Source organism: Rhodobacter viridis (assembly GCF_003217355.1).
Classification (GTDB): domain Bacteria; phylum Pseudomonadota; class Alphaproteobacteria; order Rhodobacterales; family Rhodobacteraceae; genus Rhodobacter; species Rhodobacter viridis.
In genome coordinates, this window is sequence record NZ_QJTK01000004.1 from 1 (window position 1) to 56,664 (window position 56,664).

Annotated in this window: 50 protein-coding genes, 2 tRNA genes and 1 pseudogene (1 of these 53 only partly in view); 26 read left to right on the top strand and 27 right to left on the bottom strand. The window is 66.4% G+C overall.

Going from position 1 to position 56,664, the window contains the following annotated elements:
- Positions 1-381: 381 nt before the first annotated feature.
- Entirely contained in the window at positions 382-1,572 is a 1,191-nt protein-coding gene (locus tag C8J30_RS07145) for a DNA cytosine methyltransferase (RefSeq protein ID WP_245909720.1), read from the top strand.
- Positions 1,569-2,462 carry a NaeI family type II restriction endonuclease gene (locus C8J30_RS07150; RefSeq protein ID WP_110805042.1) on the top strand — a complete coding sequence of 298 codons (894 nt, stop codon included), beginning with the start codon at positions 1,569-1,571 and terminating at the stop codon, positions 2,460-2,462. The genes C8J30_RS07145 and C8J30_RS07150 overlap by 4 nt, the downstream gene beginning before the upstream one ends.
- A 392-nt stretch (positions 2,463-2,854) precedes the next feature.
- Here the strand turns inward: C8J30_RS07150 and C8J30_RS07155 are convergent, their stop codons facing one another.
- Entirely contained in the window at positions 2,855-3,919 is a 1,065-nt protein-coding gene (locus C8J30_RS07155) for an alkene reductase (protein ID WP_110805043.1), read from the bottom strand.
- A 101-nt stretch (positions 3,920-4,020) separates the two neighbouring features.
- On the opposite strand from C8J30_RS07155, the gene C8J30_RS07160 reads away from it, so the two are divergent.
- Positions 4,021-4,893 carry a LysR family transcriptional regulator gene (locus C8J30_RS07160; protein WP_220033707.1) on the top strand — a complete coding sequence of 291 codons (873 nt, stop codon included), beginning with the start codon at positions 4,021-4,023 and terminating at the stop codon, positions 4,891-4,893.
- Positions 4,894-5,143: 250 nt separating this feature from the next.
- Positions 5,144-5,281: pseudogene (locus C8J30_RS18845) on the top strand (ATP-binding protein); the annotation flags it as partial.
- A gap of 446 nt (positions 5,282-5,727) precedes the next feature.
- Here C8J30_RS18845 and C8J30_RS07170 read toward each other — a convergent pair.
- From C8J30_RS07170 to C8J30_RS07190, 5 genes are all read right to left on the bottom strand, one after another.
- Positions 5,728-7,614, bottom strand: a complete 1,887-nt coding sequence (locus tag C8J30_RS07170; protein ID WP_110805045.1) for a site-specific integrase — start codon at positions 7,612-7,614, stop codon at positions 5,728-5,730.
- A 332-nt stretch (positions 7,615-7,946) separates the two neighbouring features.
- Positions 7,947-8,021 (bottom strand) — tRNA-Gln (locus tag C8J30_RS07175).
- A 113-nt stretch (positions 8,022-8,134) separates the two neighbouring features.
- Positions 8,135-8,521: a YbaN family protein gene (locus tag C8J30_RS07180; RefSeq protein WP_181420805.1), complete on the bottom strand. Its 387-nt coding sequence runs from the start codon at positions 8,519-8,521 to the stop codon at positions 8,135-8,137.
- A gap of 116 nt (positions 8,522-8,637) precedes the next feature.
- Positions 8,638-9,537, bottom strand: a complete 900-nt coding sequence (locus C8J30_RS07185; protein WP_110805046.1) for an MFS transporter — start codon at positions 9,535-9,537, stop codon at positions 8,638-8,640.
- Between the two features lie 161 nt (positions 9,538-9,698).
- A complete protein-coding gene (locus tag C8J30_RS07190; protein ID WP_110805047.1) occupies positions 9,699-10,262 on the bottom strand; it encodes an NADPH-dependent FMN reductase in 564 nt (187 codons plus the stop codon).
- Positions 10,263-10,361: 99 nt separating this feature from the next.
- Here C8J30_RS07190 and C8J30_RS07195 point away from each other — a divergent pair, with 99 nt between their 5' ends.
- From C8J30_RS07195 to C8J30_RS07250, 12 genes are all read left to right on the top strand, one after another.
- A complete protein-coding gene (locus C8J30_RS07195; protein WP_181420806.1) occupies positions 10,362-10,934 on the top strand; it encodes a TetR/AcrR family transcriptional regulator in 573 nt (190 codons plus the stop codon).
- An 84-nt stretch (positions 10,935-11,018) separates the two neighbouring features.
- A complete protein-coding gene (locus C8J30_RS07200; protein WP_394341917.1) occupies positions 11,019-11,216 on the top strand; it encodes a PLDc N-terminal domain-containing protein in 198 nt (65 codons plus the stop codon).
- 3 nt (positions 11,217-11,219) lie between these two features.
- Entirely contained in the window at positions 11,220-11,549 is a 330-nt protein-coding gene (locus C8J30_RS07205; RefSeq protein WP_110805049.1) for a hypothetical protein, read from the top strand.
- A gap of 78 nt (positions 11,550-11,627) precedes the next feature.
- Complete coding sequence (locus C8J30_RS07210; protein ID WP_110805050.1) at positions 11,628-12,542, top strand: hypothetical protein; 915 nt, start codon at positions 11,628-11,630, stop codon at positions 12,540-12,542.
- Positions 12,543-12,551: 9 nt separating this feature from the next.
- A complete protein-coding gene (locus tag C8J30_RS07215; protein WP_110805051.1) occupies positions 12,552-13,604 on the top strand; it encodes an AI-2E family transporter in 1,053 nt (350 codons plus the stop codon).
- A 97-nt stretch (positions 13,605-13,701) separates the two neighbouring features.
- The gene (locus C8J30_RS07220; RefSeq protein WP_110805052.1) at positions 13,702-14,595 is read left to right on the top strand and encodes a helix-turn-helix domain-containing protein; all 894 of its coding nucleotides are present in this window, start codon (positions 13,702-13,704) and stop codon (positions 14,593-14,595) included.
- Positions 14,596-14,682: 87 nt separating this feature from the next.
- Positions 14,683-16,794 carry a TonB-dependent siderophore receptor gene (locus C8J30_RS07225; RefSeq protein ID WP_110805053.1) on the top strand — a complete coding sequence of 704 codons (2,112 nt, stop codon included), beginning with the start codon at positions 14,683-14,685 and terminating at the stop codon, positions 16,792-16,794.
- A 5-nt stretch (positions 16,795-16,799) separates the two neighbouring features.
- Positions 16,800-17,672 (top strand): ABC transporter substrate-binding protein, encoded by an 873-nt coding sequence (locus C8J30_RS07230; RefSeq protein ID WP_110805369.1) that lies wholly within the window; start codon positions 16,800-16,802, stop codon positions 17,670-17,672.
- Positions 17,669-19,639 carry a Fe(3+)-hydroxamate ABC transporter permease FhuB gene (gene fhuB / locus C8J30_RS07235; protein WP_110805054.1) on the top strand — a complete coding sequence of 657 codons (1,971 nt, stop codon included), beginning with the start codon at positions 17,669-17,671 and terminating at the stop codon, positions 19,637-19,639. The genes C8J30_RS07230 and fhuB overlap by 4 nt, the downstream gene beginning before the upstream one ends.
- A complete protein-coding gene (locus C8J30_RS07240; protein ID WP_110805055.1) occupies positions 19,636-20,403 on the top strand; it encodes an ABC transporter ATP-binding protein in 768 nt (255 codons plus the stop codon). Before fhuB ends, C8J30_RS07240 begins: the two co-directional genes overlap by 4 nt.
- Positions 20,404-20,417: 14 nt before the next feature.
- Positions 20,418-22,118, top strand: coding sequence for an ABC transporter ATP-binding protein (locus C8J30_RS07245; protein WP_110805056.1), 1,701 nt, complete (start codon positions 20,418-20,420; stop codon positions 22,116-22,118).
- Between the two features lie 2 nt (positions 22,119-22,120).
- Positions 22,121-23,161: a siderophore-interacting protein gene (locus tag C8J30_RS07250; RefSeq protein ID WP_245909722.1), complete on the top strand. Its 1,041-nt coding sequence runs from the start codon at positions 22,121-22,123 to the stop codon at positions 23,159-23,161.
- A gap of 65 nt (positions 23,162-23,226) precedes the next feature.
- On the opposite strand, the gene C8J30_RS07255 is transcribed toward C8J30_RS07250, so the two are convergent.
- The 7 genes from C8J30_RS07255 to C8J30_RS07285 all read right to left on the bottom strand — a co-directional run bounded on the left by C8J30_RS07255 (position 23,227) and on the right by C8J30_RS07285 (position 30,160).
- Positions 23,227-23,303 (bottom strand) — tRNA-Arg (locus C8J30_RS07255).
- Between the two features lie 43 nt (positions 23,304-23,346).
- Positions 23,347-23,805, bottom strand: a complete 459-nt coding sequence (locus tag C8J30_RS07260; RefSeq protein WP_110805058.1) for a GNAT family N-acetyltransferase — start codon at positions 23,803-23,805, stop codon at positions 23,347-23,349.
- Positions 23,802-25,325, bottom strand: coding sequence for a hypothetical protein (locus tag C8J30_RS07265; RefSeq protein WP_110805059.1), 1,524 nt, complete (start codon positions 25,323-25,325; stop codon positions 23,802-23,804). Before C8J30_RS07265 ends, C8J30_RS07260 begins: the two co-directional genes overlap by 4 nt.
- A gap of 104 nt (positions 25,326-25,429) precedes the next feature.
- Positions 25,430-26,734: a 3-deoxy-D-manno-octulosonic acid transferase gene (locus C8J30_RS07270; RefSeq protein ID WP_110805060.1), complete on the bottom strand. Its 1,305-nt coding sequence runs from the start codon at positions 26,732-26,734 to the stop codon at positions 25,430-25,432.
- Complete coding sequence (locus C8J30_RS07275) at positions 26,731-28,023, bottom strand: 3-deoxy-D-manno-octulosonic acid transferase (RefSeq protein WP_181420807.1); 1,293 nt, start codon at positions 28,021-28,023, stop codon at positions 26,731-26,733. The genes C8J30_RS07270 and C8J30_RS07275 overlap by 4 nt, the downstream gene beginning before the upstream one ends.
- Positions 28,024-28,100: 77 nt before the next feature.
- Entirely contained in the window at positions 28,101-28,493 is a 393-nt protein-coding gene (locus C8J30_RS07280; protein ID WP_110805062.1) for a diacylglycerol kinase, read from the bottom strand.
- Positions 28,493-30,160 carry a phosphoethanolamine transferase gene (locus C8J30_RS07285; RefSeq protein ID WP_110805370.1) on the bottom strand — a complete coding sequence of 556 codons (1,668 nt, stop codon included), beginning with the start codon at positions 30,158-30,160 and terminating at the stop codon, positions 28,493-28,495. Before C8J30_RS07285 ends, C8J30_RS07280 begins: the two co-directional genes overlap by 1 nt.
- Positions 30,161-30,295: 135 nt before the next feature.
- On the opposite strand from C8J30_RS07285, the gene C8J30_RS07290 reads away from it, so the two are divergent.
- Both C8J30_RS07290 and C8J30_RS07295 read left to right on the top strand, forming a co-directional pair.
- Entirely contained in the window at positions 30,296-30,949 is a 654-nt protein-coding gene (locus tag C8J30_RS07290) for a response regulator transcription factor (RefSeq protein WP_110805371.1), read from the top strand.
- Positions 30,946-32,184: a histidine kinase dimerization/phospho-acceptor domain-containing protein gene (locus C8J30_RS07295; RefSeq protein WP_110805063.1), complete on the top strand. Its 1,239-nt coding sequence runs from the start codon at positions 30,946-30,948 to the stop codon at positions 32,182-32,184. Before C8J30_RS07290 ends, C8J30_RS07295 begins: the two co-directional genes overlap by 4 nt.
- 34 nt (positions 32,185-32,218) lie before the next feature.
- On the opposite strand, the gene C8J30_RS07300 is transcribed toward C8J30_RS07295, so the two are convergent.
- From C8J30_RS07300 to bchF, 14 genes are all read right to left on the bottom strand, one after another.
- Positions 32,219-33,541 (bottom strand): ABC1 kinase family protein, encoded by a 1,323-nt coding sequence (locus C8J30_RS07300; protein WP_110805064.1) that lies wholly within the window; start codon positions 33,539-33,541, stop codon positions 32,219-32,221.
- Between the two features lie 40 nt (positions 33,542-33,581).
- Positions 33,582-34,220: a NifB/NifX family molybdenum-iron cluster-binding protein gene (locus C8J30_RS18575; RefSeq protein WP_181420817.1), complete on the bottom strand. Its 639-nt coding sequence runs from the start codon at positions 34,218-34,220 to the stop codon at positions 33,582-33,584.
- 15 nt (positions 34,221-34,235) lie between these two features.
- Entirely contained in the window at positions 34,236-34,724 is a 489-nt protein-coding gene (locus tag C8J30_RS07310; protein WP_110805065.1) for a lysozyme inhibitor LprI family protein, read from the bottom strand.
- Positions 34,725-34,847: 123 nt separating this feature from the next.
- A complete protein-coding gene (gene puhE / locus C8J30_RS07315) occupies positions 34,848-35,675 on the bottom strand; it encodes a putative photosynthetic complex assembly protein PuhE (protein ID WP_110805066.1) in 828 nt (275 codons plus the stop codon).
- Positions 35,676-35,849: 174 nt separating this feature from the next.
- The gene (gene puhC / locus C8J30_RS07320; RefSeq protein ID WP_110805067.1) at positions 35,850-36,338 is read right to left on the bottom strand and encodes a photosynthetic complex assembly protein PuhC; all 489 of its coding nucleotides are present in this window, start codon (positions 36,336-36,338) and stop codon (positions 35,850-35,852) included.
- 12 nt (positions 36,339-36,350) lie between these two features.
- Positions 36,351-36,992, bottom strand: a complete 642-nt coding sequence (gene puhB / locus C8J30_RS07325) for a photosynthetic complex putative assembly protein PuhB (protein WP_110805068.1) — start codon at positions 36,990-36,992, stop codon at positions 36,351-36,353.
- Positions 36,993-37,064: 72 nt separating this feature from the next.
- Positions 37,065-37,829 (bottom strand): photosynthetic reaction center subunit H, encoded by a 765-nt coding sequence (gene puhA / locus C8J30_RS07330; protein ID WP_110805069.1) that lies wholly within the window; start codon positions 37,827-37,829, stop codon positions 37,065-37,067.
- A gap of 15 nt (positions 37,830-37,844) precedes the next feature.
- Positions 37,845-39,278 (bottom strand): PucC family protein, encoded by a 1,434-nt coding sequence (locus tag C8J30_RS07335; RefSeq protein ID WP_110805070.1) that lies wholly within the window; start codon positions 39,276-39,278, stop codon positions 37,845-37,847.
- Positions 39,275-39,949, bottom strand: coding sequence for a magnesium protoporphyrin IX methyltransferase (gene bchM, locus C8J30_RS07340; protein WP_110805071.1), 675 nt, complete (start codon positions 39,947-39,949; stop codon positions 39,275-39,277). The genes C8J30_RS07335 and bchM overlap by 4 nt, the downstream gene beginning before the upstream one ends.
- A 1-nt stretch (position 39,950) precedes the next feature.
- Positions 39,951-40,865: a ferredoxin:protochlorophyllide reductase (ATP-dependent) iron-sulfur ATP-binding protein gene (bchL, locus tag C8J30_RS07345; protein WP_055209649.1), complete on the bottom strand. Its 915-nt coding sequence runs from the start codon at positions 40,863-40,865 to the stop codon at positions 39,951-39,953.
- A 28-nt stretch (positions 40,866-40,893) separates the two neighbouring features.
- On the bottom strand, positions 40,894-44,463 hold the full coding sequence (locus tag C8J30_RS07350) for a magnesium chelatase subunit H (RefSeq protein ID WP_110805372.1): 3,570 nt from the start codon (positions 44,461-44,463) through the stop codon (positions 40,894-40,896).
- 4 nt (positions 44,464-44,467) lie between these two features.
- Positions 44,468-46,048, bottom strand: a complete 1,581-nt coding sequence (gene bchB, locus C8J30_RS07355) for a ferredoxin:protochlorophyllide reductase (ATP-dependent) subunit B (RefSeq protein WP_110805072.1) — start codon at positions 46,046-46,048, stop codon at positions 44,468-44,470.
- Entirely contained in the window at positions 46,045-47,319 is a 1,275-nt protein-coding gene (locus C8J30_RS07360; protein WP_110805073.1) for a ferredoxin:protochlorophyllide reductase (ATP-dependent) subunit N, read from the bottom strand. Before C8J30_RS07360 ends, bchB begins: the two co-directional genes overlap by 4 nt.
- The gene (gene bchF, locus C8J30_RS07365; RefSeq protein ID WP_110805074.1) at positions 47,316-47,831 is read right to left on the bottom strand and encodes a 2-vinyl bacteriochlorophyllide hydratase; all 516 of its coding nucleotides are present in this window, start codon (positions 47,829-47,831) and stop codon (positions 47,316-47,318) included. The genes C8J30_RS07360 and bchF overlap by 4 nt, the downstream gene beginning before the upstream one ends.
- 387 nt (positions 47,832-48,218) lie before the next feature.
- Between bchF and C8J30_RS07370 the strand changes: the two genes are divergently transcribed.
- The 8 genes from C8J30_RS07370 to idi form a co-directional block, all read left to right on the top strand.
- Complete coding sequence (locus C8J30_RS07370) at positions 48,219-48,977, top strand: cobalamin B12-binding domain-containing protein (RefSeq protein ID WP_110805075.1); 759 nt, start codon at positions 48,219-48,221, stop codon at positions 48,975-48,977.
- 98 nt (positions 48,978-49,075) lie between these two features.
- On the top strand, positions 49,076-50,461 hold the full coding sequence (ppsR, locus tag C8J30_RS07375) for a transcriptional regulator PpsR (RefSeq protein ID WP_110805076.1): 1,386 nt from the start codon (positions 49,076-49,078) through the stop codon (positions 50,459-50,461).
- 381 nt (positions 50,462-50,842) lie between these two features.
- Positions 50,843-52,570: a magnesium-protoporphyrin IX monomethyl ester anaerobic oxidative cyclase gene (gene bchE, locus C8J30_RS07380; protein WP_110805078.1), complete on the top strand. Its 1,728-nt coding sequence runs from the start codon at positions 50,843-50,845 to the stop codon at positions 52,568-52,570.
- 15 nt (positions 52,571-52,585) lie between these two features.
- Positions 52,586-53,227, top strand: a complete 642-nt coding sequence (gene bchJ / locus C8J30_RS07385) for a bacteriochlorophyll 4-vinyl reductase (RefSeq protein ID WP_110805080.1) — start codon at positions 52,586-52,588, stop codon at positions 53,225-53,227.
- A gap of 45 nt (positions 53,228-53,272) precedes the next feature.
- Entirely contained in the window at positions 53,273-54,196 is a 924-nt protein-coding gene (chlG, locus tag C8J30_RS07390; protein WP_110805082.1) for a chlorophyll synthase ChlG, read from the top strand.
- Positions 54,193-55,479, top strand: a complete 1,287-nt coding sequence (locus C8J30_RS07395; protein WP_110805084.1) for a BCD family MFS transporter — start codon at positions 54,193-54,195, stop codon at positions 55,477-55,479. Before chlG ends, C8J30_RS07395 begins: the two co-directional genes overlap by 4 nt.
- Position 55,480: 1 nt before the next feature.
- Positions 55,481-56,656: a geranylgeranyl diphosphate reductase gene (locus C8J30_RS07400; RefSeq protein ID WP_110805086.1), complete on the top strand. Its 1,176-nt coding sequence runs from the start codon at positions 55,481-55,483 to the stop codon at positions 56,654-56,656.
- 2 nt (positions 56,657-56,658) lie between these two features.
- Positions 56,659-56,664 carry the start of an isopentenyl-diphosphate Delta-isomerase gene (gene idi, locus C8J30_RS07405; RefSeq protein WP_181420808.1) on the top strand. The gene runs 525 nt beyond the window's last position, so only the first 6 of its 531 coding nucleotides appear in the window; the start codon lies at positions 56,659-56,661; its stop codon lies off the right edge, out of view.

Here is a 56,664-nt window from a genome sequence, read left to right on the forward strand (position 1 = left end):
AATGGGCGATCAGCTTCGCGCAACTGAACGGCTGCGCAGATCGCCCATTGCTCCGTCGGCGCAACCGCGCCAAATTCAGCAAAGGACTCTGGTTTCAGCCGGATGAACATCGGGGGTCACAGCACTTGGTCTGGTGGGATGTTCGTACAGCGAAGACGCTGCCAATACCGCCCCCCTTTGTCATTGCGCTCGGGTGCGCATGAACTGGTGTATGGTCGTCTCGATCGTCTGGGTATTCCCGAATGAGATCTGCCGGATCCTGCAAAATGTCATTCTCGACCGGCGGGCTGTTCGTGAACGAGAGTACTGTGGCCGCACGATTTGATTGGGCGGGAAAACCATGGCAGGCCACTGTCGCAAAGGCAATCGCCAAGGGGGCGATTGGCTCTTTCCAAGATTGCTTCGAACCGCAGAACCCTGCGCGAAATCGCGAACCGGGTGGTTGGCCTGACGGAAGATGAACGCAGGTTTCTTTTCGAGGAGGCTGACCTGTCCGAACACGAAGCCCTGGTGCCTGTCGTGGCTTCAGAGACCTTCCAGAATACCGAGCGTCATTTCTTGTTGCCGCTTCAAATCGACCGATCAAGACCGTATCATGCCCGAAACTGGTTACGGAGATCGGGCATGCAGTCGGTTGAGCTTTGTGCGGGGGCGGGCGGGCAGGCCTTGGGGCTTGAGCGCGCCGGTTTTGCGCATGATGCTCTGGTCGAGATCGATGCACATGCGTGCCAGACGCTGCGCCTCAATCGACCGGCTTGGGATGTGCGCGAGGGGGATCTTCGCACCTTTGACGGGCGACCCTTCGCCGGGGTTGAGCTGTTGGCGGGCGGTGTCCCTTGTCCGCCCTTCTCCGTGGCGGGAAAGCAGCTTGGAAAGGATGACGAACGCGACCTCTTCCCCGAGGCGCTGAGATTGGTCGACGAGATCCGCCCCCGGGCGGTCATGCTGGAAAACGTGCGCGGTTTTCTGGATGCTGTTTTCGCTGACTATCGTCAGTCGCTGAAAGCGAAACTCACGAAGATGGGCTATGTTGCGGACTGGAGACTGCTGAACGCCTCTCATTTCGGTGTCCCGCAGCTTCGGCCGCGCGTGGTGATCGTCGCCGTGAAGAAGGAGATCGCCGATCAGTTCGCTTGGCCCGAGGAGAGGCACCATAACCCGCTGACGGTGGGCGAGGTGCTTGAGGATCTGATGGCGGCCAAAGGCTGGCAGGGCGCGCGCTCTTGGGCCAAGCGGGCCGATGAAATCGCGCCGACAATCGTTGGCGGATCGAAGAAGCATGGCGGACCCGACCTTGGCCCCACCCGCGCGCGGGCCGCCTGGGCAACCCTTGGCGTCAACGGCAAGACCCTCGCGGAAGAAGCCCCGGAAAAGGGCTTCGTCGGCATGCCGCGTTTGACGATCCGGATGGTGGCGCGTCTGCAAGGCTTTCCCGACGACTGGCAGTTCCACGGCCGCAAGACACATGCCTATCGTCAGGTGGGCAACGCATTTCCGCCACCGGTGGCAGAGGCCGTCGGACACCAGATCGCGGCGGCCATCCGATCCAAGCGCATCCACGCTGTCGCATGAAATCACCGCCTGGCAGCGCAATTGTTCCGGGCCATCCGCGGCATGGTGACCTTGTGCGCCTTGCGAGCGAGGTTGAGCGGTTGCTCGGAGGTGCGGCCGCGATGGCCGACTGGTTCCCGGGCATGCTCCGAAAGGTCGTCGATGATGTCGTCGATACGGTCAATACGCGCCGCAGATCCTATGGGCAGCTTGAGAAGACCGAGAAAACCTATTTGGGAACCCGCGTCGAGATCCTGATGCGTGCCAGACTGCAGGTGCCAAAGGGGCAGCTGGACTTCATCATCGGCGATGAAGACGTGGACATGAAGTTCACGATCACCGGAAACTGGATGATCCCCCAGGAAGCGATCGGGCATGCCTGCCTGTTGGCGGCGCTCGACGAGAACAATTCCAGATGCTTTCTGGGCCTGTTTTATGCCGACCCGGAAAATCTCACAGGCGGGGTGAACAGGGACGGCAAAAAGAGCGTGTCAGCCCACGGGGCAACGCAGATCCTTTGGCTTTTGCGCGATCATCCGGTCGAGCCGAATTTCTGGCGGACCCTGTCTTCGGATCTGGTCGCATCGATCTTCGCCGCTCCGACAGGGAATGACAGGATCGTAGAACTCTTCAGGGGTGTGACGGATCGCGTCATTTCGCGGCGGATCGTCGAGGAGACGGCGGCTCAAAAAGACTTCATGCGCAGAATACGCTCTGACGGCAGACACGGAAGTCGCAACCGACTTGCTGCGGAGGGTATCTTGCTGTTGAGCGGCACGTATGACTCTGCCCTAATTCGATCACTGGCGTTGCCGAATTGCGGATCAAGCGATTTTATCTCTCACAAAGTCGCGCCAGAAGAAGTGGCTCTCTGCACGGCCCACGGATGGATGGTCAAAGTACATCCGTAAATAAGCCGGGGCGCAAATGTGAACCAGCGGAAAGTATATCCCGGTGGCGGCTCGGGCCACTCTGGAACACCTATCGGTCGCGTAACGCGTCAGGCGGATTGTTGAAGATGTCCCGGTGAGCGGTCACGATCGTCTTGTTTTAGGTTTCGAGTGCCGTGCGGGCAGGACTTTCCAAAACCAGATAGGCCCTTCTGCACACCGGCGCACAGAGAACGCCGATGCGATTGGCGGAGGCGTTTTCATCTCCGTCCGTCGCGATCATCACCGCGAGAGCCCCGTGATCAGGAGGGGCAAACGCCCGATCGCAAGATCTTTGCGCTGACAAAGGTACCGTGCAGCTTGGGCACGACAAGACACCCAAGCTGCAGCGGCGCTGACACCTGTGGTCGGGCTCAGCCCTGTGGCACCAGTCGCGGGTAATCGGTGTATCCCCGCGCATCGCCGCCGAAATAGGTGCTGCGATCGGGCGGCGTCATCGGCGCGCCCGTTTGCAGCCGCTCGACGAAATCGGGGTTTGCCAGCACGAATTGGCCATAGGATTCGATCTCGGCCAGACCCGAGGCCACATCCTGCCCGATCGCCTCGCGCGGACGGCCCGGACGGTTGAGCACCAGCGCCCCCCGCCAAAGCGCGCGGATCTCGGCCAGAAGCGCCTCGTTGCCCAGATGCATCAGATGCAGATAGGCCAGCCCCAGCCGGTCAAGCTCTGCCACCAGATGGCGATAGAGTGCCGGGCCCTCGGCGCCCTCGTCCAGCCCGCCCAGCGTCGCGCCGGGCGAGAGCCGCAGCGCGGTGCGCTCGGCCCCGATCTCGGCGGCGACGGCCCGCGTCACCTCGAGCGCGAAACGGGCGCGGTTTTCAAGACTGCCGCCCCAGCCGTCGCGGCGCAGGTTCGCATTCGGGGCCAGAAACTGCTGGATCAGATAACCGTTCGCGCCGTGAATCTCGACCCCGTCGGCGCCGGCCTCGATCGCACGCGCGGCAGAGGCGCGGAAATCGGCGATGGTGCGGGCGATGTCGGCCTCGGTCATCTCGCGCGGCACCGGGATCGGCTGCATCCCCGTCGCGGTGAACATCTGCTCGGCCGGGGCGATGGCCGAGGGGGCAAGCGCCTGCGCCCCGCCCACATTCGCCGGATGCGACATCCGCCCGACATGCATCAGCTGGATGAAAAATGCCGCGCCCTCGGCCTTCACCGCCGCGGTGATGGCACGCCAGCCCGCCACCTGCGCGGCGGTGATCAGACCCGGGGTGAAGATGTAGCCCTGACCCTCGGCCGAGGGCTGGGTGCCTTCGGAAATCAACAGGCCAAGCCCGGCGCGCTGCGCGTAATAGCGGGCCGCCAGGGGCGAGGGCGTGCCATCAACCCCGGCGCGCGAGCGGGTCATCGGCGCCATGGCAAGGCGGTTTTTCAGCGTGATCCCGCCCAGCGAGATCGGGGTCCAGAGGTCGGTCATGGCGCAATCCTTTCGATGATCGGCTTGGCACTGGACTTAGCGTCTCATTGCAGCAAGGATAAGCCGGGCAAATGGAACGGTTCGGTCCGAATATGGAACAGATGACGCTTGAGGCCCTGACGCATTTTGCCGCCATCGCGCGGCATGGGGGCTTGAGTGCGGCGGCGCGCGCGACGGGGGTGCCAAAGGCGACACTGTCGCGGCATCTGCGCGCGCTCGAACACGATCTTGGCGCCGATCTTGTCTTGCGCGGCCCGCGGGCGCTGCGCCTGACCGAGGAAGGCCGCGCGCTTTACGAGCGCACGGCGCCGCATCTGGCGGCCCTTCTGGCGGCGGGGGCAGAGCTGCGCGGAGGCCGGGGGGCGGTGCGCGGGGTCTTGCGGATCTCGGTTCCGGCGCTGCTGGCGCGGTTCGGGATCGCCGCCTTCGCCACCGATTTCCTGCGCCATCACCCCGAGGTGACGCTGGAGATCGACGTCGATGACCGGTTCGTCGATCCGCTGCGCGACGGCTATGATCTGGTGATCCGGGCCAATCCTGGGCCCGAGTCCGAGCTTGTCGGGCGGCTTTTCCTGCGCACGCGCGGGATCGTCGCGGCGGTGCCGGACCTGCCGCTGCCTGAGGCGCCCGAAGCCGAGGTGCCCGCTGTCGTGCTCTCCTCCCGGCCCGCTTCGGAGATCTGGACGCTGCTCTTTGAGGGGGAGGAACGGCGCCTGCGTCCCCGCCCGGTGGTGCGATCCTCGTCGATGCTGCTCGTCCACGAGGCGGTGCTGGCAGGCGCGGGCGCGGGCATCCTGCCCTTGTCGCTGGTAGCCCAAGATCTGGAGGCAGGTCGGCTGGTGTCCTGGGGGCAGATCGGCGAGGCCGCTATCGGCGCCTGGGTGCTGCATCCGCCCGGCCATCTGGTCCGCCCGGCGGTGCGCGCCTTCGTCGAGGAAATGACCCGGTTTTTCCGGGCCGATACCGCAGAATGATCGCTCAGCGTTCTGGAAACCCGCTCTGACGGATCGGCCGACCTCACCTGCTCGAAAGCCGGGAACCTTTGCCCAAAGGCGAGCACGCCTTTTCTGCGGTTCGTGGCATGACGCTTTTCTTGAAGGTATCTCGGCGAACCTCAGCGCGACGGTCGCCGCAGGGTGGCGGAAATCCACGTCGAACACCCTCAAGGCAGGGGACATCGCGCTTGGTCCAAACGCTCCGACCCGCCCGGCGTTCGCGGCCCATACGGTCTTCGGCGATGCCAAGATTACCACCGCATTGCTCCACCGCCTGACCCACCGCTGTCACATCCCTGAAACCGGAAACGACAGCTTCCGCTTCAAGGCGTGCTCAGCCGCCGCAACCCGCAAAAAGAAGGAGTGAAACCCACCCTTGCCCCACGACTGACGAAAAATCCATAATCAGGGGTGGCTCAATTCTCGATGGAAAGCCCGGCTCAGTTCTGGGTGAAAATAAATACTGCGGCTTCTCGAAGTGCCGCGAAACGAGGCTTGAACGAAGACCGCACTCGCTCACTCGCCATCAAGGCCAAAATCCTCTTACATTACGGGCGGCAACCAAAGAAGCGGCCCGCGAAGCTGGAGATCAATTGTGAACGCCTGATATAAGTTTTGTCTTTCTTTTTGATATAGGTGGAGCTTTTTCTTTTTTCTCCTATTTATTTTCAAGGCCACTTCAACTATTTTCTGATTTCCCTTTCCCTTTCCCTTTCCCTTTCTCGTTCACGATCTGTGCCATTTCTCTCTTTCCGATCTTTTCCTCCTCTCCTCTCTACTCCCCCTTCTTCATCAACCACGCCATAAAACCTGCTAAAATACCCGCGGCAGGAGTTTCACGGCTTCATAAAGGCGGCCAAGCGGCTTCTCGTCGCGGCGATAGTTGGCCTCGTTGGTGTCGGTCGCCACATGGCCCATCAGATCGCGACGATCGATGTCGGGCACCATCTGTGTGCGCCCATCGGCTTCGCGCAGGTTGATCAGCGTATCGTTGACATACCCGCGCAGGCTGTGCAGGCATAGGCCTTTCGGGGCGTCCGGAAGGCTCCGCTCAAGGCATTCGCGCCAGACATGATCAAGCGCATCGCCGAATTTCGGGTCATAACTCGGCCGCGCATCCGTGTCGCGCAAGACCGCGGCGCGTTTATTGGCGGGGATCGCCTCGGGGAAGAGGATTGGCGCGCCGCGGTTGCGCGCCTTTTCGACGAACTCCAGAAATCCCTCTTCGATCAGGTGCGGATGCAGGGGGATGCGCCGCTTGGAATGGCGATTCTTCAGGCCGCGCAGGTGGTTGGGGCGCACCGAGATGAACGGGATGCCGTTTTCCTCGCTCAGGTCGGTGGCCTGCAACCCTGCAATCTCGCTGCGGCGGGCGCCGGTGTAGACAAGCAGCAGGTTGACCCAGAAATGGTGATCCTTGACCACCTTCTTGCCGGGCGTGTGGCGTCGGTATTCCGATTTGCACCCGGTCCAGAGCGGGTGGCTGAAGACCTTGCGGACCTGTTCGGCGGTGAAAACCGGGCGCTTCTCCGCCTCGGTGCGCTCTTCGGGCGGCAACAGATGCGCGGTTGCCGGGGCGAAGGCGGCGCCATGGCCCTCTTGCGCGGCGTAGCCGATGATCTCCTTCATCACCGTCACGTGACGCTTGATCGTTCCGCGCGACACGCCGATCGCGTCGCGGGGCAGGTTGCGACAGGTGTCGAGCAATTCGCGATAGGTCAGATCCTGTTGCGAAGGTGATTTCCAGTAATACTTTGGCAGGTTGTGCTCAATCTCCCGCCCGAACAGGTCGAGGTGATGCTGCCGGATCTCGGTCACCCGCTGCACACCGGTCAGATAGATGAACAGCGTGACGGTCTTGAGCTTTTGCGTGCAGCTTTCGTCCTTGGCCCGCGACCGGCGGTTCATGCGCACGGTGGTGCCGAAGAGATCGGTGCCGAAAATCGCCTCGTTTTGGGGCGCGGAGGCGTGACCGTCGAATTGGCCGATTTCGGGCTGGTTTTCCGCCTGCTCTCTTTGCGCTTTGAGGGTCGTCGCCGTGAAGCGGCCTGTGATCAGCTCAACGCCCGGGGTGAGCGGGGCTACAGGATCGGGCGCGGGGCCGGAGGGGACGGGTATCGGCGCTGCGACAGGGGGCGCGGCGGCGACGGGGGGCGTCATCTGCGGAGGATGGTCAGGAATGGTCACGGTGGGAAGCGCCGCGCCAAGCATGTCGTGCAAGAGCGCGATAGCGGCGCCGCGCGCGGTTTCGGCTCTGTGCAGGGGCACAGCTTCGACGGCCTCATGAGCCGCCGCGCGGGCCTCGACGGCGGCCCAGCGCAGCTGCAGCTTGTCGAAGGCGGTCAGATCGCGGTTTCCGAGAAGGGCGATGGCCCGGCGTTGGATATCGTCATTGAAGGCCGGGCGCAGGAAATGCTGGAGATGGGCGTCGTACAGGCTCCGGGCGGTTTCGCTCTCTCCGGCCTCGAGCGCGTTCGATCTTTCGGTCGGCATTTCTTCGCGCAGGCCATCTTCGACCATCCCGCGCAACACCAGGGCCTCCAGCCGGTTCTTGCGGGCTTTCTCGGAGGTGAGCGAGCCGTCGATGCGTTCATGCAGGCGCTGTTCACGAAGGCTGCCCAGATAGCTGAGCAATTCTGCATGAAAGAAGGCGGTGATGTCCGCGTCCGACAGGGGGCTATGGAGGGTGTCCGTCAGCATAAGGTCCATGTGCGCAGTGAGCTGCACGCATAATTTAAACGCTGTCCGGGCGTCTGTCGTCCCCAGCGAGACCATCACCGGTCGCATTTTTGGGGAAAACCCCGGGACGCGACGACGAAAATAGAAGCGCCCTCGACGCTGGCAAAGATAGGGCGTGACCCTCATGACGACCTCTTCTCAAAGTCGCTGACGAGGTCCTGGCCGCTTCGGGTTCTAGAGGGATGCACGGGGTGTTTGTGTAACCCGGTGTGCAACCTCTTGTGTAACCTGACCCCAGAATTCCCAAGCCGAATAGGCCAAGGTGTCTGTTTTTCAAGGCTGATCTGGAGGTTTGGCTGGGGTACTAGGATTCGAACCTAGGAATGGCGGTACCAAAAACCGCTGCCTTACCGCTTGGCGATACCCCAACGCTGTGCGGCGGTGTTTAGCCAAGGGCGCGGGGGGGCGCAAGAGGAAAAATCGCGAAATCTGCGACGGAATTTTGCGGGGAAATCCGGCCGTCAGGGCGCGCGCCGGTCGTTCAGGCCGTCGGGCGGGTGAAGACATAGGCGATTCCCGTGATCATCACGGCCGCCACAACCCCCGTCTGCCAGAGCGGCGGATGCCGCAGCCCCAGAAAGAGGCCCAGCCCCAGCGCCGAGCCGCAAAAGGCCATCACCTTGCCGCGCAGCGGAATTGCGCCGCGCGCGCGCCAGTCTTGCAGCATCGGGCCGAAGTGGCGATGCCTCATCAGCCAGGTCTCCAGCCGCTCGGAGGATCGCGCAAAAAAGGCCGCGGCAAGGATCAGGAAGGGCACGGTCGGCAGGACGGGCAGGAAAATCCCGACGAAAGCCACTGCGGTGAAGAACAGGCCGAGCAGCAGATAGACTGCGCGCAAGAACGGCTCTGCGGGTTTGTGCTCGGGCATGCGCTGCTCCTGCCTTTCGGCCATGGGGGCGTAGGATGGGGGTGTAGGATCCAAAGCCGCGGCGCTGCGGCCGTAAGGGCCTTGCTGAGGATAACGTGGCGCCCGCTTGCCGAATGTCAACGTTGCAGGGGCGCGACGGCTCGGGCCTGTTTCAGATCGGTGCCGCGCAAGGTCATCGCCAGCGCAAGGGCGAGCGCCATCACCGCGCCGCCGATGAGGAAACTGGCCGAAATCGCCAGCCCGAAGGCCCCGGCGACCTCGGCCTGCGTGGCGGAGGGCAGGGCGTGGATCGCGCTCATGCCGCCCTCGAGCAGCCTCTTCGCATCGAGGCCGCCCCCGAGCGACGCCAGCTTCGGGCCGAGTTGACCGGCCATCACCCCGGCCGAGACCGCCACGCCAAGCGCGCCGCCCATCGAGCGCAGGAAGGACATTGCCGCCGTCGCCACCCCCATCTGCTCGCGCGGAACGGCGTTTTGCACGATGACCGTCGCATGCGGCATCGCCACCCCCATGCCAAGGCCCAGAACCGCCAGCGCGGCCAGAAACCACGGCAGATCCGCCTGCTGATGCGCCAGCCCGCCAAGGCCGATCGCCTCAAGCGCGATGCCGCCGCCAAGGCCCAGCGCGGTCGCAGAGGTCCAGGCGAAAAGCGACCCCGCAAGGCTGACGAGCAGCAGCGCCCCCGCCCAGATCACGAGAAGCAGCACCCCCAGCACATCGATGCGGTGCCGCTGCCGCTCGGTCGAGGCGGGCAGGGCGGCGGCGATCAGAAGCAGCGCCAGCACGCCCACGGGCACGTTGACATAGAACACCCAGCGCCAGGACAGGGCCGAGGTCAGGCTGCCGCCGATCACCGGACCCGCCACCGCGGCGAGCGCAAAGGCCCCGGTGAAGAGCCCCTGATAGCGCACCCGTTCGCGCGGCCCGACGACCTCGCTGATTGCCGTCTGGGTCAGCGTCATCAACCCGCCGCCGCCGATGCCCTGCAGGAACCGCGCGCCGATCAACTCCGGCATCGACCCCGCCTGCCCAGATCGCTTGCGACGGCGGGCAGGGCGGTGTTGACGATGCTCTGATCGAGCGCGGCAAGGGTGAGGGCGAGCAGAAGCCCCGCGAAGGTCAGCCGCAGATGCGGGACCCGGCGAGGCCGGTTTCCGACGGCAGGTCGGTCATCGGATCAAGCGGCGGTATGGCGATCAACCCAAAGGGCGAAGGCCTGCATCATCGCGCTCAGATGCGCGCGGGTGGCTTCCGAGGTGAGGTTCCCCTCGGCGTCGAAGGCTTGCCCCAGATGGCCGACATAGGCCTCGGGCTGCGCCATCGCGGGCATGTCGAGCACGACGAGCGTCTGGCGCAGATGATGGTTCGCGCCAAAGCCGCCAAGCGCCCCGGGCGAGCCCGAGACCACCGCCGCAGGCTTGCCCGCCCAGGCGTTCTGGCCCCAGGGCCGCGAGCCGATATCGAGCGCGTTCTTCATCGCCGCCGGCATCGAGCGGTTGTGCTCGGGCGTCACGAAAAGGACCCCGTCGGCACCTGCGATCTCGGCGCGAAACCGCGTCCAGGCCGCGGGCGGCGTCGTCTCGTCCAGATCGGGGTTGAACAGCGCCAGATCGCCGATCTCGACGATGCGCAGGCGCAGGGTTTCCGGCGCAAGCGCGATCAGCGCTTCGGCCAGCTGACGGTTCAGCGACCCCTTGCGGATCGAGCCGACGATCACGGCGATATCATGGGTCTTGCTCATGGGGATCTCCTTCGGAGGGGGGGTCGGATACCGAGCGGTATTTACAATTCAGATACTCTTCGGTATCCGAGCGTCAAGGGCGAGGGAGAAATAAATCCGATGGCAGGGCGGCGGACACGCAAGGACAGCATGGCCGAGACCGGCACGGCGCTGCGGGCGGCGGCGCGGCTTCTGTTTGCGCGTGATGGCTATGCGGCGACCTCGGTCGAGGCGATCGCAGCCGAGGCGGGCTATACCAAGGGGGCGTTCTACGCGCATTTCCCGGCCAAGGCGGCGATCTTTCTGACGGTGCTGGAAGAGGGTGGGCGCGAACGGCTTGAGCCGCTTGTTGCCGCGATCACCGCGGCCGCGACACGTGCCGAGGTCGAGACGCTTCTGATCGACTGGGCCGATGGCTGTTCGCAGGCCGGGCTCTGGCCGATGACGATCCTGGAATATTCCCGCACCGCCGCGCGCGAGGGGGCTTCGGTCGAGACCCTGCAGGCGCTTCTCGTGGCGCAATGGACCCGGCTTGGCACCGTGGCGGCGCCGTGGTTCGGGGCCACTGGCGCGCCGGTGACGCTGGGCGCGCTCTTGCACGAAATCGCCTATGCGCCCGCCACGACCTTCGTGCCCGAGCCGCGCGCGGGCGCGCTGATGCGGCTGATGCTTGCGGGGCTGGGCCGGGGCTGACCCCGCCCCGGTCAAAGGCACATTTTCCCGGAACCATTTTTCGCCCGGCGCGTTGTCCCTGCAACCATGTCAGGGAGAACGGCAATGGATCACATGACCTACACGGGCCTTGGCGGGCTGATCGTTCTGGTGCTCGATCTCTGGGCGCTGATCTCGGTTCTGGGCGCGACGACCTCGACCGGCAAGAAGCTCGTCTGGGTGCTTCTGATCCTTGTTCTGCCGGTGCTGGGCTTCTTCCTCTGGCTTCTGGCCGGGCCGCGCTCGTCCTCCGCCGCGGCCTGAGCCATGAGCGCGGGCGTCACCGAAAGTCTGTGGCTTCTGGCCCGGATCGGGCTTGCCGCGCAGGAAACGGCGCAGTTGCGCCTGAAGCTGTGGCAGATCGAGGCGCAGGCGCGGATGCGTCTGGGCATGGGCGGTCTGGTGCTGACTGTCCTGGCCACCCTCGTCGGCACGGCGGCGATCGGGCTTGGACTTGCCGCCACCGTGGTGCAGCTGCACCTGGCGGGCTGGAGCCTGTCCGCGGCGCTTGCGCTGACCTCGGGCGGCGCGGCGTTCCTGTCGCTGATGATCCTGCTTTTTGCCGATCGCGCGCTGCGCGGGGCGCTCGGCGGCTGAGCCTTTCCCTTTCGACAAGATCCGACCCCAAGATCCGACTCCGGCCCGCTAGGGACCGGGCCAACCAAGGAGTGTCTCATGTCCTTCTCTTCGAAACGTCGTCTGACGGCGGAACTGGCCGCGCGGGAAAATGCGCTGCGGGACCAGCTTGGCGCGCTTGTCGGTGCGCTGGGGGGCACCACCGCGGCGCCGCGTGTGCTGAGCACGGCAAAGGCGCATCCGTTGCCGCTGGCGCTCGGGGCCGGGGCGCTGGCGCTGGCCGGTTACGCGCTGTTGCGCCGCAAACCCGAGGCGGCGGTCAGCGGGAAATCGCCGCGCCCCGAGACGCTGGCGCGCTGGGAAGATGATGGCGGCCCGGCCTTCGAGGCGCTTGATTGGGAAGACGAGCGCTGGCTTGCCGCGGCCGAGGCCGCCCGTGATGCCGCCCGCGACGAGCTTCTGTCGCTCTACGAGGCGGGAAAGGCCACGGCCGAGGCCAAGGCCGATGTCGCCGCCGGGATGGCGCGCACCCTCTCCGACGCGTTCCGGCACGGGCTTGATGGCCTTGGCGCCGAGGCGGCCGATCTGATCGTGACCGCCCGGCAATCGGTCTGGGAGGCGATGGAGGCGGGCAGCCGCGCCGCGCGTCAGGGTCTGGCAGACGGCAAGGACATCGCCGCGCGTCATCCGGTGGCGGCAAGCGCTGCGGGAATTGCCGCCGGGGCCGGGCTGATGGCGCTGTCCTCGCACAGCCGCCCGGCGCTGAAATATGGTCTGCCGCTTGCCCTTGCGGGGCTGGCCCTGCAGGCGGGCCGGGTGATCGGTCGCGATCGCCCGACCCTGCGCGGCAAGGCCGAGGCTGTCGCCGAAGCCGCCGAGGAGACGCTTGATACCGTTTCGAGCGCGGTGGCGCGCAAGGCGGCCGAGGCGCGCAAGGGCGCGCGCAAGGCCGAAGCCGCGGCGAAAACGATGCGCGGGGCGAAACCCTCGCTCAATGGTGCCGCGCGGCACTAGGGGGATCGGATGGATCGCGCCGCGCAGCTTTCGCTTGTCGCGCTGGGGCTGATCGCCTCGGTTGCCGCCCTTGCGGCGCTGCGCGACCTTGCCGCCCCGATGGCGCTGGCGCTTGTCGTCGGCGTCGTCCTGTCGCCGCTCTCGGATCTCTGGGAGCGGCTGAAGCTTTCCCCGGCGCTGGGCGCTTCGGCGAGCCTCGTGCTGACGCTTGCGGCCTTCGGCACGCTCGGGCTGATGCTGCAGCCGCTGGTCGCGGAGCTGGTGCATCAGGCGCCGAAGGTCTGGGCCGACAGTCAGGATTTGCTGAAGGCGTTTCAGGGCCTTCTCGCCGGGCTGATGGCGGCCACGCGCGAGGTTTCGGGGGCGGTGGTGCAAGGCACGCGCGCGGAGGCGGGGCCCGCGCCGCAGCAGATGGTCGACCTGCCCGCCGTCACCACCGGCGCGTTGATGATCGCCCCCGCGATCGCCGCGCAGGCGTTGACCTTTGTCGGCACGCTGTTCTTCTTTCTGCTCACCCGTTCCGAGATCTACGACTGGGCCGCGCGACGCCTTGCCAGCCCCGTCGGACGCGGGCAACTGGCGCTGCGCCTGCGCGCCGCCGAAGGGACGGTCTCGCGCTATTTCCTGACCATCACGCTGATCAACGCGGGGCTTGGCATCGCCACGGCCATTGCGCTGCGGGCGCTTGATCTGCCCGGGGCGTTTTCCTGGGGCATCGTGGCCTTCTTGCTGAATTACGTCGTCTATCTTGGCCCCGCCGCGGTTGCGGTGGCGCTGCTTCTGGCCGGGGTGGCGGCGTTCGACGGCGCCGCGGCGGTCTTTCCGCTCCTTGCCTATGGCGTGCTCATCACCCTCGAGGGGCAGTTCGTCACCCCGGCTCTGGTGGGCCGGCGGATGGCGCTGAACCCGCTTCTGGTCTTCATCGCGCTGCTCTTCGGGCTGTGGCTCTGGGGTGCCATCGGCGGCATCGTCGCGCTGCCGCTCTTGCTTTGGGCGACGGTGCTGCAAAACGGCGATGCGCTGGAAAACCGCGCGCTGGCGGCGCTGATCGACCCGGCCTGAGGCACGGCGTTTCGCAGCGCGTGATCCGCCTCTTGCATAAGTTGACTGTTTTGGTCATTTAAGGGCCCGCCGCCAAAAACAGGAAAGGGCAGGGTCGTTGGGTCGGATCACCGAAAGCTTCATGCCGCGGATGCAGGCGCAAACCCATGCGTTGCGCACGCTTGCGCCGCTGGCCTTTCGCCGCGTCGAGGGGGCGATCGCCGATGTCTGGTCGGTGCGCGGCGAGGCGGGTGGCGGCGGGTTCTACCTTGCCCCCGATCCGCGCCTTGTCGTCTTCCTGACCCCGACCGCCCCCGCCATGACCCTGCGCGCCGCCGAACACGGCCCCGAGCTGCGCGGCCTGCAGGCGTTTTACATCCCCGCGGGGGTGCCGCTCTGGAGCAGGCTCGAGCGCGGTCAGGACCTGGCCCATATCGACGTCCATCTGGAAAGCGCGGCGCTGCACCGGCGGCTGAAGCGGGCCGCGGTGCGGGCCGATCTGACGCAGCCGCGGATGATTGCCGACACTCCCCGGCTTCTGGCCCTCGCGCAGATGGCAGCCGAGGAAGTCCGCAGCCCGCGTCGGGGCGAGATGGTGCTGGATGGTCTGCTCTCGGCACTTCTGGGCGAGGTTTTCGACACCGGCCCGCAAGACCCGACGCCCCCCGCCAGCGGCGGTCTGACGCCGCGCCAGCTTGCGGCGGTCGAGGCGCATCTGCGCGCGACCCTGTCGCGGCAGGTGACGGTGGCCGAACTGGCGCAGGTGGCGGGCCTGTCGGAAAGCTGGTTCGCGCATCGCTTCAAGCAGCAGTTCGGCGAAACGCCGCTGCGCTGGCAATCGCGGCTCAGGCTTGCGGCGGCGCAGGAGATGATGGCCGATCCCGCCGTCTCGCTGGCCGAGATCGCCCATGCGACCGGCTTTGCCGATCAGGCGCATCTGTCGCGACTGTTTCGCGCCGCGCATGGGGTGCCGCCCTCGGTCTGGCGGCGCCGCGCAATCCCCGCGTTCTGAACAAATCCCCGCAGCCCTGTTCAAGACAGATCGAAAATACCTATGTTAAACGCTCGGGAATTAATTCGCCCCACTCAGGAAACGCCCATGCGCAAGACCCTCTCCGCTCGCCTCCTTCTTGGCGCCAGCCTGTTTGCCCTTTCGGCCAGCGGTGCGCTGGCCCAGGACGACGACAGCCGCGAAACCTTCCTTGGCACGATCTCGGTCGAGGGGGGCGCCAATCCGACCGCGCCGCTTTCCGGTCCGGTGGCGAAAACCAGTGCGACGACGAAGACCGGCACCTCGATTCTGGAAACGCAATCTGCGGTCTCGGTGATCCCGCGCGCGCAGATCGAGGCGCAGGGGGCGACGACGTTGGCCGAGGCGGTGGGCTATACCGCGGGCGTGGTGACCGAAAACTACGGCGCGGATCCGCGCTTCGACAGCCTGTACCTGCGCGGTTTCAACCTTGAGAACGACAAGCTGCTCGACGGGTTGCGGCTGATGCGCTCGACGCAATATCCGACCAGCGCGCCCAGTTTCGAGCTTTATGGCCTCGAACGGGTCGAGGTGCTGAAAGGCCCGGCCTCGGTGCTTTATGGCGCAGGCACGCCGGCGGGTCTGGTCAACATGATCCAGAAACGCGCGCAGGCGGGCGGCGATTTCACCGAACTGGGGTTCGGTCTTGATTCAAACGGCGCGTGGCAGGTCTTTGGCGATGCGAACCGGGTGGTGAACGACCGCTTCGCCTATCGGATCACCGCGAAATCGAGCGACACCAAGACCTCGGTCGAAGAAATCGACAACCGCCGCGACTATCTGGCGGTCTCGGCCAGCTACCTGCTGACCGACACGACCGAGCTCGAGATCATGGCCTCGATGCATGACGACGCGCCGCAATCGCCGACTGGCGTGCCCGGGGCGATGGTGGGGGTGGTCGACTGGGACAGCCTGCGCAGCTTCGATTTCGGCGATCCCGCGATCAATCGCAGCGACCGGCAGATGCGCACGCTGTCCTTTGGCCTGACGCATGATTTCGGCAATGGCTGGAAGCTGAACAACACGCTGCGCGTCACCAGCCATGACTGGGACTATGACAGCGTCTATGTCTCGGGGGGCACGGCCACCAGCGCGACGCGCGGCGTGATTGCGCAGCGCGAAAGCTTTGACAGCCTTGGCACCGACCTGCGGCTGAGCGGCGAGGCCGCGACCGGCGGCCTTGCCCACAAGCTTGCCTTCGGCGTCGATGCGATGAAGCTCGAGGAAAGCGCCTTTACCGGCTTTTCCAGCCTCGCAGCGATCGACATCACCGCCCCGGCCTATGGGGCGAGCTTCGGCGCGCCGTGGTATACCGCGCAAAAGGACATCGAGGTGACGCAGGTCGGCGTCTATGGCGTCGATGAAATGACCTTCGGAAAATTCCGCGCGACGCTGGGGCTGCGCCATGAATGGTCCAAGCAGGACGGGCAGACTGTCACCAACTTCGGCACCACCGATCTGACCCGCAAGGACGCGGCGACGACCGGCCATGTTTCGCTGGGCTATGTCGCGGACAATGGGGTGGCGAGCTACCTCTCCCATGCCACCTCCTATCTGCCGCAGCCGGGCGCCGATATCGACGGCAAGGCGCTCGATCCCACCCGCGGCAAGCAATGGGAGCTGGGGGTGAAATACGAGCCCACCGCGTTCGAGGGCCTGTTCAGCGCGGCGCTTTTCGATCTGCGCGAGACCGACCGCAACAGCTCGGTGACCGAAGGCAGCCTGACCGGCACCCGTCAGATCGGCGAGGCCCGGATCCGCGGGCTGGAGCTTGAGGGCGTGGCGGAACTGGCCAAGGGCTGGACGGTGAAGACCGCCTATACCTGGACCGATACCGAGGTGCTGTCGGGCGCGAATGCGGGAACCGCGCTGAAGAACGTCCCCGATCATGCCGCCAGCCTGTGGCTGTCGCATGACTTTGCGGGCCGGATGCAGGGGCTGACGCTGGGCGGGGGCGTGCGCTACATCGGCTCGCGTTACGCCAACGACACCAACACCGCGCGGCTTGCGGCGGTGACGCTGCTTGATATGGGCGCCTCCTATGCATGGGAGAACGGCGTGACCGGGCGGATCAGCGTCTCGAACCTGACCGACAAGGCCTATGTGGCCGGGGTCGGGTCTTTCGCCAGCTATCTGGGCGACGAGCGCACGATCTCGGCCAGCCTCAGCACCAAGTGGTGAGCGCGCTGCCGTCGCATCCCACAAGACGCGCCTGTCTTGCCGCTGCGGTCCTGTCCGTGGCGGCGGGCTGGCCCCGCTCGGCCGTTGCGGCCCCGCCGCTGCGGATCGCGGCGATCGATTGGGCGATGGCGGAAACCACGCTGATGCTGGGGGCCGCGCCGGTGGCAATCGCCGAGCTGATCGCCTTTCGTCGCTCCGCCCCTTTGCCGGTTGCGCCGGGCACGATCGACCTTGGCCTGCGCGGCGGGCCGAGCCTTGAGACGCTGGCCCTTGCCGCCCCCGATCTGATCCTGTCGTCGCAATACTACGGCTTTCTGGAGCCGCAGCTGACCCGCATCGCGACGGTCTTTTCCCGCCCGGTTTTCGTGCCAGGTGCGCCGCCGCTGCCGAAGCTCTTTGCTGCGCTGCGGGATCTCGCGGCGCAGATCGGCACACCCGAGGTGGCCCATCGGGCCGAGGCCCGGGCGCGTGCCGAATTTGCCGCCCTTGCCCGTCGTCTTCCGGCAGGGGCCGCCCCCTGCCTGATCCTTGAAATCGGTGACGCACGGCATGTGCGCCTTTTTGGCAGCGACAGCCTGTTTCACGGCGCGCTGACGGAACTGGGGCTGGTGAATGCCTGGGATCAGGCCAGCCGCTTCAGCTTTGCCGCCCCGGTGCCGCTGGAAACGCTGGCCGATTTCCCCGAGGCCCGCCTTGTCATCACCAGTGCGATCCCGGCGCAGATCGCCCGCGACATCGCTCGGTCGGCGCTGTGGAGCGCGCTGCCTGCCGTGCGCGCGGGGCGGGTGACGCGGCTGGGCGAGATCAACGGCTTTGGCGGCCTGCCCTCGGCCCTGCGCTTTGCCCGGGTGCTGACCGCCGCGCTTGAGGCCGCATGAGACGCGCAGTGCTTCCCCTTGCGGCGCTGGCCTCGCTCGGTCTTTGGCTGCTTGCGGCACAGGCAAGCCTGCCGCTGGCGCAATGGCCCGACCTGCCGTGGCAGCCCGACCGGATGCAGCTGCCGCAGCTCCTGCTGACGCAGGGGCTGATGCCGCGCGCCGTCGTCGCGGTTCTGGCGGGCGCGCTTCTGGGCCTGTCGGGGGCGCTGATGCAGGCGGTTCTGCGCAATCCTCTCGCCGATCCGACGACCCTTGGCACCGCTGCGGGGGCGCAACTGGCCATCGTCGCGGCCACGGTTTTGGCGCCGCAGCTGTTTGCCGGGGGCAATCTACCGGTGGCGCTTTGCGGGGCCGGGGTCGCGACGGCGCTGGTGATGGTGCTTGCCGCCCGGCGCGGTTTCGCCCCGGTGACCGTCACGCTGGCCGGGATGCTGGTCGGTATGACCGCCAGCGCCCTTGCCACGGCGCTGACGCTGGCCGAGGGGCATTATCTGCTGTCGCTGGTGATCTGGAACGGTGGGGCGCTGACGCAGGACGACTGGCACCCGGCGGCGACGCTGGCGCTGGCGCTGATCCCGGCGCTTGCGGCAAGCGCGCTTTTGGCGCGACCACTTCTTGTCCTGTCGCTGGGGGCCGAGGGGGCGCGGGGGCTGGGCTTGTCCGCGGCGCCGTTGCGCCTGAGTGCGCTGGCGCTGGCGGTGGGGCTCTCGGCTCTGGTTTCGGCCGAACTCGGGCTGATCGGCTTCATCGGTCTGGCCGCCCCCGCCATCGCCCGGGGCCTTGGGGCGCGCGGTCTGCCCCGGCGGCTGCTGATCGCGCCTTTGGCGGGGGCAGTCCTGTTGTCACTGGCCGACAGCCTGTTGCTGGTGCTGGCGGCGCTCGGCGGTCCGAACCTGCCCACCGGGGCGCTGACCGGATTGATCGGCGGGCCGCTTCTGCTTTGGCTTTTGCCGCAGATGCAGGCCCATGTGCCCCCCGGTGCCGAGACGGGCACGGCGCAAAGCACGCGCGCCCCTGCGCCCGGCCGCCGGATGGCGCTTCTGGCCCTGGTGCTTCTGACCGTCGCGATGCTGACGCTTTTTGCTGGGCGCGGGCCTGCGGGCTGGGGCGTCATCCCGCCCGAGTTGCGGGAAAGCTTCCTGCCGCTGCGCGCCACTGCGATCCTTGCCGCGGCGGCGGCGGGGGCGCTGCTCGCAGGATCGGGGGCGGTGCTGCAACGGCTCACGGCAAATCCGATGGCCGCGCCCGAGGTGCTGGGCGTCACCGGCGGCGCGGCGCTCGGCTATGCCGCGACGGTGTTCGTGCATCCCGCGCCGGGGCAACTGGCGCTGGCGCTTGGCGCGGGGCTGGGGGCAAGCCTGACGCTTGCGGGGCTTGCGGCATTTGCCCTGCGCCGCGACATCGCCCCCGCGCGGCTTTTGCTGGCAGGCCTTGCGATCGGCGCCTTTGCCGCGTCGGTGCTGTCGGCGATCATGGCCTCGGGCGATCTGCGGGCCTGGGTGGTGCTGGGCTGGCTCGCGGGCAGCGCCTCGGCCGTGACGCCCGCGGCGGCGATGACCTTGGCGGTCTTGGCGCTGGCGCTTCTCGGCCTGATGCTGGCCCTTGGCCGCTGGCTCGAGATCCTGCCGCTCGGCCCTGACGTCGCCCGCGCCCTTGGCCTGCCCGTCGCGCGGCTGCGGCTCGGGCTGATCCTGCTTGCGGGCCTTGCGACCGGGGCGGCGACGATCCTTGTCGGGCCGGTCAGTTTCGTCGGGCTGATGGCGCCGCATCTCGCCCGCAGCCTGGGCCTGATCCGCCCCGTGCCCTTCACCGTCGCAAGCTGGCTGATCGGCGCGCTTCTGATGGTGCTGGCCGCCTTTGCCGCGCGCACCCTTGGCAGCCCCTATGACCTGCCGCTTGGCCTTTGCGCCACGCTGATCGGCGGCCCGTGGCTTTTCATCCTTCTGTTGGGAAAGGGGCGCGCATGACGCTGTTCACCCTTGAGGCCGTGACGCTTGAGGTGCCCGGGCGACGGCTGATCGCGCGGCTTGATCTGATCCTGCACCCGGGCTGCGTCACCGCGCTGATCGGGCGCAACGGATCGGGGAAATCGACGCTTCTGAGGCTTCTGTCCGGGCAGACCCGCCCGACCTCGGGGCAGATCACGCATCTGGGGCGCCCGCTGACCGCCTGGCCTGCCCGCGATCTGGCCCGGGCGCTCGCCTATCTGCCGCAGGTCACGCCCCCGGCCGAGGGGATGCGGCTGGCCGAACTCGTGACGCTGGGCCGTTATCCGTGGCGCGGTGCCCTTGGCCGCCTGCGCCCCGAGGATCACGCGGCCATTGCCATGGCCATCGCGCGCTGCGGTCTTGCCGGGCTCGAAGAGCGTCTGGTCGACACGCTCTCGGGCGGCGAGCGGCAGCGCGGCTGGATCGCGATGATGCTGGCGCAAGGGGCGCGGACGCTGCTGCTCGATGAGCCGATCTCGGCGCTTGATATCGCACATCAGGTCGAGGTGCTGGGCCTCGTGCAGCGGATGTGCCGCGAGACCGGGCTTTCCGCGGTGATCGTGCTGCATGACGTGAACATGGCGGCGCGGTTTTGTGACCGGGTGGTGGCGCTGGTGAGCGGGCAACGGGTTCTCGAGGGGCCGATCGCCGATCTGATGACGCCCGCGGCGCTCGCCCGCGTCTATGACCTGCCGATGAATGTGACGACCCATGCGGGTCACACCTTTGCCCTGCCCGCCTGACCGAAAGACGAAAGATGCTGCGCAAGTTCATTGCCTATTACCGCCCGCACCAGCGCCTGTTCTGGCTCGATTTCGGCTCGGCCGTGCTGTCGGGGCTTCTGGAACTGGCCTTTCCGCTGGCGATCACGCTCTTCATCGACCGGCTTTTGCCGCTGGGCGACTGGTCGCTGACCCTTGTCGCCGCCGCCGCACTTCTGGCGGTCTATGCGGTCAACACCGTGCTGATGGGGATCGTGATCTACTGGGGCCACATGCTCGGCATCGAGATCGAGACCGAGATGCGCCGCCGCGCCTTTGCGCATCTGACGCGGCTTTCCTGGCGCTGGTATGACCGCGCCCGCACCGGGAAACTGGTCGCCCGCGTCACCCGCGATCTGGAAGACATCGGCGAGGTCGCCCATCACGGCCCCGAAGATGTCTTCATCGCGGTGATGACCTTTGTCGGCGCCTTCGCGCTGATGGCGGCGCTGCACCCGACGCTGGCGCTGATCACCGCCGCGATCGTGCCGCTGACGGTCTGGCTGGTGGCGGTCTATGGCGGGCGCATGACCCGCACCTGGCAGGAGATCTACGGCCGCGTCGGGCAGTTCAACGTCCGGCTGGAGGAGGCCGTGGGCGGCATCCGCGTCGTGCAGGCCTTCGCCAACGAGCGCCACGAGGCGCGGCTTTTCGAGAGCGACAACCGCGCCTATCGCGCGACGAAACTCGACGCCTATCGGCTGATGGCGGTGTCAAGCGCGGTGCATTACATGGGCCTGCGCTTCGTGCAGGTGGTGGTGATGGTGGCGGGCGCGGGCTTCGTGCTCGACGGCAGCCTGAGCACCGGCGGCTTCGTCGGCTTCCTGCTGCTCGTCGGTGTCTTCTTCCGTCCGCTCGAAAAGATCGCTGCGGTGATCGAGACCTATCCGAAGGGCATCGCGGGCTTTCGCCGCTATCTCGCGCTTCTGGACACCGAAGCCGAGATCGCCGATGCCGCCCACGCCCGCCCCGTCACCGCCCTGCGCGGCGAGATCGCCTTTGACCGGGTCAGCTTCGGCTATGACGCCACCCGCCCGGTGCTGCAAGACGTGTCCCTTTCGATCGCTGCGGGCGAGACCGTGGCCTTTGTCGGCCCTTCTGGTGCGGGAAAAACCACGCTGCTGGCGCTCTTGCCGCGGTTTTACGACCCCGACAGCGGCATGATCCGCATCGACGGGCAGCCGCTCGCGGCGATGACGCTCGAAAGCCTGCGCAGCCAGATCGGCATCGTCAGTCAGGATGTCTTCCTGTTCGGCACCAGCCTGCGCGACAACATCGCCTATGGGCGGCTCGGCGCCAGCGAGGCCGAAATCGTCGCCGCCGCCGACAAGGCGCAGCTTTCGGCGCTGATCGCGGCCCTGCCCGAGGGGCTCGACACGCTGGTGGGCGAGCGCGGCGTGATGCTCTCGGGCGGGCAGAAACAGCGCGTCGCCATCGCCCGGGCGTTTCTGAAAAACCCGCCGATCCTGATCCTGGACGAGGCGACCTCGGCGCTTGACAGCGAGACCGAGCGCGAGATTCAGGCGGCACTCGAGGCGCTTTCCGTCGGCCGCACGACTTTGGTGATCGCGCATCGGCTGGGTACGATCCGGGCGGCGGACCGGATTGTGGTGATGGAAAACGGCCGGGTGCAGGAGATCGGCGCGCATGCGGCGCTGCTGCGCCAGGGCGGGCTTTACGCGCGGCTGGCGGGGTGACGATGGATCGCCCCGTTGTGCAGCTTGGCGCGCTGGCCAAGGCCGATTGGCCCGAGATCGCGGCCTTTGCCCGGGCGCTGGCCGAGTTCTGCAAGGTGCATGTGAGCCTCGATCATCAGGTGACGGTGCAGCTTGAACCGGGCGAGATCGCGCTGCGCTGGACGCCCGACCGCACCGGCGTGCGGCTGGTGGCGCGGTCCGACCCCGGGTTGCAGGTGCTGCGCGACACCCTTGCCCATATGCTCGACACCGCGCGCGAGGGGCTGTCGGCGGGGCTTGCGTGGCAAGACGCGGGGGCGCTTGCCGGGCAGTTCCCGCCAAACTTCCGCATCGCCCGGCTGATCCGGTCCGACCGGATCTCGCCTCGGTTTCAGCGGTTGCGGTTTGCGGCCGAGGATATCGGCTTCCTTGCCACCGGTGGTCTGCATCTGCGGCTGTTGCAACCGGCGGACCCGGCCGATCCGGTCTGGCCGCGACTGGCGGCGAACGGGCGCACGCTTTGGCCCGGGGCGGGGGCGCTGCACATGCCGGTCTATACGATCCGGGCCATTGATGCCGCGGCGGGCTGGATCGAGGTCGAGGTCTTCCTGCACGGCAATGGCCCGACCTGCGCCTTTGCCGAAACCGCCCGGCCCGGTGCGCGGGTGGGGCTCTCCGGTCCCGGTGGCGGCTGGCTGCCCAAGGGGGCGCGCCTCTGCCTTGGCGGCGACGAGACCGCGCTGCCGGTCATCGCCCGGATTTTGCAAACCGCCGCCCCCGACACCCGTGGGCAGGTGATGATCGAGTTGGGCGATCCGGCCGAGATCCGGCCGCTTGCGGCTCCCGCGGGGGTTGCGGTGACCTGGCTCATGCGTGGGCGCGATGCCCCGCTCGGCGCGGCCTTCGGCGAGATCGCCAGCGCGGCTCTGCAGGCCGATCCCGCGACCGAAGTGCTTTTTGGCGCCGAGAAATCCGAAGCGCTTGCGCTGCGGTCGCGGCTCAAGGACCGCGTCGCGAGCCTGCGGCGCGGGGTCTCGGTCAGCGGCTATTGGGCGCGCGGTTGATCACGGCACGGCCGATCCGCGCCGATGCACGGGCGCGGTTTCCCGAAGATGCCTTGGCGCAGATGTGGCGATCCCGAGAGGAGTCGAACCCCTGACCCGCTGCTTAGAAGGCAGCTGCTCTATCCAGCTGAGCTACGGGACCGCACGCCCCTCTTTTGCGACAAGCGCGACGGGCATGCAAGCGTTCAGAGCGCCCGCGTCATGAAGACCGAATTCGGGTCGTGCCGATAGCCCTCGAAGGGGCCGCATTCGACGAACCCCTCGGCCAGATAGAGCGCGCGGGCCGGACCGAAACTGTCTTGCGAGCCGGTTTCAAGGCTGACGCGGTCAAAGCCCAGACGCCGCGCCTCGGCGACGAGGTGCAAAAGCAGCGCCCGGGCCAGCCCGCGCCCGCGCATCTCCGACAGCACATGCATCGATTTCACCTCGGCATGATGCGCGCTGATCCGCTTCAGCGCCCCCATGCCGACGGGGCGATCTTCGAACCGCAGCACGTAAAACCAGATCCCCGGCGCCGCCAGCGCCGAGGCGGGCAGCATGTGGATCGACTCGGGCGGCGTGTCGGCATGCATCGCCACCGTATGGCGTTCATGCAAAAGCGCCAGCTCGGGGGCGAGCGGTGACGACAGTGTAATCTCGATCATGGCATCATTCCCTTCAGCCCGCTCAGCGGCGTGCCGTTTACCGTCAAAATCCCCGCGGGCGTCGTCGCAAGCGCCCAGCTGAGCGCGCCATCGGGCTCCACCTTGGCAAAGCCGCGCGTCATCATCAGCGCCATCGCGACCTGCCGCACATCCTCGGGCGCCTTTTGCAGCGCCGTCAGCAGCGTGTCGAGCCCGGCAAGACGCAGCTTGGCCGAGAAGGGTTGCGGTACCCCGGTGTCGGGGCCGATCCGTTTTTCCGCCTCGGCCTCGAACCGATATCCCTCGCCCTCGATATGGCTTGGCCCCAGCGCCAGCGCGATCGTGCCCTCGGGCATCAGCGCCGCGGCGAGCTTTGCATTGAAGGCGGGGGTGGTCGTCGTCTCTCCGGTCCGGGTTGCGTCAAGCACCAGGGCCGCCGCGGCGTTCAGATCGAGGTCGGCCGCCGAAATATCGAGCCGCAGCTGTTTCGGCACGATCGGCAGCGCCCAGTCCGCGGCAAGCTCGGGCGGCAGGCTCAGCCCCTCCAGGGTGACGACCTCGCGCAGATGCGCGCGATCGGTCATGCCCGAGCTGTCCACCGCGGCTTCGACGCGGGCAAGGGCGAAGCGCTTGCCGAAGGCGTCGATCGTCAGATCGGTCATCGCGGTCGTGCTGGTCATGCCGTCGAAAAGCGGCAAGACGTCGCGCATCATCTGCACGACTTCCGGCCGCGCCGCGTTCGGCACCGGCTGGCCATCTGGCCGCAGCGCGACGAGCTTGCGCAGAAGGGTCAGGATCTCGTCCCAACGCAGCCCGGTCAGCGTGCCGTCACTTTGCACCGCGTGCATCCGGATCACGATCTTCTGCGGGACCGCGGCGGGGGCCAGCGTTCCGGCTGTGCCCTGCCTTTGCGGCTTGGGCAGCACGATGGTTTGCTCGACGGCGGCGACCGTCATGTGCCCGCTCACCTCGAGCCCCGTTGCCCCCTGTTTCGCCCGGGTTTGCGAGGTCATCGGACCTTGCGTCGTGGTGGTTTCGACCGTGCCCGCCGCCCCCTGGGGATCGAGCTGATGCATGATGATCCTGAGCACCTTGCTGTCGACCTCCGTCATCGTGCGCAGGCTTTCGTCGAAACGTCCGGAGACTTGCATCCCCTCGAGCCGGTAGTCGAAACTCTGCGGCGGAAAGCCCTGGGGCTGCGGGGTCTGCAGATGCAGATCAACCGTCTGCGGGTCGCCTTCCAGATGCCAGACGCCCTTGCCCTCGGGGGTCAGGCGCATCGTGTAGGGGGTGATCGAGGCTTTGGCCGCGGTGCCCGCGAGCCGTGGCGCCAGAACGGGGGTAGGGTCGATGACGACGGTGTAGTGATCACCTTGCGGGGTGAGGGTCACGGCCTTTGCTGCCGGTCCCAGCGTCGCCTCAAGTTCGCCGCGCAGCCGGTCGATCCCGGCCTCGGTCGCCTGGGGCGTGGCGATCCACCAATATCCGCCCGCTGCGGCCGCAATCACGGCGGCGCCTGCCAGAAATACCTTGCCGCTCATCCTCAACCTCTTGCGTGAATACCCGCCCGTTGTGACCCGATCCTTGGGCCAAGTCCAGTCGACCACATGGGATGGTGGCGGTCGGGGCAATGGGCCGCGGCGGTTCAGCCGCGGGCAAGCGCGCGGTCGATGACGGCAAGGGTGCGCGCGCTTGCCCCGGCGTGCTCGGCCAGAAAGGCCGCGATGGCGGCGCGGTTGTCGGGCGCCGGTTTCGCCAGCGCGGCCAGCAGCGCCGCCCGGTCGGGCAGGCTTTGCGCCACCCCGGCCGCCGCGGCTTCGGCAAAGGGATATTCGATCGTGTGGACCTGCGGCCCGGTCAGTACCGGCTTGCCCAGCATCAGCGGCTCGATCACGTTATGCGCGCCCTTCGGGCTGAAGCCGCCGCCGACGATCACCCGATCGGCCAGCGCAAGGTAGAAGAACATCTCGCCCAGACTGTCGCCCAGAAGCACATCGGGCGCGGCAAGGGGGCCGGTCGGGGCGAGATCGCGGTCCAGCGCGCGGCTGCGGCGCAGGACATTCAGACCCGCAGCCTCGAGCCCCGCCGCCACCGCATCGAAGCGTTCGGGGGCGCGGGGGACATGCACGAAAAGCGGCGCGGGGCGGTTTTCGGCGCGAGCTTTCGCGGTGATTTCGGCAATGACGCCCGCGAAAAGCGGCTCTTCGGCCTCGACGCAGCTGGCGATGGTGATCACCTCGCGGCCCGCGGCAAGGGTGGGGCGCAGGCGTTCGGCGGCTGTCAGAAGCGCCGGGGGCACGGGCTGGTCAAAGCGCAATTCGCCGGTGACGGTGATGTTTGTCAGCCCCGTCGTCGCAAACCGCTCGGCCTGAAGGCGCGATTTGACGAAGGCTCCGGCAAGCTCGGCAATCACCCGCTGGCGCAGCCGCAAGCCCTTGCGATCGCGCGCAAAGCGGCCCTGCGTATAGATCGCGTTCGCGGCGTAAAGCGGCACGCCTGCGGCGCGGGTGGCAAGGATCATCGCGGGCCAGATCTCGACTTCCAGCGTCAGGCCAAGGCGCGGGCGGCAGGCCCGCAGGAAGCGCCGCCAGCACCAGCCCATGTCGAGCGGCACCCAGACCACCGTGACCCGGCCCGCGGCGATCTCGGGGCCGAAGGCACGGGCGGATTCGCTGCGCCCGGCTGGGGTGAAATGGGTCAGCACGACGTTTTCGCCGCGATCAAGCAGCAACCGCACCAGCGCAATCGCCGAGCGCATTTCGCCCAGCGAGACCGCATGCAGCCAGATCGCGCCTTGCGGCAGCGGGCGGCGGTAAAAGCCGAAGCGTTCGGGCAGGGCCTGCAGATAGGCCGGGTCGCGACGGCCGCGGCGCCACAGATAGACCAGTACCAGCGGCAGGCCGACGAGCCAGAGCAGCCGATAGGCGATCATGACCAGTCGCAGGATCATCGAGCTGTCTCCATCAGCGCGCGCAAGTCGCGGGCAAGCGGGGTCAATTCGGCCCGGGCCGCCTCGACCAGCGCGCGGGCGCGGTCGCGGGCGGCGGGCTCGGTTTCGGCGACGGCGCGGGCGAGGGTTGCGCCAGCCTTCGGGCCGATCTCGATGCGCTGCGCAAGGCCCGCGGCGGCCAGATCGGCATAATCGGCGGCGAAATTATGGGTGACGGGGCCAGAGAGCACGGGCAGGCCAAGGCAGACCGGCTCCCAGGGGTTATGCCCGCCGACGCCGCCGAAACTGCCGCCGACACAGGCGATGCGGGCCAGCCGATACCAGAGGCCCAGCTCGCCGAAACTGTCGGCCAGATAGACTTGCACCTGCGGCCCCGGCATCTCGCCCGCGCTGCGCCGCGCCGTCGCAAGGCCCGCTTGCGCCAGCGCCGCAAGGATCGTCTCCGCCCGGGCGGGCACCCGCGGCGCAAGGATCATCAGCCAGCTTCGGTCTTGCGCCGCAAGCCGCCGGGCGGCCTCGATCGCCACGGCTTCATCCTCGGCATGGGTCGAGGCGGCGACCCAGATCTTGCGTCCGGCCAAGGCGGTCTGAAACCGGGCGAGCTCGGCCGCATCGACGCCCAGCGGCGCGGCCGCGGGTTTGAGCGAGCGCATCACCCGCACGCCCGGCGCCCCAAGGGCGCGCAGATGCTCGGCCGAACCCGCATCCTGCGCCGCGATCAGCGCGAAACGGGCCAGCACGTCGCGGTAAAGCCCGCCGAGCCGCGCGCGTTTCGCGGCGGCTTTGGCGCCGATCCGCGCGTTCACATAGGCCAGCGGCACGCCGCGCGCGGCACTGTCGCAGATCGCCCCGGGCCAGAGATCCTGCTCGGACCAGATCGACAGATCCGGGCGCCAATGATCGAGGAAACCGCGCAGGAAGTCCGGCCCGTCGAGCGGCAGGAACTGATGCACGCAGCGCGGCGGCAGGTTCGCCCCCAGCACCTGCGCCGAAGATCGCGCGGTCGAAGTGATCAGCACCGAGAGCGCCGGGTCTTCGGCTTGCAGCGCAAGGATCAGCGGGCGCAGCGCCAGCACCTCGCCCAGACCCACCGCATGCAGCCAGACAAGCCGCCCTTCAGGCCGCGCGGCCGTCGGCTGGCCCAGCTTTTCGGGCAGGCGGGCGGGATCTTCCTTGCCCTGCTTCAGCCGCCGCGCCAGCACGGCGCGCATCAGCGGCTGCAAGAGCGGTCGCGCGGCGAGATAGGCGCGCAGCTGCCAGCCGTCACGCTTGGGGCGGGGGGATGTCACGGCGCTCCTCTCCATCGGGGCAGCAAAAACCGCGCGGACCCTAGGGCCGCGCGGCGCATTTGTCCATCCGGACGGGATCAGACGAGGCCAAGCCCCACGGCACCGACGAAGCCGAGGTTGCACACCACCATCAGCCCGACCGCGAGCGAGCCCAGGTCCTTGGCATCCTTCGCCGCCTTCGACCATTCGGGAGAGACCCGGTCGGTCAGCTCCTCGATCGCGGTATTGAGCGCCTCGACCGCGATCATCAGCGCAAAAAGCACCCCATAGGCCACGTAATGCCCGGCGCCCGCACCGAAGATGGCCAGCAGGCTCAGCATCGCCAGACCGAGGATCAGCTCTTGCCGGGCCGCGGTCTCGCGCATCAGCCGCACCATCCCGGCGATCGAATAGCCTGTCGCATCAATCAGATGCCCAAGCCCCGGCCGTGGCGGCACCACCTGCGGCGCGGGTTTGTCGTCCTTGGTCATCACGCCCCTCCCTTGCGGCATCCGTGGCTGAGATCGAGCGCATCCTCGCGTACCGAGGTCTGGATGTCGAGCAGGCCAAGCACCGAATGGAACAGGTTATCCTGCGAGGCGGGCTGTCCGGCCTTGGCGGCAAGGCACGACTGCGGCACGTCAAGCGTGTCCTGAAAGGCTTGCGACATCCAGATCACGAAGGGCACCTTGCGCTGCTGGTCGGGGGCCATGAACATCGGCGCCGCATGCAGGTAAAGCCCGTTCTCGCCCAGGCTCTCGCCGTGATCCGAGACGAAATACATCGCCGGGATCACGCGGTCCTGCGCCGCCATCATCTGGATCGTCTGGGCCAGAACATGGTCGGTCATGCGCAGCGAATTGTCATAGGAATTGACGATCGTCTCCTGCGCGCAATCGGCAAAGGCGGAGGAGCGGCAATCGGGGGTGAAGACCGCCTGATCGGCCGGATAGCGCAGGTAATAGGCCGGGCCGTGGCTGCCGATCATGTGATACACGAGCACGGTGTTTTCGGTGATCGTCGCCATCCGTGCCTTGAGAAGCGGCAGGAAGGCCGCATCGGTGCATTCGCCGCCCGCGCAGGCGGCGGGATCGATCGTCGCGTCGATCCGGGTGATGCCGTTCAGCCGCTTCGCCACCTGCTGATCGCCGGTGTTGTTGTCGATCCATTCGACCTTCATCCCGGCATGCACGAGGATGTCGACCAGATTTTCGCGGCCAAGGAAGCGTTTTTGCGAATAATCGTCGGTGCCAAGGCCCGAGAACATGCAGGGCACCGAGACGGCCGTGGAGGTACCGCAGGACCAGGTGTCGGGGAAGTTCACCAGATCAAGCTTCGAAAGCTCCGGCGTGGTGTCGCGGGCATAGCCGTTCAGCCCGAAGTTCTGCGCCCGCGCGGTCTCGCCGACGAAAAGCACAAACAGCACCGGCTTTTTCGCCGCCTTCAGCAGCGGCCCTTGCGTCGCGTCGCGGCCATAGGGGGCGGCGGTGATGTCGGCGGTGGCAAGGCGCAGCGCGCCGTAGCGGGCCATGGCGCGGATCGGCGCGCCCGGCTGGAACGAGGCGAGCATTTCGTGGTGGTTGCGCACCGCGGGTGCGATCGAGCGGTAGTTGGCGGCCAGAAGCCCCACCAGCACCGCAAGGGAAAGCGCGATGCCCAGCGGCCAGCGCCAGAGCAGGTGGCGCAGCGGGGACACGCGCAGCCGCGGCACGAAGACGAGCGCGGCGGGCAGAAGGCCCAGAAGTCCGATGTCACGGAAGAATTGCGCGGTGAACAGGTGCTTGCTTTCCGTCGTGGTGGTCAGCATCGCGTTCTGGATCATGTCGCGGTCGATCAGCACGCCGTAGGCATGGCGGAAATGCTCGGCCACCGCGGCGGTGAGGATCATGAAGGCCAAGGCCGGGCGTTGCAGCCAGGGCAGGGTGATGAAGGACATCAGCACGAGCAGGAGCAGGCACACCGAGACGCTGAAGGCCACCAGCGCCAATTGGTCCGCGGCGAAGACCTTGAAGATCGACGTCCACATCCCGCCGTTCAGTACCGCAAGCAGATAGGCCGCAACGATCAGATTGAGCCCCCAGGGGGTCAGTTCGAACCGGCCTTTGCCCGGAGCTTGGCCGGATTTCGGCGGCGTGAAGGGAAGGGGCTTGCTCGACATTCTGGTCTCCTTGCGCAGTCTGGCGGCCCGTGTCGTCGTGCAGCCTTGCGCCAAGCTTACGATTGCCGACCGGGTGGTAAAATCTTCGGCACGAAAATCCTCGTCAAAATGCCCGCGCGGGGCTATTTCGGGACCATGCGCCTGCTGCTTGTCGAAGATACCGCCGATCTGGCCGAGACCCTTGCGCGCCATCTGCGCGCCGAGGGCCATGCCGTCGATCTGGCAGAGGATGTCGAGGGGGCGCTTTCGGCGCTGGCGGTCACCGAATATGCCTGCGTGATCCTTGACCTTGGGCTGCCGGACGGCTCGGGGCTGGCGGTCTTGCGCGACCGGCGCGACCGCGGCGACCGCACGCCCGTCATCATCGCCACGGCGCAGGATCAGATCTCCGACCGCATCGCCGGGTTGGATGCCGGGGCCGACGATTACGTCGTCAAACCCTTCGATCTGCACGAACTCTCTGCGCGGATCCGGGCCCATGCCCGGCGGGCGCAGGGCGTCCCCGAGGCGCGGATCGCGCTGGGGCCGGTCGAGGTCGATCGCGCGCTGGCGCGGGTCTGGCGTGACGGGGTCGAGGTGCGGCTGACGGCGCGGGAATGGGCCTTGTTCGAAGCGCTTCTGGGCGCGCGCGGCCGCGTGCTGGGCAAATCCGCGCTGGAGGAGGCGCTTTACGCCTTTGACGACCGGATCGAGGGCAATGCGATCGAGGTCTATGTCTCGCGGCTGCGCGGCAAGCTTGGTCCCGAGGTGATCGAGACTCGGCGCGGTCTGGGATATGTGGTGCCATGACGCAACGGCGTGCCCCCCGTTCGATCCGGAACCGGCTGATGCGGGCGGTGCTTGGGGTGGTGGCGCTGGGCTGGCTCGGCACGGTGGCGATGACCGTTCTCTTCCTTGATCGCGAGATGAGCGAGGGCTTCGACGAGGAACTGGAACTGGTGGCCGAGACGACGCTGGTGGCGCTCGAAACCGGGGCGGATCACATCGTGCCGCGGCTGGTTGCGGTGACGGCGAAGGAAAACGACCGGCTGTTGCGGATCATCCGCCCCGGCGTGCCCGAGCCTCAGGTGCCCTGGGTTTCGCCCGCCGAGGACGGTTATTTCGACTCGATGGGCTGGCGGGTGCTGCGGCGCACCGGCGATCACGAGGTGGTCGAGGTCGCGCATAACCGCAACTGGCGGCACAGGGAAATGGGCGAGGCCGCGGTCTCGCTCTTGGTGCTTGTGGTTCCGGTGGTGGGGCTGCTGATCTGGGGGCTGCGCCGCGCGCTCGCACGGGCGCTTCGGCCGCTTGACGCCTTGGCGGGCGCGATTGCCGGGCGCAGTCCCGATGATCTGTCGCCTGTGCCGGAAACGGGCCTGCCGCGCGAGTTGCATCCGCTGGCGCATGGGCTGAACAGCTATCTGGCGCGGATCGATGATCTGCGCGCGATCGAGCGCCGTTTCGTCGCCAATGCCGCGCATGAGCTGCGCACGCCGATCGCGGCGATCCGGGCGCGGCTGGAGCTGGGCGGCGGCGCCGGGGCCGAGGCGGCGCTGCCGATGCTCGACGATCTGACCCGCCGGGTCGAGCGTCTGTTGCAGCTGTCGCGCTCGGAGGCTGGTCTGGGGCTTGGCCGTGGCCCGGCCGATCTGGTGCAGGTGGTGCGGCTGCTCGTCGAGGAAGCCCGTCGGCCCGGCGCGGTGATCCGGTTCGACGATGGCGATCTGGAACGCCTGAGCCTGCCTGTCGATGCCGATGCCTTGGCGATCTTGATCCGCAATCTTCTGGAAAACGCGCTTGAGCATGGCACGGGCGCGGTGCGGGTGGTGATCCGTCCGCCCGCCGACGGGGCCGGACCGGCGCTGATGATCGAAAACCCGACCGCGCAAACGGGCTTTGTCGAGGAGGCTTTCCGCAAGGGCCCGGGCTCGCGTGGGCTGGGGCTTGGCCTTTCCATCGTCGCGGCGCTGGCGGCGGCGATGGGGGCCAGGGTCGAGAAAACCATCCGCGCCGGTCAGGCGCGGGTGGTGGTGACGTTCTGAGAGTGGCGGGGGCGCGTCGCTGCCCGACCGCGGGTCAGAGCCAGCTTTCGACCAAGGTCCGCAGGTCGATCCGGGCGCGCAGCTTCGTCGCCAGCAGATAGACGCCGCCGAACTTGCGCTGCAGGAACAGGCTGTCCACCGGCGGGAAGCGGAAATGATGGCGATGCGATTGCAGCGCCAGGCTTTCATCGCGCATCCGCAGCGCCAGATCGTTCTGGCCGAAATCGTAAAGCCCGGGCTGCCGAAGCGGCTCGACCGACATCCGGAACATGTCAAGCAGCAGCGCCTCGAGATCCGCGGGCATCTCGGCATGCAGGAAGCCGATCTCGCGCGCGGCATCGCGCACGCCCGTCATGTCGTCATCGAGCCCCGCGCGCAGAAGCCGCCGATAGCGCGCGGCAAAGTCCTCGGGGAATTCGCGCGTCGCGCCGAAATCGAGCAGGATCACCCGGCCCGTCGCCGGGTCGTAGCGGAAATTCGCGAAATTCGGGTCGGTCTGCATCAGCCGATAGTCGAAAAGCTCGCGGAAGATCAGATCGACGATCAGCCGCATCACCCGGTCACGCTCGGCCTGTGGCGCGGTCTCAAGGCTTTCGATCGGCACGCCCTCGACAAAGGACATCGCCAGAACCTCGCGCGTGGTCAGGTCTGGATGCAGTGCGGGCACGGTGAAATCGGCGCTTTGCGACTTCAGCTGCCCGAAGAGCGCCAGATACCGCCCCTCGCGTTCATAATCGGCTTCCTCGTGCAGCTGGCGTTTCGCCTCGTCGAGCATCGGCGAGATATCCAGCCCCTTCGGCACCAGCCCGGAAATCTTCATCAGCGTCGCGACATTGTCGACATCCGAATCGATCGACTTGCGCACGCCCGGATATTGCACCTTGATCGCCAGATCGCGGCCGTCCTTCGTCCAGGCGCGGTGCACCTGCCCGATCGAAGCAGCGGCGATGGGATGCACGTCGAATTTCTTGAAATGCTTCAGGAAATCCGGCCCCCAGGCGGTGATCAGCACCTTTTTCAGCTGTGCGGGCGGCATGAAATGCGCCTCGGCGCGCAGCCGGGCCATGATCTGGGCGAGCTCGGGCGGCAGCATCTCGCCCGCGTCCATCGACATCAGCTGCCCCATCTTCATCGCCGCGCCGCGCATCTGCGCCAGCTTGTCGGCGACCTTGAGCGCGTTTTGCGGCGTCAGCAGCAGATCGCTCATCACCGGGCGCTGCCCGCGGGCAAGGCTTTTCGCCCCCTCGGCCATCACCGACCCCGCAATGCTTGACGCCAGCCCGCCGAGCTTCGCCGCACGCACGAAGCGCGAGGACGGTACGGGCAAAGGTTTCATTTCGGGCTTTCGCTCGGTCATGATCGCTCCGGATTTGGGTTTCGGTCAGATAGGACGGGGCTCAGCCCCGGCAAGAGCCACCGCCGCCGCAGCCACAGCCGCCGCCGCTTTGGCGCGGCGCATCGCGCAGCACCGGAACGGCCTCGTGGTCATGATCGTGATCGTGACCGCCACAGCCGCAGCCTCCGCCACCGTGACGGTGCCCATGGCCGTGACCGTGACGATGCCCGCCACCGCCACAGTCCCCATGATCGTGGTCATGGCCGTGATCATGGCCGCCGCAGCCGCCCTGACCATCGCAGCCTTCGCGGCCGTGATCGCCACACCCGCAGCCACAGCCGTCCAGATCTTCAAGCCGCATCCCCGCCGCCGTCAGCGCCTCGATGATGGCGACCGCGAGCGAACCCGCCGCCGTGGCGGGATCGGTCTCTTCCTCGCTCACCACGGCCAGAACGCCGCGCGCCGCCATCCGGTCACCGAAGGTCTCGATCGCGGCTGACGAAATCACCGCGGTCATGTCGTCGAACGGATGCGGCGAGGCTGCATCCTCGGCAGGCATCTGCAGCGCCTCGGGCAGGTCGATCCGGGCCACTTCCTGCGCCTTGCCGCCTGCTTCGACCTCGTAGATCAGGAACGGGCCGGTCTCTCCGGCGCGGCCGGAAATGGTGCGGAAATTCTGGCTGGCAACAGCGATGAGCATGGAAGGTTCCTTGGATTACTGGCCCTTGGCCGCGGCTTCGAGATAAAGCGCCTGTTCGGCCGTCAGGTGCAGGTGGCAGTCGATGGCATATACCATCCGCCGCGGCGAATTGCGATGCAGCATCGCCTCGAAGGTGCAGCGCTTCTCGGCCCAGTTGGTCCAGGCCTTGCGCATGGTGTCGAAATCGTCGGTCAGCCGCGGGGCGCCATCGGCGATCTGCTTCGTATAGGGCACGTCGAGCTTTTCGGCCCGCGCCTGCATCGCCGCTTCGGCATCCATCATGCGATGGCGCCACCAGCCCACCTCGTCGGTGATGCAGCCCGCCACCAGCGAGGGCTGGGCGTCGACCAGATGCGCGCGGCAGGCATCCGAGGATTTGCCGACGCAGGCCAGTTGCTCCTCGGGCGTCGTGGCATCGGCCATGCAGGCGGCGGTTTCATTGCCGGCAAGCGCGGCGGTGGGGCAGGCAAGGGCAATCAGAAGAGAGAAGGTCGCGGCGCGCATCGGCGAAAACCTTGTGAAAGGAGCGAATGCGGGCAGATAAGCGGGCAGGGGAGGGGGCGTCTGTGACGTCGTCACATTTCACCGGGGCCCGCGTTAACGATTGCGCGCGTCAGATCTTGGGCGTCACTCGCCCGCGGGAATGCGCACCGGAACGGTGTCGAGCAGCGCGTCCTCTTCGGTCTCGTCGACCGCGGGCAGCATCCAGGTCCAGAGCTTCTGATCGGGCAGCGGCAGGACCATGAACCAGTGCTCGAGCAGCGCGAGCGCGGTCAGCACGGTCAGGAGCACGAAGCCGATGAAGATGCCGTCGGTCTCGGCGGCGACGGCGCGTTCCATCCAGCAGCCGGTGGCAAAGGTCAGAACGGTGATCGAGACCGGGAACAGGAAGTTCATCCGGGCATGGCGGAAGTGGCTCGCCAGATGGGCGAGCGGCTTCGGCAGGAATTGCACGTTGATCCGCGGCACGCCGAAGAAGAGGTTCAGCTTCGCCGAAACGCGGGCCAGGAAGAGCGTGCCAAAGGTCCAGAGACCGAAGCGATTCTCGCCATCCCAGACCAGCACGGCACACAGGATCAGAGCCGAGATCAGGCCGATTTCATGCCACAAAAGCGTGCCGACCGAGCGGATGAAGCGTTCCGTCATCGAGGCGAAGGGCGGGCAATGGTCGCGATTCGGTCCGGCGACGACGCCCGACAGGAACGCCAGCTCAAACCAGCCCCAGACCGAGACGGCCGAGAGGAAGGCGACATGGGCGCCGCGCACCGAGGTGTCATCGGCCGAGTTCGACATCGCGATATAGCCGCCGATCAGAAGCGGCAGCCCGCCCAGCACCGAGCGCATATGCGCGGCCCGGCCCGACAGGTCGGCACGGCGGATGCGCCACAGGATCGCGCCGGTGGAGAACCACCACACGAAGATCGTCGTCAGCGCCACAAGCCAGGGATTGTTCATGCGCGGCACCCCCGATCACGGGGGCGCCGCGCTGGACCGGGGGACGCGCCCATCGCCCCGATCCGGACCGCCACGGGGGCGGTAACGCAGAACCCGCAAGACCGCGCCTTCCGCCGCGCCTGGGCTGCGGCAGATTTCGGAAGGCAAGGGGCGGTCAAAGCGGGCATGGGTTCCTCACTTCATGTCGAGAATGCGCTCGAAGGCGGCCTTGCTGTCGGCGCCAAAGGCGTAAAGTTCGGCGGACCAACCGGTGGCCGGATCTTCCATCGTCAGACGGCCGTTGTCGTAGCGCACGATCCGCACCGGCGGGTTGTCGGTGATCCGCGCCACCGCGCGCGAGCGGCGCACGGCGGCCGCCATCACGTCGACGAAGCCGCCTTCGGGCAGATCGAGCAGGATCTTGCCCTCGGCATCGGCCACCGTCGCATGACGGGCGTCGATATCCTTCAGAATCACCATCTTTTCGGCCACGACATTGCCCGGCGCGGGCACGCCTTCATGCGGGCGCTTGGTCAGCACGGAATAGGTGGTCAGAGCGAGCGACAGCAGCGCGATGCCGATCATTGCCCGCAGAAGCGGTTTCGGGATCAGTTCGGGCTCGGGCTTGCGACCGGCCTTGGCGTCGGGACGCTGCGGGGCGGGGGAGACGGGATGTTGTGCCATGTCTGCCCTCGTTTACTGCGCCACGGCCAGACCGGCCCCGGCCTGCGGCGCGGCGACGATCTGCGGCTCGTTCAATTTCGCCTGCGCGGCCTCGGCCAGAATGCGGGCGACCTTTTCGGCATCGGGGATGCAGCGGAAGGCGGGTTGCGGCACGCGGAAATGCCACGGGCGGGCATGGGGCCAAAGGACGCCATAGGACAGGCGCATGTCGGACCGCGTCTGCAGCGCGATCGTGCCCATGCCGCGGCGGCCGATCTTGGCGAGCGACATCGTCTCGATCACGGTGAAGGGTACGGTGAAGGTCACCTGAAGCGCCGCGCCGACCCGCAGAATCGCACGCGCCGAGGTTATGGTGTAGATCGTGGCACGGGCCTGCACCCAGGCGAGCAGAAGCATCAGCCCGTAGATCGCAGCGGCCATCAGAAGGAACAGAACCGCGGTCGGCAGCGCCACACGGGCGCCTTCCTCGTGCCAGTAAAGCACGGTCCGCCATGCGGCCACGAAAAGCATGATGCCCGTCATCCAGCGGATCTTGTAGGCGTCACGCGCCAGCGTCCACATGTCGGGCTTGCCCTGCCAGAGGATCTCTTCGCCCTCGGGCAGGGGGGCAGGGATCCCCGGTTGGGGTTCGAAGTCGAAGTCATGGTCTGACATGCAGACCTCCGTATTCCAGTAGTGCGGTCAGACGGGACGGCGCGGGCGCGCGCCGTCCCCGTAGGCTCGCAATCAGAGCGCGTAGGGTTTGACACCCTTGGCGTACATGTAGCCCCCGGCGACATAGGCCGAGATCTTTTCTTCTTCGAGCTTGGTGACGACTTCCGGCGACTTGATGTCGGGGATGGCGTCGAACAGGTCCGAGGTGATCGCATTGACGCGAACACGGTCCGACCAGATCTTGAGCATGGTCATCGGGAGAAGCTTTTTCTTGCCCGAGTTCAGCTCGACTTCGAGGTAGCGCACCAGCTGTTCCGGAACGTCGACCCACATGTCGGTGATCTTGCCGACAACTTCGGTGTCGCCCGCCTGCACCGGCAGACCGCGCGGATCGCGACCGGCCGAAACCTTCATCTCGGTCTTGCGCATCGGCTGGATCTTGTTGTGACCATGCGCATCGACTTCCGGTTCGTCACGCCGCGGCACCCACGAAGCCGGACCCACGCCGTCTTTCATCGGATCGCCGGTCGGGCGGAACGGGTAGCCTTCGTTGACCGAGGTGCGCTCGAGCGCGAGGTCGGTGCGACGGTGGGCTTCTTCGTTCTCGACCGAGGGAACGACGACCTTGCGGCCGTTGGCCAGTTCGAAGGTCTTCGGCGAGGGCACCGGGAACGGGCCCTGGTTGACCGAAGGCAGGCCGTCGTCGTTTTCGAGCGGATAGCCTTCGCGCATGTTCTCGGTTTGCAGGTAGTAGATCAGATAGGCGAGGAACGCCCAGAACGACCAGATTGCAAGACTGGCCAGATCGAAGTCTCCGAAGAAATTGACACCGACCATGTTGGTCCTCCTTTGTCAGGTTGGAAATTCGGCAAGGCCGATCCGAGCCTCGCCGGCTTCCGGCTTCTTGGGGAAAAGGCTGCCGGGGCGAACGAGCGGTCCGAGCACGGCAAGAGTGATGAAGAGCAGTCCGATTTCGGTCACATAGACCACCGTGTAGCCGAGCGCCGGGCTATGGAGTGACCCCAGATAACCCGCTGCGGCGGCGTGGGCAACGAGGTCACGCGTCGCACCCCCGATGAACACCGCAAGCCCCGCCGCCGTGGCCTGCGCAGCACCCCAGGCGCCGAGCGCGATGCCGGAAGCACCCCGCACGACCACCATCATCGCCACGGTGAGCGTGGCAATTCCGAACATGCCGCTGCCAAGGCCGATGCCCATGGCAGAAGCGAAGAACAGCACCTTGCTGGCGAAAAGCGCCGAGAACAGCACCGTCGTGAAGGCGACGATGCCGACCAGAAGCCCGCGCGCAGCGATGCGATGGGCCACGGCCCCCTGTGCAAGGCGCCGCGCCGACCAGATGAAACCGACAAGCGCGCCGAAGCTCCAGCCTGCGGTGAGCCAGGTCGTCTGCCCCACCTTCAGGCCAAGCACCTGCCCGCCATAGGGTTCGAGAAGCACGTCCTGCATCGAAAAGGCAAGTGTGCCAACCATCACCGTGGCCAGAAGCCGCAGGGCTCCGGTCTCGGCGGCGAGAAGGCGCCAGGCCTCGCGGAAGCTTTGGCGGGGCGCTTCGCGTTCGGCCTTGGTCATCGGCCGCATCACTTCCTGTTTCCACAGCGCGATGACGTTCAGCACCAGCGTCATCGCCCCGCAGCCCTGCACGACGCGGATCAGCGTGATCTGATCGAAGTCGCGCAGCAGCCAGCCGACGATCACCGCCGAAATGCCCATGCCGACCAGGAACATGACGTAGAGCAGCGCCACCACCTGCGGTCGGGTTTCCTCGGTCGCGCGGTCGGCGGCGAGCGCCAGACCCGCGGTCTGGGTCATGTGCATGCCAAGACCCGCCATCAGGAAGGCCACGGCCGCGAAAGCCTCGCCCGCCCAGTCGGGGCCCATCGTCTGATCGCCCGAAAGCAGGATCAGCGAGAACGGCATCAGCGCCAGCCCGCCCATCTGCCAGAGCGAGCCGAACCACAGGTAGGGCACGCGCTTCCAGCCAAGCGCCGAGCGGTAGGTGTCGGACCGGTGCCCGAGGATCGCCCGGAAGGGCGCCACCAGCACCGGAATCGAGATCATCGCGGCCACGACAAGCGCGGGCACGCCCAGCTCCAGGATCATCACCCGGTTGAGCGTGCCCAGAAGCAGGACTTGCGCCATGCCGACGGAAACCTGAAACAGCGAGAGCCGCAGCAATTGCCGCAGCGGCAGTTCTTCGGACGCCGCATCGGCGAAGGGCAGCCAGGTCATCGCCAGCGAACCGATCATGCGGCGGGAGAGCATCATGGCCGATACTCCAGGCATTCCGAGATGTAGAAACCGCGCGCGACGCGGTCGATCTTGATCAGGCTGTCGCCCGCGTGGCGCTGCAACTTGTCGAGCGCATGCGGGATCATCGTCGGCGAGCGGTTCGAGCGCGGGAAGAGCTTGCCCAGCCACCAGAACGCCATCAGGAAGGCCGTTTTCGGCGCGACGGTGAAGACGATGGCGCTATGCGTGCGCTTGCCCAGCTCGGTCAGCACCCGGCCGATATCCGGCGCGCGGTAGTAGATCAGGCTGTCCATCGCCACGACATAGTCGAACTGGCCCAGAGCCGGGTCAGCCATGTCCCCGACATGAAAGCTGACCTTGCCCTGCAATTCGGGCGCAAGGCGCCCTTTCGCGATGTCGATCAGCTGCGGCGAGATATCCACCGCCACCACCTCGGCGCCGCGCTTGGCCAGCTCGGCCGTCGTCAGACCCGTGCCGCAGCCCGCGTCCATGACGCGGCAGCCGGTCAGATCGTCGGGCAGACGCGACAGCATGACGGCACGCATCGTGTCGCGGCCCTCGCGGACGGTCTGGCGAACCTTGCTCACCTTCGCATCCGCGGTCGTCAGCCGTTCCCAGGCCCGGGTCGCGGTGCGGTCGAAGTAGTGTTCGACGCGATCGCGGATGTCTGCGTAGTCGGAGGACATCTCAATCAAATCCCAGAAGTTCGAAGATATGGCGATCGGTCAGCGGCTCGGGCGTCAGGCCCGGCTCGCCAGTCGAACGCCAGAGCGTCTCGGCCAGACGGATGTATTCGGCGCGCGCCATCACCACATCCTCGGCATCGTCCATTTCGAACAGGGTGCGCTTCTTCAGCCGCGAGCGGCGGATGGAGTCCAGATCCGGCATATGGGCGATGCGCTTGAAGTTGGCGGCCTCGCAATAGCGGTCCACCTCGTTCGTTTCGCGCGAGCGGTTGGCCACGCAGCCCGCCAGGCGGACCTTGTAGTTCACCGCTTTCGCCTGCACGGCCGCGATGATGCGGTTCATCGCATAGATGCTGTCGAAGTCGTTCGCGGTCACGATCAGCGCCCGGTCGGCATGCTGCAGGGGGGCCGCAAAGCCGCCGCAGACCACGTCGCCCAGCACGTCGAACACCACCACGTCGGTGTCCTCCAAAAGGTGATGCTGCTTGAGCAGCTTCACCGTCTGGCCGACCACATAGCCGCCGCAGCCCGTGCCCGCGGGCGGGCCGCCAGCTTCGACGCACATCACGCCGTTGAAGCCTTCGGTGACGTAATCCTCGGGGCGCAGTTCTTCCGGGTGGAAGTTCACCTGCTTGAGGATGTCGATCACGGTCTCCTGCAGCCGACCCGTCAGGGTGAAGGTGCTGTCATGCTTCGGGTCGCAGCCGATCTGCAGCACGCGCTTGCCCAGAAGCGAGAAAGCGGCCGAGAGGTTGGAGGAGGTCGTCGATTTGCCGATCCCCCCCTTGCCATAGACCGAGAACACGCGCGCGCCGCCGACATCGAGGCCGATGTCTTCGCTGTCGTGCACCTGCACCGAGCCTTCGCCGTCACCGTCGAAGCCCTTCAGGTCGGGAATATCGTCGCGCGGGCTCATGCGGCCCTCCTTTTCGTCGTCGTCCATGTCATTCTGCCGCAACGCCTTCCATCCGGTCTTCCAGCTCGTCCGCGGCGGCTTGCAAAGCCGCCAGCGTCGCCGGATCCGGCTGCCAGTAGTTGCGGTCCGAGGCCTCCAGAAGCCGCTGCGCCATCCGGCTTGATGCGGCCGAGTTCAGGCTTGCCAGCCGCTCGCGCATCTCGTCGTCAAGCACAAAGGTTTCCGAAAGCCGCTGATAGACCCAAGGTTCAACCTGCCCTGTCGTGGCAGACCAGCCAAGGGTGTTCGTCACCTGCGCTTCGATCTGCCGCACGCCTTCGGCGCCGTGTTTCAACAGCCCTTCGTAGAATTTCGGGTTGAGGCTTCGCGCCCGGGTCTCCAGCGCGATCTGGTCTTGCAGCGTGCGCACCGTGCCCGCGCCGCGGGTCTGGTCGCCGATGTAGACGGCCGTTTCCTTGCCGCCCTGCGCCCGTTTCGTCGCCCGCGCGATGCCGCCCAGCGTGTCGAAATAGTGGTCCACGGTGGTCACACCGAGTTCCACGGACTCGAGGTTCTGATAGGCCAGATCGACCTTCGACAGTACGTTTTGCAGCAGGCTGACCTGCTTCGTGGACTTGCCGTCGCGCCCATAGGCAAAGGACTTGCGCGCCTCGTAGGCATCGGCCAGCTCGTCCTCATCGCCAAAGCCGGCAGAGCCGACCAGCGTGTTGACGTTCGAGCCGTAAGCCCCTTCGGCATTCGAGAAGACCCGCAGCGAGGCCGTATCGAAGTCCATTCCGGTGTCCTGCATCGTGGCGAGCACGTTGGCGCGGATGAAGTTCTGCGCCAGCGGTTCGTTTTCGGCCGAGGCGCAAAGATACGCGGCTTCGGCCAGCAGCTTGGTCTGCAAGGGCAGCAGGTCGCGGAAGATGCCCGAGAGCGTCATCACCACGTCGATCCGCGGACGGCCAAGCTCGGCCAGCGGGATCAGCTCCGCCCCGGCCAAGCGCCCGTAGTTGTCGAACCGCGGCCGCGCGCCCATCAGGGCGAGGGCCTGACCGATCGGACCACCATCCGATTTGATGTTGTCCGAGCCCCACAGAACCAGCGCGATCGAGCGCGGCAGAGTGGGGTGAGTGGCGAGCAACCGCGCCGCCTGCGCCGCGCCGTCCTTGATCGCGAAAGCGGTCGGCATGCGGAACGGGTCGAAGGCGTGGATGTTGCGCCCCGTCGGCAGGATCTCGGGCGAGCGCACCAGATCGCCCCCCGGCACCGGCGGCACATAGCGGCCATCAAGTGCGCGCAGAAGCCCGGCGATTTCATGCTCTTCCTGCAGCAGCTGGTCCGCCCGCGCGCGGTCGGCATTCTCCGGCATCAGATCGAGCATCTCGGCGCGCGCCTCGGGCGTCATGGTCTTGCCGACGACATGCAGGCCTTCGGTGATCAGCGCGCCTTCGGTTTCGAGCAGTTTTTCCCAAAGGGTGGAAAGGTCAGAAGCGTCCATGTTGACGCTCTTGGCCTGTTCGCGCACCAGCGCTTCGAGGTCTTCGCGCTCGGGCGAGTCGGGGGGCAGGGCGCGCAGACGGCCAAGGCTTTCCTTGATCTCGGCCAGACCCTTGTAGAGCCCCGATTGCGCCAGCGGCGGCGTCAGGTGCGAGACGATCACCGCGTTCGAGCGGCGTTTCGCCAGCGTCGCTTCGGACGGGTTGTTGGCGGCGTAAAGATAGACGTTCGGCAGGTTGCCGATCAGCCGATCCGGCCAGCAGCTTTCGCACATGCCCGCCTGTTTGCCGGGCATGAACTCGAGCGCGCCGTGCATGCCGAAATGCAAAAGCGTGTCGGCGGCGAAATCCTCGCGCAGCCAGCGGTAGAAGGCCGCGAAGGCATGGGTCGGCGCGAAGCCCTTTTCGAACAGGAGCCGCATCGGGTCGCCTTCGTAGCCGAAGACCGGCTGCAGGCCGACGAAGACATTGCCGAACTGACGGCCCAGAACGAAGACGTCGCGCCCGTCGGTCTGGTGCTTGCCCGGGCTGGAACCCCAGGCGGCTTCGATGTCTTTCAGCCATTTCGTGCGCGCCACGAACTCGGCCGCGGGGATGCGGGCCGCGATCTGCGCGGGCTGGCCATGCGTCGTGTTCGGGCCGCAAAGCACCGCGTCACGCAGCTCCTGCACCGATTCCGGCAGCTCGCCCATCTGGTAGCCGTTCGCCTTCATCGCGTGCATGACGTTGAAAAGGCTCTCGAAGACCGACAGGTAAGCCGCCGTCCCGGCCGCGCCCGCGTTCGGCGGGAAGCCGTAAAGCACGATGCCGACCTTGCGGTTGGCCACTTGCGAGCGGCGCAGCTTCGCCATCCGGACGACCTTGTCGACGAGCACCTCGATGCGCTCGGGGCAGGGGGCCATCGCGTGGCTCTCGGCTTCCGGGTCGGGTTTGCAGCCGCGTGCGCAGGTGAGGCAGCCCGCCGGATCATGGCGGCCCGCAAACACCGTCGGGTTCGTCGCGCCGTCGATTTCCGGCAGCGCGATCAGCATGGTGGTTTCCACCGGGCCAAGCCCGCCCCCCGACGCCCGCCATTGGCCAAGCGTCTGGAATTCGAGCGGTTGCGCGGTGATATAGGGCACGTCGAGCGCTTTCAGCGCCTCGACCGCGGCATCGCTGTCGTTATAGGCGGGACCGCCCACCAGCGAGAAGCCGGAGAGCGACAGCAGCGTATCGACCTTGCCTTGCAGGAATTCCTCGATCGCCGGGCGGCCATCAAGACCACCGGCGAAGGCGGGCAGAACGGCGACGCCATGCGCCTGCAATGCGCGGATCACCGCATCGTAATGCGCGGTGTCATTGGCCAGGATGTAGCTGCGCAGCATCAGGATGCCGATCGTCGCGACCGGATTGGCAGGCTGCGGCAGTTTCTTCGGATCGGTGGTGATCCGGCCCGGCATGTCGGGGTGATAAAGACCGACCTCGGGGTAATCGATCGGTGCCGCCGCCTTGATGCCGCGCCAGTCGCGGTTGTCGGCGTAGCGGCCCACCAGATAGCGGACCATCGATTCGATGTTGTCCTCGGACCCGCCCAGCCAATACTGCATGCACAGGAACCAGGCGCGCAGATCCTGCGCCTTGCCCGGAATGAACTTCAGCATCTTCGGGATCGTCCGCAGCATCGACATCTGCTTTTCGGCAGATCCCGCCCCCGGTTGCGACTTGCCGCGCAGCTTCTTCAAAAGCGCCATCGGCCCCGAGGTGGGCTTCGTCATGTCGAGATCGCCCATCTTCGTCAGACGGACGATCTGCGGATCGGCGACCATGCCGACAAAGGCATCCAGCCCGTCACGGACCGCCTGCATCTCGGGCAGGATCATCTGCAGGTGCTCGTCGATGAACAGCAGGTTCGCGACGACGATATTCGCGCCAAGGACGGCCGCTTTCGCAGCCGCCAGCTTGGCCGGGTTTTCCGACCATTCGGCGGCGGCGTGGACGGAAACATGGATGTCGGGAAAGTCGTGTTGCAACCGCGGCAGGGCGCGGGCAGCCGGACCTGCGGCATGCTGGTCGAGCGTGATGATCACGACGTTATAGCCGCCCGGACGGTGCGGCGGCAGCGGCATGGTTCCGCTCATCGACTCATCGTGCATAATGGGCCTTGGCCTCATAGAGGGTTTCGACGGTGATGTCGCACACGCCTTTGTGCGCGGCATACAGTTCGGTGTTGCGTTTGGCCTTGCCCCGCACAAAGAACGGGATCTTGCGCAATTCGCGCTCGGCCTCGGGCATCCAGCGGATTTCGCCGCTGGCGGGGGTGTCGACTACCGGCGAGGGCGCTGCCGGGGTGTCGGAGGTCGCCGCTGGGGCCGCTTCTGCGGCCGGGACGACAGGGGTTTCTTCGCGCGCCACAGCCTTGCCGCCATGATGGCTGGCCCCGGCCGCGTCGTGGAATTCGAAATCTTCGCGGAACATCGTCAGCAGGTGCTCTTCGAGCCCCATCACCAGCGGATGCACCCAGGTGTCAAAAAGGACGTTCGCGCCTTCAAAGCCCATCTGCGGGGCGTAGCGGGCGGGGAAGTCCTGCACATGGACCGGCGCCGAGATCACCGCGCAGGGCAGGCCCAGCTTCTTGGCGATGTTGCGTTCCATCTGCGTGCCAAGGATCAGTTCCGGTGCCGCGGCCTCGATCGCCTTTTCGACTTCCAGATAATCATCGGTAACGAGCGCCTCGAGCCCGTATTCGGCCGCGGCACTGCGCAGCGGGCGGGCCATCTCGCGGTTGTAGCAGCCCATGCCGACGACTTCGAAACCGACTTCCTTCGCGGCGATCCGCGCGGCGGCGATCACATGGGTGCCGTCGCCGAAGATGAAGACGCGCTTGCCGGTCAGATAGGTGGAGTCGACCGAGGCCGACCACCACGGTTGGCGCAGCGTCGATTCGTCGGTGACGACCGGCAGGCCGGTGATCTTGCTGACCTCGGCGAGGAAATCGCGGGTGGCGCCGACGCCGATCGGCACGACCTTGGTGAAGGGCTGCTTGCAGGCCCGTTCCAGATGCCGCGCCGCCGATTCCCCGGTCTCGGGATACATCAGCACGTTGAAATGCGCCTGACCGAGCTTGCGCAGGTCATCGGGGCTGGCGCCCATCGGCGCGCAGACATTGACCTTGATCCCCATCGTGGCGAGAAGCTTCGTCACCTCGGCCACGTCGTCGCGATGACGGAAGCCAAGCGCGGTGGCGCCGAGCAGGTTGCAGGTCACCTCGGGCGTGCGCGGCATCTCGACCGCCAAAGCCCGCACCAGCGCGCGGAAGGTCTCGTCCGCGCCGTAGTTTTCCTTGCGCGAATAGCTCGGCAGTTCCAGCGGCACCACCGGCACAGGCAGGCCCAACGCGCGGGAAATCCCGTTCGGATCGTCTTGCAGCAGTTCCGCCGTGCAGGTCAGCGCCACGGCCATCGCCTGCGGCTTGTAGCGCGCATGGGCCGCCGCCAGCGCATCCTTCAGCAGGATCGCGGTGTCGGTCCCCATATGCGAGGCCTCGAAGGTCGAGAAGCTCACCGGCGGGCGGGCATTGCGGCGCTCGATCATCGTGAACAGAAGATCGGCGTAAGTGTCGCCCTGAGGCCCGTGCAGCACCAGCTGCAGGTCCTTCATTGCCGTGGCAACACGCATCGCGCCGACATGCGGCGGGCCCTCATAGGTCCAGAGCGTCAGCTTCATGCCGCGCCTCCGTTCAGCAATGCACGACGGCGCAACGGGCGCGAGAACAGCCCGGCCAGATCCCCCGCCTGCTCGTAGAAATGCACCGGCGTGAACACCAGTTCGATTGCCCACTTCGTCGCATGACCTTTCGCCTCGAGCGGGTTCGCCAAGCCCAGACCGCAGACGGTCAGGTCAGGGTTGATCGCTTCGTGACGGTCGAGCTGGGCTTCCAGATCCTGCCCCTCGGTCAGCGCGGTGTTCGAGGGCAAGAGCGCCAGGTCAGGCGCCATGATCGCCTTGTGCAGGAAGGGGGTGGCAATCTCGGTTGTCTTCATCCCGCATTCGCGTGCGAGGAACCGGGCCAGCGGAATTTCCAGCTGGCTGTCGGGGAACATGAACAGCGACTTGCCGTTCAGCGTCTCCAGATGCGCGGCAATCGCCTTTTTTGCCCGGGCCCGCGGCGCGGCGGTGACGGCTTCGAACTTTTCAGCCGAGACGCCATAGGCATCGGCGACCGCTTTCAGCCACAGCGTCGTGCCTTCTTCGCCAAAGGGGAAGGGGGCCACGATCCGTTTCGCCCCACGCCGCTCCAGCGCCCCGGCGGTTTCGCCAAGGAAGGGCTGCGCGAGGATGAAGCGGGTGTTCGGCCCGACGGCGGGCTCGATATCCGAGCGCCGCGCGGGCAGCATCCGCACCGGGCCGACGCCAAGCTGGGTCAGCAGCGACAGGCACTGATCCTCGACCACATCGGGCAGGGCGCCGACGACCAGCAGTTCCTCGGCTTGCGTGGTTTCCAGAGTCGGCACCATCGCGGCCAGGCAGGTGTCCTCGCCCTGGGTGAAGGTCGTGTCCAGACCCGAGCCGGTGTAGCTGTAAACCCGCACATGCGGCGCGTGGATGCCCGAGAGCCGCTCTGCGGCACGGTCGAGGTCGAGCTTCAGCACTTCCGAGGGGCAGGAGCCGACAAGGAACAGCTGCCGGATATCGGGGCGGCGCTCCAGCAGCTTCGCGACCTCGCGGTCGAGCTCCTTGTGCGCATCGGCGAGACCGGCCAGATCCTGTTCTTCCAGAACGGCGGTGCCGAACCGCGGTTCGGCAAAGATCATCACGCCCGCGGCGGCCTGCAGCAGGTGCGCGCAGGTGCGCGACCCCACGACCAGAAAGAAGGCGTCCTGCATCTTGCGGTGCAGCCAGACGATCGAGGTCAGGCCGCAGAAGACGGCTTTCTGACCACGCTCACGCCGCACCGGAGAATCGGTGCAGCCGAAAGTCGGCGAATCGAGGCTCATGGCGTCCCCCGTTCCATCACCAGGGAGCCGGCAGCTTCGGAAGCCGCCTGAAGCCGCGCTTGCCGCAGTTTCCACAGGAACTGTCCGGCGTTGATGACATAGGTTGCATAGGCAGCCAGCGCGATGAACATCTGGGTGTTATCGGACTGACCGGTGAAAAGCGCCCAGAGATAGGCCGTGTGCAGCGCGATCACCCCGAAGGAAAACACGTCTTCCCAAAAGAAGGCGGGGGCGAAAAGGTACTGCCCGAACACGACTTTTTCCCAGATCGCTCCGGTCACCATGATCGTGTAAAGCAAAAGCGTCTTGATCAGGATCGAGATCGTCGCTGCCTCGTAACCTGTTCCGGTCAAAAGGAATCTGACCACCAGCACGAGAGAGACACCGAAGGCCAGGAACTGCAGCGGGGCAAGGATTCCCTGCACCAGCGTCCAAGGCGTCGCGTCCCTGCGGGCGCGTTCTTCATCGGTGTAGAGTGCTTTACGCGACGGATTTTGAGGGGAGTTTGGCATAGTGGCAGCCAGCCTTTCTTCGTGAGCGCACTCTGCTGTAAAACTGGGCTTGTCACAAGAAAGTGTCAATGAAAACTTACACTCAGGGGCGGGACGAAACGCCGCTGCCTTGGGGCGTCTGGTCGCCTTGAACGGGTGGGGTCGGCCCGGCTAAACCCATGCCACGGCTCGTCAACGTGGAAGGCGTTGGCGAGGCGGGACGCGCCCTGTCCTGTCTGGCCCGGTTCTTGCACAAGCGGCGATGGTTGCATCGCTGCGCCTTGGCAATTGTGTTGGACAGACACGGCGAGTTGATGTGCAATAGATGTGGGTTTATTGACCCATGTCATGTTCCGCTCGTCGAGGATGAGGAACGATCCTTGACGACGTTGGGTTTCGGGGACTCGAATGCGGGATATAAGTGTTGAACTCGAGCATGGCTCGACGGGATGCCTTGACGGCTTCGTCGGTCCTGCTCTCGAAGCGATCGGGCGGCTTGTCGCGCGACGCATGAACGGAGTGGCGGAACTGCAGACCGTGCTTGTGAACAGGATGGTCGAACTTGCAACGGGACCTGAGCTTGGTGCGATGGACCTGCTGTTCGACGAATTCCGCGCCGCGCACGTTTCGGTCGAAGAGATGACCACCCATTACATCCCTGAGGCGGCCCGCCAGGTCGGCGCCGCCTGGGACGCCGACCGGATCGGTTTCGCGCAGGTGACGATCGCGATTTCGCGCCTGCAGGAGCTGGTTCATGCCGCGCAGTCGATGGTCGCGGCCGACTCAGTTGGTTGCGCTAACGGTGCGACGGTCCTTCTGGTCATCCCGCCGGGCGAGCAGCACACCCTCGGGTCGCTGATCGTGGCGATGGAACTCCGCCGCAGGGGGGTGTCCGTAAGGATGCTTTTCGCCCCGGGATTGAGTGATTTGTCGCGTTTGATGGCGACAACCCGGTTCGATGCTGCTTTGATTACGGTCGGCAGCATGGACAGGGTTGAAATCTGCGCCAAACTTGTCAAAACCCTCTCCAGCCTGACGAAGGGGCGGATGCGGGTTGCGATAGGTGGGGCCATCGTATCACAACGCGCGGAAGCACTCGCAAGAACCGGAGCGGATCTGGTGACGAATGATCTTTCGCTCGTCATTTCGGAATTTTCTCTGGTATGACTGAAAACGGTTGTGGGTCGAGGATGACGAAGGAAGGCTGACGAAGAGACACGGGTTGTGGAAAGGTTACGGCCGTGACATCTGATGGAAGCTTCTTGATGCGCCGGGAGGCCCTGCAACGGGTCGCTCCCGAGCTATTGGCTGACATCGTGACGTCAGCCTGTGACATCGCTCTGGTCGTGTCGCCGGGGCGGGTCATCGAATCGGTCATGATCAGTCCGAACCTTGGCTCCGCCGAGCGCTTCGCATCGTGGCAGGGCGCGCGTCTCGCGACGATCTTCAGCCCGGAAAGCGCGCACAAGCTGGACAACCGTCTTGCCGACGGTCCGGAGCCGGGGCGCACGCTGCATCTTGAGCTGACCCATAACGGCGACGCCTTCTCGCTTCCGATCCGCTATTCGATCACCCGCTCGGGCGACGATGGCACGCTTCTGATGATCGGGCGCGACATGCAGCCTCTGGCCGAGGTGCAGCAGCAGCTGGTCAAGGCGCAGCTGGCGCTGGAACGCGATTACGAAGCGCAGCGCGAGATCGAAACGCGCTATCGCGTGCTGCTCGAGGCCCATCCGGCGCCGCTTCTGATCGTGTCGATGTCGACCGGGCGGATTGCCGACCTCAACATTGCCGCCGCCGAAATGATCGGCGCCACCCGGGCCGAGTTGATCGACGCGCCGGTGGGGCAGGAGCTCGACGGCCGTCGGCGCGGCGAGTTCCTCGAGAATCTGGCGAAGCTGGCCGGGTCGGACCCGCTTGGGGGAATCGAGCTGACGATCCGCCGCTCACGCCGCAAGGTGACGGTGACGGCGACCCTTTTCCGCGCCGCGGGCGACCGGCTGCTGCTGTGCCGTCTGGGCGAAGCCGAGGCGCAGCGCACCCGCGTCGATGACACTGCCGAGCTGACCGAGCGTCTGTTCCTCAAAGGTATCGACGCGATGGTCTTTCTGGATGCCAATGGCACGATCCGGGCGGCGAACGATGCCTTCCTGTATCTCACCGATGCCGGTTCGGCATCGCTGGTGCAGGGGCGCTCCTTTGCGGAATTCATGTCGCGCGGGGCGATTGACCTCAACGTGCTGCTCGACAACGTCAAGCGCATCGGCCACCTGCGCCATTACGTGACGCGGCTGAACACCGATTTCTCGGGGCAGGTCACGGTCGAGCTTTCGGCGACGCTGTTCCACGATCGGGCCACGCCGACGATCGCGCTGGTGATCCGGGACAGCAACCTTGCCGATGCGACGCGGATCATGCCGGGCATGGCCTCGAACGAGGGGCTGCGCAACGTGATGCAGATGGTCGGCTACGCGACGCTGCGCGACATCGTCTCGGAAACCACCGAGATCATCGAGAAGATGTGCATCGAGACCGCGCTGGAACTCACCGGCTACAACCGGGTGGCGGCGGCCGAGCTTTTGTCGCTGTCGCGCCAGTCGCTTTACGTCAAGCTGCGCAAGTTCGGCCTGCTGTCGAAAGACGCCGAATAAGATCGCCGTCGCGGATTGGAGCAAGGCCGGGAAGCGTCCTGCGTTTCCCGTTCCCGCAAGGACTCCGCGCCCGCTGCAGCTGAAATCCCCCATGCCTGATTCACCTTTGGGAAAGCCCGTCGCCCAGGATGGACGAAGGGTCGCTTTCGGCACCCCCTTGTTCCCGCTTTTTTCCGCCCGTTTCCGGCTGCGCCACCCCGTCGCAGGCCCCCCGAGGGTGGGGGAGGGGCTCATGCAGAATCAAGGAATATCAAAAGCTTGCGGGCGCGGTTTGGGCGCCGCGACAGGGGTGCGGCAATTTTCTGCATTTGACCTGTGCGATTTAATATGGTTGGGATACATGTCAACTGAGGTTTACACCTACGCCCTGGAGGGTCAGCCATGCGCATCCTTTTCGTCCACCCCAATTACCACTCCGGCGGGGCCGAGATCGCGGGGAACTGGCCCCCGGCTTGGGTCGCCTATCTTGCCGGTCACCTGAAGAAAGCGGGTTTCGACGACATCCATTTCATCGATGCGATGACGCTGAACGTGTCCCACGATGAACTGCGCAAGAAGTTCGCCGAACTGCAGCCGGACCTGATCGGCGTGACCTCGATCACGCCCTCGATCTACGAGGCGGAAGAGACGCTGAAGATCGCCAAGGAAGTCGTGCCGAATGCGGTGCGCGTGCTTGGCGGCGTCCATGCCACCTTCATGTTCCGTCAGGTCCTGTCGGAAGCGCCCTGGGTCGACGCGATCGTGCGCGGCGAAGGCGAAGAGATCATGGTCGAACTGGCGCGCTGCGTCGCCGAAGGCCGCTGGCCGGAAGACCGCGCCTCGATCAAGGGTCTGGCCTATCATGACGGCACCGAGATCGTGGCCACGCAGGCCGCGCCGACCGTCAAGGACATCGACAGCCTGAAACCCGACTGGTCGCTGATCGAGTGGAAGCACTACATCTATATTCCGCTTGGCGTGCGCGTCGCGATCCCGAACATGGCGCGGGGCTGCCCCTTCACCTGCTCGTTCTGCTCGCAGTGGAAATTCTGGCGCGATTACCGCGTTCGCTCGCCGAAAGCCGTGGTGGACGAGATCGAAGATCTGGTGAACAACTACCAGGTTGGCTTCTTCATCCTCGCCGACGAAGAGCCGACGATCAACAAGAAGAAATTCGTCGAATTCTGCCAGGAGATGATCGACCGCGGTCTGAACCACAAGGTCAAGTGGGGTATCAACACCCGCGTGACCGACATCTACCGCGACCGCGACCTGCTGAAGTTCTACCGTGAAGCGGGCCTTGTGCACATCTCGCTCGGCACCGAAGCCGCGGCGCAGCTGAAGCTCGACCTGTTCAACAAGGAAACCACCGTCGCCGAGAACAAGGAGGCGATCCGCCTTCTGCGCGAGGCCGACATCTTCACCGAAGCGCAGTTCATCGTCGGTCTGGACAACGAGACCAAGGAAACGCTGGAAGAAACCTTCCAGATGGCCTGGGACTGGCAGCCGGACCTTGCGAACTGGTCGATGTACACGCCCTGGCCCTTCACGCCGCTCTTCCAGGAGTTGCGCGATCAGGTCGAGGTGTTCGACTTCTCGAAATACAACTTCGTGACCCCGATCATGAAGCCGAAGGCGCTGACCCGCGGCGAGCTGCTCGACGGCGTGATGAAGAACTACCGCCGCTTCTATATGCGCAAGGCGCTGTTCCACTATCCGTGGCGCGGCACGGGCTTCCGCCGCAAATATCTGCTCGGCTGCCTCAAGGCCTTCCTCAAGGCGGGCGTCGGTCGGACCTTCTATGACCTCGGCAAGGCCGGGTACTGGGGCCCGCAGACCAAGGACACCGTCGATTTCCACTTCGACACCACCCGGCAGATCGCCGAGGCTCAGGTGGCCGACTGGGAAGCCGCGGCCGACCGTTCGCGCAAGCACAAGGAACGGCAGGAAGCGATCCGGGCGCAGATGAAAGACCGTGCGACCGAGCGCAACACTGCCAACTTCGTGATGCCCGCGGATGCGGAGGACGAATTCGACCTCTCGGCCGAGACGCACGAAGCGCGCAGCGCCGAACATGCGGCGATGGCCTGCGGTGGCGGCAAAGACCAGATGGTCGACGCTGCGGAATAAGAAGGAGTGACGGCCATGAGCGGTGCCGAGCATGCGCCGCAGGATGACGAGCCCCGGATCGGGCCGAATGCCATCCTGCAAACGATCGGCGTGCTCGACCGCCACCTTGGCCGTGCCGAGCGCGACCGGATCATGCGGCTGGCGGGCGTGCCCGTCCCGCCGCCTGACTCGGGGATGCTGCCGGAAAGCCAGTGCCGGGCCGTGCACCAGGCGCTGCGGGTCGATCAAGGCGAAGCCTCCGAGGGTCTCTTGTGGCTCTCGGGGCTTGCGACCGGCGATTATATTCTTGCCAACCGCATTCCGGGGTTCGCCAAGGCGATCATCCGCGCGCTGCCGGGGTTTCTCGGCGCGCGCTTCCTTGCCTCTGCGATCACCAAACACGCCTGGACCTTCGTCGGCTCCGGGCGGTTCCGGGTGGAACGCTTCCGCCCGCTGACCTTCCGCATCGATGACAATCCGCTGCGCGCCGACGCGGCTGAACGCCCCTCGTGCTTCTGGCATGCGGCGGTGTTCGAGCGGCTGTTCGGCACGCTTGTCTGGCCCGAGGTGGCGGTGGAGGAAATCTCCTGCGCCTCGGTCAGCGGGGGGCCGTGTCTCTTTGTCCTGCATCCGCACGGCAAGAAAGCGGCTATGCCCAGCTCTGTCCAATCCGGCTGAGGCCCCTTCGGGCCCATGCCCCGCAACTTCCGGTGACCTGACCCCATGAGCGCCCAAGACCTTTCGCCCAGCCGCCGCAGCATTCCCGAACCGCGGGCGATGCTGGAACTGATCAAGCCGGTGACGTGGTTCCCGCCGATGTGGGCCTATCTCTGTGGCGCGGTCTCGTCGAACGTGCCGATCTGGGAGAACAAGGGCGTCGTCGTGCTGGGCATCGTTCTGGCCGGTCCGATCGTCTGTGGCATGAGCCAGGCCGCGAATGACTGGTGCGACCGCCATGTGGACGCGATCAACGAGCCGCATCGGCCGATCCCGTCCGGCCGCATCCCGGGCCTCTGGGGGCTTTATATCGCCATCGCCATGTCGCTTCTGTCGCTCGTTGTCGGCTGGCAACTGGGCAGCTGGGGCTTTGTCGCGACGCTTCTGGGCGTTGCCGCCGCCTGGGCCTATTCGGTGGAGCCGGTCCGGCTGAAACGCTCGGGCTGGTGGGGGCCGGGGCTGGTGGGGCTGGCTTACGAGGGGCTGCCCTGGATCACCGGCGCCGCCGTGCTGCTCGCCACCACGGACAGCGCGCCCGGCTTCCCGATCGTGATGATGGCGACGCTTTACGCGCTTGGCGCGCATGGCATCATGACGATCAACGATTTCAAGGCGATCGAGGGCGACCGCAAGCTCGGCATCAAGTCCTTGCCCGCCGTCTACGGCCCGGAAATCGCGGCGAAGATCGCCTGCACGGTGATGGGGCTGGCGCAATCGCTGGTCATCACCATGCTGTTTTTGTTCTCGAAACCCTTCCATGCCACCGCCGTGCTGTTCCTGCTCTTCGGGCAGTTCTGGGCGATGGCGGTCTGGATGCGCGACCCCGAGGGCAAGGCGCCCTGGTATAACGGCACCGGCGTCGTGATGTATGTCTCGGGCATGATGATCACCGCCTTTGCGCTGCGGGGCTTCACGGGCCTGCCGTCATGACCTTGGGCTGGGGCCAGATCGTCCGGCTGGGTCTTGTCCAGCTGTGCATCGGTTCGGTCGTGGTGCTGACCACCTCGACCCTGAACCGGCTGATGGTCGTCGAACTGGCCCTGCCTGCGATTCTGCCGGGCGCGCTTGTCGCGCTGCACTACGCCCTGCAGATGAGCCGCCCGGCCTTTGGCCTGCGCTCGGATACCAAGGGCAACCGCACCGCCTTCATCATCGGCGGCATGGCGGCGCTTGGCCTTGGCACCTTCCTTGCCGCGCTGGCCGTGGCGATCTATCCGCTGGCCGGATGGCAGGCGCTGGCACTTTCGGTCTTTGCTTATGTGCTGATCGGCTTTGGGGTCGGCGCCTCGGGCACGTCGCTTTTGGCGCTGCTCGCCTCGGGCACCGATCCTCGCCGCCGCGCCGCGGCCGCAACGATCACCTGGCTGATGATGATCTTCGGCATTGCCGTCACCGCGGGTGTGGTGGGCAGCCTGCTGGACCCCTATTCGCCCGTGCGACTTCTCTGGATCGTCGCAGCCGTGGCGCTGATCGCTGTCACCGTGACCACAGCCGCCGTCTGGGGGATCGAGCGCAAGCTTGGCGCCCCTGCGACCGAGGAGGCCTCGGTCCGGCTCATCGACGGCCTGCGCGAGGTCTGGGCGGAACCGCAGGCGCGACGTTTCACCCTCTTCATCTTCCTGTCGATGACCGCCTATTTCCTGCAGGAGCTGATCCTTGAACCCTATGCGGGGCTCGTCTTCGGCTTCACCGCGGGCGAGACGACGAAGCTGACCTCGGTGCAGCATCAGGGCGTGTTTCTGGGGATGGCCACGGTCGGGTTGGCGCTGTCGGGGCTGAAGATCGGCACTCTGCGCGGCTGGGTCGTGGCGGGTTGCCTCGGCTCCGCCGCCGCCATCGCCGGGGTTGCCGCGATGGGGCAGGTTGAGGGCGGACGCATCCTGCCCGCGGTTTGGGCGCTGGGGTATTTCAACGGCGTCTTCGCCGTGTCCGCCGTCGGCGCGATGATGTCGCTGGCGGGCGAGGGGCGCTCGGCCCGCGAAGGCACGCGGATGGGCCTTTGGGGCGCGGCGCAGGGGATTGCGGCCGGGTTCGGCGGTCTCTTGGGCGCTGGCGCGGCCGATGTGATGCGGCTGGTTTTGCCCGACGCCACGGCGTTCGGGGTGGTTTTCGGGGCGCAGGCGCTCCTGTTCATCGTCGCGGCCATGATGGCGACCGGCACGGTCGCCGCACGGGGCGCGGCACGGGTTCCCACGGTCATGGCGGGTGAATGAAATGAAATACGATGCTTTCGTGGTTGGTGGCGGCCCTGCCGGGTCGACTGCCGCATGGGATATGGCCCGCGCGGGTCTCAAGGTGGCCCTGCTTGACCGGGCCGGTCGCATCAAGCCCTGCGGCGGCGCGATCCCGCCGCGGCTGATCCGCGACTTCGACATTCCCGATCACCTGCTGGTGGCCAAGATCACCTCGGCGCGGATGATCTCGCCCACGGGCCGCTTCGTCGACATTCCGATCGAGAACGGCTTTGTCGGCATGGTCGACCGCGAGGATTACGACGAATGGCTGCGCGAGCGCGCGGGCAAGGCGGGCGCGGACCGGATCACCGGCACCTGGCTGCGGATCGAGCGCGACAGCGGCAAGACCGTTGTCGTCTGGCGCGACAAGGTCACGGGCGAGGAAATGAAGGCCGAGACCCGCGTGGTGATCGGCGCCGACGGGGCGAATTCGCAGGTGCGCAATGAAGTGCCCGCGACGAAGATCCCGCTCGTCTTCGCCTATCACGAGATCATCAAGGCACCGACCAACGTGGCGAACTACGACCCGACGCGCTGCGATGTCTATTATGACGGCCGCATCAGCCCGGATTTCTACGGCTGGGTCTTCCCGCATGGCAAGACCGCCTCGATCGGCATGGGGACCGAGCTTCCCGATGTCAGCCTGAAGGACTGCACCGCGCTCTTGCGCGAGATGTCGGGTCTGGCGGGCGAGGAAACCATCCGCAAGGAAGGCGCGCCGATCCCGCTGCAACCGCTCGATGTCTGGGACAACGGCAAGGATGTGGTGCTCTCGGGCGATGCCGCGGGCGTCGTGGCGCCGTCCTCGGGCGAGGGGATCTATTACGCCCATGCCGGTGGCCGCTATGCCGCCGAAGCCGCTATGGCCTTCCTGAAATCGGGCAAACCCGCCGATCTGAAACTGGCGCGGGCGGGCTTCATGAAAGAGCACGGCACCGTCTTCAAGGTGCTGCGGATGATGCAGGACAAGTATTACCACAGCGACGAACGCCGCGAGCGCTTCGTGTCGCTTTGCCATGACGTCGACGTGCAGCGCATGACGTTCGAGAGCTACATGAACAAGAAGATGACCAAGTTCCAGCCGATGAAGAACCTGAAGATCGGCTTCAAGAACCTGGCGCACCTGTCGGGCCTCGTGTCGCCGCAGTGGACCTGATCATGGCC

What these genes read in the sequence shown, in the direction of transcription:
- C8J30_RS07150 (WP_110805042.1), top strand. Translation starts at nt 1,569, where the DNA reads ATGAAATCACCGCCTGGCAGCGCAATTGTTCCGGGCCATCCGCGGCAT.
- C8J30_RS07155 (WP_110805043.1), bottom strand. Translation starts at nt 3,919, where the DNA reads ATGACCGACCTCTGGACCCCGATCTCGCTGGGCGGGATCACGCTGAAA.
- C8J30_RS07160 (WP_220033707.1), top strand. Translation starts at nt 4,021, where the DNA reads ATGACGCTTGAGGCCCTGACGCATTTTGCCGCCATCGCGCGGCATGGG.
- C8J30_RS07170 (WP_110805045.1), bottom strand. Translation starts at nt 7,614, where the DNA reads ATGCTGACGGACACCCTCCATAGCCCCCTGTCGGACGCGGACATCACC.
- C8J30_RS07180 (WP_181420805.1), bottom strand. Translation starts at nt 8,521, where the DNA reads ATGCCCGAGCACAAACCCGCAGAGCCGTTCTTGCGCGCAGTCTATCTG.
- C8J30_RS07185 (WP_110805046.1), bottom strand. Translation starts at nt 9,537, where the DNA reads ATGCCGGAGTTGATCGGCGCGCGGTTCCTGCAGGGCATCGGCGGCGGC.
- C8J30_RS07190 (WP_110805047.1), bottom strand. Translation starts at nt 10,262, where the DNA reads ATGAGCAAGACCCATGATATCGCCGTGATCGTCGGCTCGATCCGCAAG.
- C8J30_RS07195 (WP_181420806.1), top strand. Translation starts at nt 10,362, where the DNA reads ATGGCAGGGCGGCGGACACGCAAGGACAGCATGGCCGAGACCGGCACG.
- C8J30_RS07200 (WP_394341917.1), top strand. Translation starts at nt 11,019, where the DNA reads ATGGATCACATGACCTACACGGGCCTTGGCGGGCTGATCGTTCTGGTG.
- C8J30_RS07205 (WP_110805049.1), top strand. Translation starts at nt 11,220, where the DNA reads ATGAGCGCGGGCGTCACCGAAAGTCTGTGGCTTCTGGCCCGGATCGGG.
- C8J30_RS07210 (WP_110805050.1), top strand. Translation starts at nt 11,628, where the DNA reads ATGTCCTTCTCTTCGAAACGTCGTCTGACGGCGGAACTGGCCGCGCGG.
- C8J30_RS07215 (WP_110805051.1), top strand. Translation starts at nt 12,552, where the DNA reads ATGGATCGCGCCGCGCAGCTTTCGCTTGTCGCGCTGGGGCTGATCGCC.
- C8J30_RS07225 (WP_110805053.1), top strand. Translation starts at nt 14,683, where the DNA reads ATGCGCAAGACCCTCTCCGCTCGCCTCCTTCTTGGCGCCAGCCTGTTT.
- fhuB (WP_110805054.1), top strand. Translation starts at nt 17,669, where the DNA reads ATGAGACGCGCAGTGCTTCCCCTTGCGGCGCTGGCCTCGCTCGGTCTT.
- C8J30_RS07240 (WP_110805055.1), top strand. Translation starts at nt 19,636, where the DNA reads ATGACGCTGTTCACCCTTGAGGCCGTGACGCTTGAGGTGCCCGGGCGA.
- C8J30_RS07245 (WP_110805056.1), top strand. Translation starts at nt 20,418, where the DNA reads ATGCTGCGCAAGTTCATTGCCTATTACCGCCCGCACCAGCGCCTGTTC.
- C8J30_RS07250 (WP_245909722.1), top strand. Translation starts at nt 22,121, where the DNA reads ATGGATCGCCCCGTTGTGCAGCTTGGCGCGCTGGCCAAGGCCGATTGG.
- C8J30_RS07260 (WP_110805058.1), bottom strand. Translation starts at nt 23,805, where the DNA reads ATGATCGAGATTACACTGTCGTCACCGCTCGCCCCCGAGCTGGCGCTT.
- C8J30_RS07265 (WP_110805059.1), bottom strand. Translation starts at nt 25,325, where the DNA reads ATGAGCGGCAAGGTATTTCTGGCAGGCGCCGCCGTGATTGCGGCCGCA.
- C8J30_RS07270 (WP_110805060.1), bottom strand. Translation starts at nt 26,734, where the DNA reads ATGATCCTGCGACTGGTCATGATCGCCTATCGGCTGCTCTGGCTCGTC.
- C8J30_RS07280 (WP_110805062.1), bottom strand. Translation starts at nt 28,493, where the DNA reads ATGACCAAGGACGACAAACCCGCGCCGCAGGTGGTGCCGCCACGGCCG.
- C8J30_RS07285 (WP_110805370.1), bottom strand. Translation starts at nt 30,160, where the DNA reads ATGTCGAGCAAGCCCCTTCCCTTCACGCCGCCGAAATCCGGCCAAGCT.
- C8J30_RS07290 (WP_110805371.1), top strand. Translation starts at nt 30,296, where the DNA reads ATGCGCCTGCTGCTTGTCGAAGATACCGCCGATCTGGCCGAGACCCTT.
- C8J30_RS07295 (WP_110805063.1), top strand. Translation starts at nt 30,946, where the DNA reads ATGACGCAACGGCGTGCCCCCCGTTCGATCCGGAACCGGCTGATGCGG.
- C8J30_RS07300 (WP_110805064.1), bottom strand. Translation starts at nt 33,541, where the DNA reads ATGACCGAGCGAAAGCCCGAAATGAAACCTTTGCCCGTACCGTCCTCG.
- C8J30_RS18575 (WP_181420817.1), bottom strand. Translation starts at nt 34,220, where the DNA reads ATGCTCATCGCTGTTGCCAGCCAGAATTTCCGCACCATTTCCGGCCGC.
- C8J30_RS07310 (WP_110805065.1), bottom strand. Translation starts at nt 34,724, where the DNA reads ATGCGCGCCGCGACCTTCTCTCTTCTGATTGCCCTTGCCTGCCCCACC.
- puhE (WP_110805066.1), bottom strand. Translation starts at nt 35,675, where the DNA reads ATGAACAATCCCTGGCTTGTGGCGCTGACGACGATCTTCGTGTGGTGG.
- puhC (WP_110805067.1), bottom strand. Translation starts at nt 36,338, where the DNA reads ATGGCACAACATCCCGTCTCCCCCGCCCCGCAGCGTCCCGACGCCAAG.
- puhB (WP_110805068.1), bottom strand. Translation starts at nt 36,992, where the DNA reads ATGTCAGACCATGACTTCGACTTCGAACCCCAACCGGGGATCCCTGCC.
- puhA (WP_110805069.1), bottom strand. Translation starts at nt 37,829, where the DNA reads ATGGTCGGTGTCAATTTCTTCGGAGACTTCGATCTGGCCAGTCTTGCA.
- C8J30_RS07335 (WP_110805070.1), bottom strand. Translation starts at nt 39,278, where the DNA reads ATGATGCTCTCCCGCCGCATGATCGGTTCGCTGGCGATGACCTGGCTG.
- bchM (WP_110805071.1), bottom strand. Translation starts at nt 39,949, where the DNA reads ATGTCCTCCGACTACGCAGACATCCGCGATCGCGTCGAACACTACTTC.
- bchL (WP_055209649.1), bottom strand. Translation starts at nt 40,865, where the DNA reads ATGAGCCCGCGCGACGATATTCCCGACCTGAAGGGCTTCGACGGTGAC.
- C8J30_RS07350 (WP_110805372.1), bottom strand. Translation starts at nt 44,463, where the DNA reads ATGAGCGGAACCATGCCGCTGCCGCCGCACCGTCCGGGCGGCTATAAC.
- bchB (WP_110805072.1), bottom strand. Translation starts at nt 46,048, where the DNA reads ATGAAGCTGACGCTCTGGACCTATGAGGGCCCGCCGCATGTCGGCGCG.
- C8J30_RS07360 (WP_110805073.1), bottom strand. Translation starts at nt 47,319, where the DNA reads ATGAGCCTCGATTCGCCGACTTTCGGCTGCACCGATTCTCCGGTGCGG.
- bchF (WP_110805074.1), bottom strand. Translation starts at nt 47,831, where the DNA reads ATGCCAAACTCCCCTCAAAATCCGTCGCGTAAAGCACTCTACACCGAT.
- C8J30_RS07370 (WP_110805075.1), top strand. Translation starts at nt 48,219, where the DNA reads ATGCGGGATATAAGTGTTGAACTCGAGCATGGCTCGACGGGATGCCTT.
- ppsR (WP_110805076.1), top strand. Translation starts at nt 49,076, where the DNA reads ATGCGCCGGGAGGCCCTGCAACGGGTCGCTCCCGAGCTATTGGCTGAC.
- bchE (WP_110805078.1), top strand. Translation starts at nt 50,843, where the DNA reads ATGCGCATCCTTTTCGTCCACCCCAATTACCACTCCGGCGGGGCCGAG.
- bchJ (WP_110805080.1), top strand. Translation starts at nt 52,586, where the DNA reads ATGAGCGGTGCCGAGCATGCGCCGCAGGATGACGAGCCCCGGATCGGG.
- chlG (WP_110805082.1), top strand. Translation starts at nt 53,273, where the DNA reads ATGAGCGCCCAAGACCTTTCGCCCAGCCGCCGCAGCATTCCCGAACCG.
- C8J30_RS07395 (WP_110805084.1), top strand. Translation starts at nt 54,193, where the DNA reads ATGACCTTGGGCTGGGGCCAGATCGTCCGGCTGGGTCTTGTCCAGCTG.
- C8J30_RS07400 (WP_110805086.1), top strand. Translation starts at nt 55,481, where the DNA reads ATGAAATACGATGCTTTCGTGGTTGGTGGCGGCCCTGCCGGGTCGACT.